The 55,068-nt window shown below is 70.2% G+C and carries 56 protein-coding genes and 5 pseudogenes; 29 read left to right on the forward strand and 32 right to left on the reverse strand.

From position 1 onward, the window contains the following. Positions 1-90 precede the first annotated feature (90 nt). The 3 genes from ACIBJG_RS35680 to ACIBJG_RS35690 form a co-directional block, all read right to left on the reverse strand. The gene (locus ACIBJG_RS35680) at positions 91-327 is read right to left on the reverse strand and encodes a hypothetical protein (protein ID WP_399314072.1); all 237 of its coding nucleotides are present in this window, start codon (positions 325-327) and stop codon (positions 91-93) included. A gap of 44 nt (positions 328-371) precedes the next feature. Further along, positions 372-1,118 (reverse strand): SDR family NAD(P)-dependent oxidoreductase, encoded by a 747-nt coding sequence (locus tag ACIBJG_RS35685; RefSeq protein ID WP_399314074.1) that lies wholly within the window; start codon positions 1,116-1,118, stop codon positions 372-374. 119 nt (positions 1,119-1,237) lie between these two features. Continuing rightward, on the reverse strand, positions 1,238-1,855 hold the full coding sequence (locus tag ACIBJG_RS35690) for a TIGR03086 family metal-binding protein (RefSeq protein WP_399314076.1): 618 nt from the start codon (positions 1,853-1,855) through the stop codon (positions 1,238-1,240). A gap of 243 nt (positions 1,856-2,098) precedes the next feature. Between ACIBJG_RS35690 and ACIBJG_RS35695 the strand changes: the two genes are divergently transcribed. Continuing rightward, positions 2,099-3,022 carry a DMT family transporter gene (locus tag ACIBJG_RS35695; protein WP_399314184.1) on the forward strand — a complete coding sequence of 308 codons (924 nt, stop codon included), beginning with the start codon at positions 2,099-2,101 and terminating at the stop codon, positions 3,020-3,022. Between the two features lie 52 nt (positions 3,023-3,074). Here ACIBJG_RS35695 and ACIBJG_RS35700 read toward each other — a convergent pair whose 3' ends face one another. After that, a complete protein-coding gene (locus ACIBJG_RS35700) occupies positions 3,075-3,278 on the reverse strand; it encodes a hypothetical protein (RefSeq protein WP_399314078.1) in 204 nt (67 codons plus the stop codon). A 146-nt stretch (positions 3,279-3,424) separates the two neighbouring features. On the opposite strand from ACIBJG_RS35700, the gene ACIBJG_RS35705 reads away from it, so the two are divergent. The 5 genes from ACIBJG_RS35705 (at position 3,425) to ACIBJG_RS35725 (ending at position 8,252) form a co-directional block, all read left to right on the forward strand. Beyond that, entirely contained in the window at positions 3,425-4,642 is a 1,218-nt protein-coding gene (locus ACIBJG_RS35705) for a sensor histidine kinase (protein ID WP_399314080.1), read from the forward strand. Next, the gene (locus tag ACIBJG_RS35710; RefSeq protein WP_399314082.1) at positions 4,639-5,361 is read left to right on the forward strand and encodes a response regulator; all 723 of its coding nucleotides are present in this window, start codon (positions 4,639-4,641) and stop codon (positions 5,359-5,361) included. The genes ACIBJG_RS35705 and ACIBJG_RS35710 overlap by 4 nt, the downstream gene beginning before the upstream one ends. Before the next feature lie 67 nt (positions 5,362-5,428). Next, complete coding sequence (locus ACIBJG_RS35715) at positions 5,429-6,607, forward strand: cytochrome P450 (RefSeq protein WP_399314084.1); 1,179 nt, start codon at positions 5,429-5,431, stop codon at positions 6,605-6,607. A 17-nt stretch (positions 6,608-6,624) separates the two neighbouring features. Beyond that, positions 6,625-7,044, forward strand: coding sequence for a PaaI family thioesterase (locus ACIBJG_RS35720; RefSeq protein WP_399314085.1), 420 nt, complete (start codon positions 6,625-6,627; stop codon positions 7,042-7,044). A gap of 11 nt (positions 7,045-7,055) precedes the next feature. Continuing rightward, positions 7,056-8,252 (forward strand): cytochrome P450, encoded by a 1,197-nt coding sequence (locus ACIBJG_RS35725; protein ID WP_399314087.1) that lies wholly within the window; start codon positions 7,056-7,058, stop codon positions 8,250-8,252. Between the two features lie 21 nt (positions 8,253-8,273). On the opposite strand, the gene ACIBJG_RS35730 is transcribed toward ACIBJG_RS35725, so the two are convergent. Then, a complete protein-coding gene (locus ACIBJG_RS35730) occupies positions 8,274-9,278 on the reverse strand; it encodes a Gfo/Idh/MocA family oxidoreductase (protein WP_399314088.1) in 1,005 nt (334 codons plus the stop codon). Positions 9,279-9,450: 172 nt separating this feature from the next. Between ACIBJG_RS35730 and ACIBJG_RS35735 the strand changes: the two genes are divergently transcribed. The 6 genes from ACIBJG_RS35735 (at position 9,451) to ACIBJG_RS35760 (ending at position 15,306) form a co-directional block, all read left to right on the forward strand. Further along, the gene (locus ACIBJG_RS35735; protein WP_399314091.1) at positions 9,451-10,209 is read left to right on the forward strand and encodes a GntR family transcriptional regulator; all 759 of its coding nucleotides are present in this window, start codon (positions 9,451-9,453) and stop codon (positions 10,207-10,209) included. Between the two features lie 260 nt (positions 10,210-10,469). Next, positions 10,470-11,453, forward strand: coding sequence for a substrate-binding domain-containing protein (locus tag ACIBJG_RS35740; protein WP_399314092.1), 984 nt, complete (start codon positions 10,470-10,472; stop codon positions 11,451-11,453). Then, on the forward strand, positions 11,450-12,499 hold the full coding sequence (locus tag ACIBJG_RS35745; protein ID WP_399314094.1) for an ABC transporter permease: 1,050 nt from the start codon (positions 11,450-11,452) through the stop codon (positions 12,497-12,499). Before ACIBJG_RS35740 ends, ACIBJG_RS35745 begins: the two co-directional genes overlap by 4 nt. Then, positions 12,496-13,362 (forward strand): ATP-binding cassette domain-containing protein, encoded by an 867-nt coding sequence (locus ACIBJG_RS35750; RefSeq protein ID WP_399314095.1) that lies wholly within the window; start codon positions 12,496-12,498, stop codon positions 13,360-13,362. The genes ACIBJG_RS35745 and ACIBJG_RS35750 overlap by 4 nt, the downstream gene beginning before the upstream one ends. A gap of 175 nt (positions 13,363-13,537) precedes the next feature. After that, positions 13,538-14,701 carry an ROK family glucokinase gene (locus ACIBJG_RS35755; RefSeq protein WP_399314097.1) on the forward strand — a complete coding sequence of 388 codons (1,164 nt, stop codon included), beginning with the start codon at positions 13,538-13,540 and terminating at the stop codon, positions 14,699-14,701. A 14-nt stretch (positions 14,702-14,715) separates the two neighbouring features. After that, positions 14,716-15,306 (forward strand): hypothetical protein, encoded by a 591-nt coding sequence (locus ACIBJG_RS35760; protein WP_399314099.1) that lies wholly within the window; start codon positions 14,716-14,718, stop codon positions 15,304-15,306. 19 nt (positions 15,307-15,325) lie between these two features. Here ACIBJG_RS35760 and ACIBJG_RS35765 read toward each other — a convergent pair whose 3' ends face one another. The 4 genes from ACIBJG_RS35765 to ACIBJG_RS35780 all read right to left on the reverse strand — a co-directional run bounded on the left by ACIBJG_RS35765 (position 15,326) and on the right by ACIBJG_RS35780 (position 18,247). Then, the gene (locus ACIBJG_RS35765) at positions 15,326-16,201 is read right to left on the reverse strand and encodes a GNAT family N-acetyltransferase (protein ID WP_399314100.1); all 876 of its coding nucleotides are present in this window, start codon (positions 16,199-16,201) and stop codon (positions 15,326-15,328) included. Between the two features lie 85 nt (positions 16,202-16,286). Next, positions 16,287-17,177 (reverse strand): helix-turn-helix transcriptional regulator, encoded by an 891-nt coding sequence (locus ACIBJG_RS35770; protein WP_399314102.1) that lies wholly within the window; start codon positions 17,175-17,177, stop codon positions 16,287-16,289. Between the two features lie 165 nt (positions 17,178-17,342). Further along, the gene (locus tag ACIBJG_RS35775) at positions 17,343-17,891 is read right to left on the reverse strand and encodes an NIPSNAP family protein (RefSeq protein ID WP_399314103.1); all 549 of its coding nucleotides are present in this window, start codon (positions 17,889-17,891) and stop codon (positions 17,343-17,345) included. Next, positions 17,888-18,247, reverse strand: coding sequence for a hypothetical protein (locus ACIBJG_RS35780; protein ID WP_399314105.1), 360 nt, complete (start codon positions 18,245-18,247; stop codon positions 17,888-17,890). Before ACIBJG_RS35780 ends, ACIBJG_RS35775 begins: the two co-directional genes overlap by 4 nt. 162 nt (positions 18,248-18,409) lie before the next feature. On the opposite strand from ACIBJG_RS35780, the pseudogene ACIBJG_RS35785 reads away from it, so the two are divergent. The 3 genes and pseudogenes from ACIBJG_RS35785 (at position 18,410) to ACIBJG_RS35795 (ending at position 20,520) form a co-directional block, all read left to right on the forward strand. Next, positions 18,410-19,338 (forward strand): annotated as a pseudogene (locus ACIBJG_RS35785) (helix-turn-helix transcriptional regulator). A 93-nt stretch (positions 19,339-19,431) separates the two neighbouring features. Continuing rightward, positions 19,432-19,683, forward strand: coding sequence for a hypothetical protein (locus ACIBJG_RS35790; protein ID WP_399314107.1), 252 nt, complete (start codon positions 19,432-19,434; stop codon positions 19,681-19,683). Between the two features lie 3 nt (positions 19,684-19,686). Further along, on the forward strand, positions 19,687-20,520 hold the full coding sequence (locus ACIBJG_RS35795) for a PIG-L family deacetylase (protein ID WP_399314109.1): 834 nt from the start codon (positions 19,687-19,689) through the stop codon (positions 20,518-20,520). Between the two features lie 97 nt (positions 20,521-20,617). Here the strand turns inward: ACIBJG_RS35795 and ACIBJG_RS35800 are convergent, their stop codons facing one another. Both ACIBJG_RS35800 and ACIBJG_RS35805 read right to left on the reverse strand, forming a co-directional pair. Beyond that, the gene (locus tag ACIBJG_RS35800) at positions 20,618-21,844 is read right to left on the reverse strand and encodes a metallophosphoesterase (protein WP_399314110.1); all 1,227 of its coding nucleotides are present in this window, start codon (positions 21,842-21,844) and stop codon (positions 20,618-20,620) included. 219 nt (positions 21,845-22,063) lie between these two features. Further along, a complete protein-coding gene (locus tag ACIBJG_RS35805; protein WP_399314112.1) occupies positions 22,064-23,113 on the reverse strand; it encodes a zinc-binding dehydrogenase in 1,050 nt (349 codons plus the stop codon). 74 nt (positions 23,114-23,187) lie between these two features. Here ACIBJG_RS35805 and ACIBJG_RS35810 point away from each other — a divergent pair, with 74 nt between their 5' ends. Next, positions 23,188-23,763: a TetR/AcrR family transcriptional regulator gene (locus tag ACIBJG_RS35810; RefSeq protein ID WP_399314113.1), complete on the forward strand. Its 576-nt coding sequence runs from the start codon at positions 23,188-23,190 to the stop codon at positions 23,761-23,763. A gap of 113 nt (positions 23,764-23,876) precedes the next feature. Here the strand turns inward: ACIBJG_RS35810 and ACIBJG_RS35815 are convergent, their stop codons facing one another. Together ACIBJG_RS35815 and ACIBJG_RS35820 are read right to left on the reverse strand one after the other, a co-directional pair. Further along, on the reverse strand, positions 23,877-25,247 hold the full coding sequence (locus tag ACIBJG_RS35815; protein ID WP_399314115.1) for a DEAD/DEAH box helicase: 1,371 nt from the start codon (positions 25,245-25,247) through the stop codon (positions 23,877-23,879). A 165-nt stretch (positions 25,248-25,412) separates the two neighbouring features. Next, positions 25,413-26,264: a phytanoyl-CoA dioxygenase family protein gene (locus tag ACIBJG_RS35820; RefSeq protein ID WP_399314116.1), complete on the reverse strand. Its 852-nt coding sequence runs from the start codon at positions 26,262-26,264 to the stop codon at positions 25,413-25,415. Between the two features lie 109 nt (positions 26,265-26,373). Here ACIBJG_RS35820 and ACIBJG_RS35825 point away from each other — a divergent pair, with 109 nt between their 5' ends. Both ACIBJG_RS35825 and ACIBJG_RS35830 read left to right on the forward strand, forming a co-directional pair. Then, on the forward strand, positions 26,374-27,402 hold the full coding sequence (locus ACIBJG_RS35825; RefSeq protein ID WP_399314118.1) for a LacI family DNA-binding transcriptional regulator: 1,029 nt from the start codon (positions 26,374-26,376) through the stop codon (positions 27,400-27,402). Positions 27,403-27,541: 139 nt separating this feature from the next. Next, positions 27,542-28,186: a LysE family translocator gene (locus ACIBJG_RS35830; protein WP_399314120.1), complete on the forward strand. Its 645-nt coding sequence runs from the start codon at positions 27,542-27,544 to the stop codon at positions 28,184-28,186. Between the two features lie 186 nt (positions 28,187-28,372). On the opposite strand, the gene ACIBJG_RS35835 is transcribed toward ACIBJG_RS35830, so the two are convergent. The 3 genes and pseudogenes from ACIBJG_RS35835 to ACIBJG_RS35845 form a co-directional block, all read right to left on the reverse strand. Beyond that, entirely contained in the window at positions 28,373-28,588 is a 216-nt protein-coding gene (locus ACIBJG_RS35835) for a DUF6243 family protein (protein WP_399314122.1), read from the reverse strand. Positions 28,589-28,875: 287 nt separating this feature from the next. Then, positions 28,876-29,078: pseudogene (locus tag ACIBJG_RS35840) on the reverse strand (MarR family transcriptional regulator); the annotation flags it as partial. 135 nt (positions 29,079-29,213) lie between these two features. Beyond that, positions 29,214-30,146: an alpha/beta fold hydrolase gene (locus tag ACIBJG_RS35845; protein WP_399314123.1), complete on the reverse strand. Its 933-nt coding sequence runs from the start codon at positions 30,144-30,146 to the stop codon at positions 29,214-29,216. Between the two features lie 201 nt (positions 30,147-30,347). On the opposite strand from ACIBJG_RS35845, the gene ACIBJG_RS35850 reads away from it, so the two are divergent. Continuing rightward, the gene (locus ACIBJG_RS35850) at positions 30,348-30,938 is read left to right on the forward strand and encodes a TetR/AcrR family transcriptional regulator (RefSeq protein ID WP_399314125.1); all 591 of its coding nucleotides are present in this window, start codon (positions 30,348-30,350) and stop codon (positions 30,936-30,938) included. Between the two features lie 213 nt (positions 30,939-31,151). Here the strand turns inward: ACIBJG_RS35850 and ACIBJG_RS35855 are convergent, their stop codons facing one another. Continuing rightward, on the reverse strand, positions 31,152-31,712 hold the full coding sequence (locus ACIBJG_RS35855) for a TetR/AcrR family transcriptional regulator (RefSeq protein WP_399314127.1): 561 nt from the start codon (positions 31,710-31,712) through the stop codon (positions 31,152-31,154). Between the two features lie 116 nt (positions 31,713-31,828). Here ACIBJG_RS35855 and ACIBJG_RS35860 point away from each other — a divergent pair, with 116 nt between their 5' ends. The 9 genes and pseudogenes from ACIBJG_RS35860 to ACIBJG_RS35900 all read left to right on the forward strand — a co-directional run. Beyond that, positions 31,829-32,521, forward strand: a complete 693-nt coding sequence (locus ACIBJG_RS35860; protein WP_399314128.1) for an SDR family oxidoreductase — start codon at positions 31,829-31,831, stop codon at positions 32,519-32,521. A 57-nt stretch (positions 32,522-32,578) separates the two neighbouring features. Next, positions 32,579-33,634: an aldo/keto reductase gene (locus ACIBJG_RS35865; RefSeq protein ID WP_399314130.1), complete on the forward strand. Its 1,056-nt coding sequence runs from the start codon at positions 32,579-32,581 to the stop codon at positions 33,632-33,634. 135 nt (positions 33,635-33,769) lie between these two features. Continuing rightward, entirely contained in the window at positions 33,770-34,774 is a 1,005-nt protein-coding gene (locus ACIBJG_RS35870) for an NADP-dependent oxidoreductase (protein WP_399314132.1), read from the forward strand. A 188-nt stretch (positions 34,775-34,962) separates the two neighbouring features. Next, positions 34,963-35,517 (forward strand): hypothetical protein, encoded by a 555-nt coding sequence (locus ACIBJG_RS35875; RefSeq protein WP_399314134.1) that lies wholly within the window; start codon positions 34,963-34,965, stop codon positions 35,515-35,517. Between the two features lie 741 nt (positions 35,518-36,258). Further along, on the forward strand, positions 36,259-36,507 hold the full coding sequence (locus ACIBJG_RS35880; RefSeq protein WP_399314188.1) for a hypothetical protein: 249 nt from the start codon (positions 36,259-36,261) through the stop codon (positions 36,505-36,507). 533 nt (positions 36,508-37,040) lie between these two features. Further along, positions 37,041-37,268: pseudogene (locus ACIBJG_RS35885) on the forward strand (GNAT family N-acetyltransferase); the annotation flags it as partial. Between the two features lie 46 nt (positions 37,269-37,314). Next, a pseudogene (locus ACIBJG_RS35890) lies at positions 37,315-37,500 on the forward strand (IS256 family transposase); the annotation flags it as partial. 51 nt (positions 37,501-37,551) lie between these two features. Then, positions 37,552-38,178, forward strand: a complete 627-nt coding sequence (locus ACIBJG_RS35895) for a GyrI-like domain-containing protein (protein ID WP_399314136.1) — start codon at positions 37,552-37,554, stop codon at positions 38,176-38,178. 333 nt (positions 38,179-38,511) lie between these two features. After that, a pseudogene (locus tag ACIBJG_RS35900) lies at positions 38,512-38,690 on the forward strand (GNAT family N-acetyltransferase); the annotation flags it as partial. Positions 38,691-38,838: 148 nt separating this feature from the next. Here ACIBJG_RS35900 and ACIBJG_RS35905 read toward each other — a convergent pair. The 15 genes from ACIBJG_RS35905 to ACIBJG_RS35975 form a co-directional block, all read right to left on the reverse strand. Beyond that, complete coding sequence (locus ACIBJG_RS35905) at positions 38,839-40,137, reverse strand: MFS transporter (RefSeq protein ID WP_399314138.1); 1,299 nt, start codon at positions 40,135-40,137, stop codon at positions 38,839-38,841. A 248-nt stretch (positions 40,138-40,385) separates the two neighbouring features. Next, the gene (locus ACIBJG_RS35910; protein WP_399314140.1) at positions 40,386-41,201 is read right to left on the reverse strand and encodes an IclR family transcriptional regulator; all 816 of its coding nucleotides are present in this window, start codon (positions 41,199-41,201) and stop codon (positions 40,386-40,388) included. Between the two features lie 114 nt (positions 41,202-41,315). Further along, complete coding sequence (locus ACIBJG_RS35915; RefSeq protein WP_399314143.1) at positions 41,316-41,765, reverse strand: MarR family winged helix-turn-helix transcriptional regulator; 450 nt, start codon at positions 41,763-41,765, stop codon at positions 41,316-41,318. A gap of 98 nt (positions 41,766-41,863) precedes the next feature. Then, positions 41,864-42,730: a fumarylacetoacetate hydrolase family protein gene (locus tag ACIBJG_RS35920; protein ID WP_399314146.1), complete on the reverse strand. Its 867-nt coding sequence runs from the start codon at positions 42,728-42,730 to the stop codon at positions 41,864-41,866. A 35-nt stretch (positions 42,731-42,765) separates the two neighbouring features. Next, positions 42,766-43,806 carry a cupin domain-containing protein gene (locus tag ACIBJG_RS35925; protein WP_399314148.1) on the reverse strand — a complete coding sequence of 347 codons (1,041 nt, stop codon included), beginning with the start codon at positions 43,804-43,806 and terminating at the stop codon, positions 42,766-42,768. Positions 43,807-43,829: 23 nt separating this feature from the next. Further along, a complete protein-coding gene (locus ACIBJG_RS35930; RefSeq protein WP_399314150.1) occupies positions 43,830-45,038 on the reverse strand; it encodes an FAD-dependent monooxygenase in 1,209 nt (402 codons plus the stop codon). A gap of 175 nt (positions 45,039-45,213) precedes the next feature. Beyond that, entirely contained in the window at positions 45,214-45,864 is a 651-nt protein-coding gene (locus ACIBJG_RS35935; RefSeq protein ID WP_399314151.1) for a CoA transferase subunit B, read from the reverse strand. Further along, positions 45,864-46,619: a CoA transferase subunit A gene (locus tag ACIBJG_RS35940; protein WP_399314153.1), complete on the reverse strand. Its 756-nt coding sequence runs from the start codon at positions 46,617-46,619 to the stop codon at positions 45,864-45,866. Before ACIBJG_RS35940 ends, ACIBJG_RS35935 begins: the two co-directional genes overlap by 1 nt. Positions 46,620-46,839: 220 nt before the next feature. Then, positions 46,840-47,577 (reverse strand): SDR family NAD(P)-dependent oxidoreductase, encoded by a 738-nt coding sequence (locus tag ACIBJG_RS35945; RefSeq protein ID WP_399314186.1) that lies wholly within the window; start codon positions 47,575-47,577, stop codon positions 46,840-46,842. A gap of 14 nt (positions 47,578-47,591) precedes the next feature. Further along, positions 47,592-48,563 (reverse strand): fumarylacetoacetate hydrolase family protein, encoded by a 972-nt coding sequence (locus ACIBJG_RS35950; RefSeq protein WP_399314155.1) that lies wholly within the window; start codon positions 48,561-48,563, stop codon positions 47,592-47,594. 235 nt (positions 48,564-48,798) lie between these two features. Next, a complete protein-coding gene (locus ACIBJG_RS35955; RefSeq protein ID WP_399314157.1) occupies positions 48,799-49,737 on the reverse strand; it encodes a VOC family protein in 939 nt (312 codons plus the stop codon). 19 nt (positions 49,738-49,756) lie between these two features. Continuing rightward, on the reverse strand, positions 49,757-50,755 hold the full coding sequence (locus ACIBJG_RS35960; RefSeq protein ID WP_399314159.1) for an amidohydrolase family protein: 999 nt from the start codon (positions 50,753-50,755) through the stop codon (positions 49,757-49,759). After that, positions 50,752-51,882 (reverse strand): FAD-dependent oxidoreductase, encoded by a 1,131-nt coding sequence (locus tag ACIBJG_RS35965; protein ID WP_399314161.1) that lies wholly within the window; start codon positions 51,880-51,882, stop codon positions 50,752-50,754. The genes ACIBJG_RS35960 and ACIBJG_RS35965 overlap by 4 nt, the downstream gene beginning before the upstream one ends. A 23-nt stretch (positions 51,883-51,905) precedes the next feature. Then, positions 51,906-52,868, reverse strand: coding sequence for a cyclase family protein (locus ACIBJG_RS35970; protein WP_399314163.1), 963 nt, complete (start codon positions 52,866-52,868; stop codon positions 51,906-51,908). Beyond that, positions 52,865-53,860: a fumarylacetoacetate hydrolase family protein gene (locus ACIBJG_RS35975; protein ID WP_399314165.1), complete on the reverse strand. Its 996-nt coding sequence runs from the start codon at positions 53,858-53,860 to the stop codon at positions 52,865-52,867. Before ACIBJG_RS35975 ends, ACIBJG_RS35970 begins: the two co-directional genes overlap by 4 nt. Positions 53,861-53,993: 133 nt before the next feature. On the opposite strand from ACIBJG_RS35975, the gene ACIBJG_RS35980 reads away from it, so the two are divergent. Beyond that, positions 53,994-54,923: a LysR family transcriptional regulator gene (locus tag ACIBJG_RS35980; protein WP_399314167.1), complete on the forward strand. Its 930-nt coding sequence runs from the start codon at positions 53,994-53,996 to the stop codon at positions 54,921-54,923. Positions 54,924-55,068 lie beyond the last annotated feature (145 nt).

The following is a 55,068-nucleotide window of genomic DNA, read 5'->3' on the forward strand; positions in this document are numbered from 1 at the left end:
TACGAGGACTTCCCGGCGCCTTGCGATCGCACGCACCAGACGCCGCCCGGCCCGCCCTCCGGGCGGACGGCGCTACTTTCGAAACACGCCCTAGGGCTGTCGGCGCGGGCCCGCCTCGCGATGCAGCTGGGTGATCACCTCGTCGACCCGGCCCCGCTCGTAGCCGCGTCGCACCAGTTCGAACGCCGCGGGCCCGGCCGGCGGGGCACCATCGCGGAGCCGGGTGATGTAGGCCTCGACCTGATCACGGTCGTATCCGCGTCGGGCGATACGGAATCCGAACTGCTCGTGGAACGGACGGTCGTCCTTTTCGCCCGACACGGACATGAGGGCCTCCTCGGAGCAGGATCATTGCCCTCACCCTGCCACGCTCAGGCCGCGTGGCCACCGTCCACGACCATTTCCGCACCGGTGATGTACGCCGCCTCGTCACTCGCCAAGTAGGCGATCAGGGCGGCGACTTCACTCGTCGTCCCGAACCGGTCCAGTGCGTTGGCGGCACGCTGTCCGGCGGCGAACGGCCCGTCGGCGGGGTTCATGTCGGTGTCGACCGCACCGGCCTGGACCAGGTTGACCGTGATGCCACGCGGGCCGAGCTCGCGGGCGAGCGGCTTGGTCAGTCCGGACAGGGCCGACTTGCTCATCGCGTAGAGCGTGGAGCCGGGACCGCCCGCGTACCGGCTCAGGGCCGTACCGACGGAGATGATGCGGCCCCCGTGCTCCAGCACGCCGGCTGCCGCCCGGCAGGCCAGGAAGACCGCCCGTACGTTGACGGCGAGGACCCGGTCGACATCGGCGTCGGTGAGACCGCCGATCGGGCCGAGGACGCCGATGCCCGCGTTGTTGACCAGGATGTCGAGCCGGCCGAAGGTCTCCGCGGCCCGGTGCACCGCGGCCGGGACGGCCTCCGGGGCGGCCGAGTCCGCGCGCAGGGCGATCGCGCGGCGGCCGCCCGCCTCGATCTTCCGTACGATCTCCTGGGCGGCCTCCTCGTCCCGTACGTAGGTCAGCGCCACATCGGCGCCGTCCCGGGCGAGCCGCAGTGCGGTCGCGGCACCGATGCCCCGGCTGCCGCCGGTGACGAGCGCGGTGCGGTTCGTGCTGATGCTGCTGTTCATGAGGGGTTCCTGTTCCTTGCCGGTCGTGCTGACAGGAACAAGCAAAGCCTTTCGGCGCATCGGGCACCGGCGGGAAACGGACGCCCACTCCGGTAGGGGCTACCCCGCGGATGCGCCGGTCAACTGCCTTGCGGAGGGCTCCACTTCGGCGAGCGGCCGAGCGCCGACAGGATGAGTTCCCAGGTGTCGGCCCCGTCGGCTCCCACGCCTTCGCCGGGATCCAGGGCCGGACGGAAGGCCGCTCCCGGTTGTTCGCGCCGCGCCCCGCCAGGGACGCGCAGGGCGATGGGCAGGGCGGCTTCGACGACGGCCGGCGGGAGGGCGGCGCGTACGCCCAGGGCTGCCGCCACGTCCCAGGAGTGCACGACGTAGTCGATGAAGTGGAGCCCGATCGCGGTGGCCGCGGGGAACGTCCCCTCCGCGTCGATCTCCGGGAGTGCGAACCGCCGCTCCAGGACGCCTGGTTGGGCGAAGCTGTCCAGGAGGGTGTGGGCCGCCCCGCGGTACCACGCGACCGGATCGTCCCCGGCCCGCCGTGGCTCCCAGACGGCCGGACCGGAGCCTTCGCCCCGTGCCGCGGCGGCGAAGCCGATGTGCTGGGTGCCCATGTGCTCCACCAGGAGCCGCAGGGTCCAGTGGTCGCAGGGGGTGGGGCGGTCCCAGTCGCCCGGGCCCGCTCGTTCCACGACCCGGACGGACTCCAGCACCGCGGCCCGGTCGAATTGCACGATGTCCATGGTCGGATTCCCCTCGCCCGGTCTCGGCTGACCTGGTCGACCATACAAGTAGACGAACGATCGTGCCGAGAGTCCCGGAAAGGTCGTGCAAGGGCGCGAGGGCCTGCCCGGGGTGCGCGGGCGGTTCGCCGCCGGATCGGTCCCGGGGCTCGCCATCGCGGGAGAGTGCCCGGTAGCGTGATCGTTCCGCGTGCGAGCCAGTGAGGTCTCCACACCATCCCTGTGGAGAACCAGGAGATCCGGGTGTCCTCCGTCGCCGTGCCCGTCCTCGCCCCGCCGCGCCGCGTGTGGCTCACCGATCTGCCCGTCCTGCTCGTCGCGGTCGTGTGGGGCTCCAGCTATCTGGCCGCCAAGGGCATCACCACGACGCAGACCGTCATCGCCGTCCTCGTGCTGCGGTTCGCCGTCGTGCTGCCCGTCCTGGTGATCGCCGGCTGGTCCCGGCTGCGTGCGCTGACCGGGGCACAGTGGCGGGGCGCGGGACTGCTGGGCCTCGTACTCAGCGGGATCTTCCTGGTGGAGACGTACGGCATCGTGCACACCTCCGCCACCAACGCCGGGCTCATCATCAGCCTCACCATGATCTTCACCCCGCTCGCCGAAGCCGCCGTGACGCGGACCCGGCCGACCGGGGCCTTCCTCTCGGCGGCCGGGCTCTCCGTCGCCGGCGTGGTGCTCCTGACCCAGGGCGGCGGATTCACCAGCCCCTCGGCGGGCGATCTGCTGATGCTGGCCGCCGCGCTCGCCCGCACCCTGCACGTACTGCTCATGGCGCGCATCAAGGCCGTTCAGTCGGCGGATTCGTTGTCGCTCACGACGGTCCAGCTCGGCAGCGCGGTCGCCGTCTTCGCCCTGCTGGCAGCCGCCCCCGGCACCGGGGCGTCACCGTGGGCGGTCGCCGCCGGGTTCGGCGTGCGGGAATGGGGCGGGCTGCTGTTCCTGTCGGTCTTCTGCACGCTCTTCGCGTTCTTCGTGCAGATGTGGTCCGTACGCCGCACCTCGCCGTCCCGGGTCAGCCTGCTGCTCGGTACGGAACCGCTCTGGGCCGCCGCCGTCGGCATCGCGATCGGGGGCGAGCGGCTGGGCGTCCTCGGGGTGGCGGGCGCCGTGCTGGTGCTGGCCGGAACGGCGTGGGGGCGCCGCAGTGCGGACCCCGTCACTCCGTGAGGCGCCGCTCCCTTCCCCCCGTTACTCCGTGAGACGCCGCTCCCTTCCCCCGTCACTCCTTGATCGAGTCCGACGCGATCATGACGGCGGCCCCCGTCACGACCAGCACGATGCTGACGAACAACGCGTACTCACCGATGAACGGCAACCGGCGCACCAGGCCGAGGAACTTGAACCAGTCGAGCCATTCGTTGAGCAGCCCGGCGACACCCTGGACGAAGACCAGGAAGCCGACCGTCTCGCAGAGCTTCTTCATGGGATCGAGCCTGGCGGGCCGCGCACGTGGCTCGCGTCGGCCGGTGGTCTGCGGGCCCCGTCCGAAAGTCTCCGGTTCCGCGACTTTGGTCGCTCCGCGCCCCGGATCGCCCCGGAGTCCTCTCCCGGCTGCGTAGCTTTGTCGATATGACGCGCACCGAATACCCCTGGCTGCTGCCCTCGGCGATGGCCGACCCCGAGCTGCCCGGGGACCGGGGCGGCCGGGTGCGCCGCACCGTGCGGGACTGGGTCGTCGACATCACGGCGTTCCTCTGCGCGGCGGGCTTCGGGCTGGCGGTCGTCGCCGCGATCGACGCCGACCGGACCACCCCCGACGCCTTCGTCTTCATCGACTCGCTCGTCGGAGGCGCGGCCTGCTGTGCGCTGTGGGTGAGGCGGCGGTGGCCGATCGGCCTCGCCGTGGTCCTCACGCTCCTGTCCACCGTGGAGCCGGTCGCTGCCGGAGCCCTGATGGTGGCGCTGTTCAGCGTGGCGGTCCACCGGCCGTTCCGTCCCGTGGCCCTCGTCGGCGCGGGAGCCCTGATCGTCGCCCCCGTACAGCCGTATCTGCGCCCGGACCCGTCCACCTCGTTCATCGCGTCCACTGTCATCGGGGTGCTGCTCGTCCTGCTCGTGCTCAGCTGGGGCATGGTCGTACGGTCCCGGCGCCAGCTCGTCGTCACGCTGCGCGAGCGCGCCCGGCGGGCCGAGACCGAGGCGGAACTCCGGGCCGAGCAGGCACAGCGGCTGGCCCGCGAGGACATCGCCCGCGAGATGCACGACGTCCTCGCCCACCGGCTGACCCTGCTCAGCGTCCACGCCGGCGCCCTCGAGTTCCGCCCCGACGCGCCCCCGGCCGAAGTCGCCCGCGCCGCCGGGGTCATCCGGGACAGTGCGCACGAGGCGCTCCAGGACCTCCGCGAGATCATCGGCGTCCTGCGCAGCCCCCGCGACGGCGACGGCGACCGGCCGCAGCCCACCCTCGCCACGCTCGACGCCCTCGTCGCCGAATCCCGGCCGGCCGGCATGAAGGTCACCCTCGACAACCGCATCGCCGACCCGGCAGCCGCCCCCGCCGCCACCGGCCGCACCGTCTACCGCATCGCCCAGGAGGGCCTGACCAACGCCCGTAAGCACGCGCCCGGCACCGAGGTCACCGTCACGGTCACCGGCGGGCCCGGCCGGGGGATCACCGTCGAGGTGCGGAACCCGGCCCCCACCGAACCCTTCGAGCACGTACCGGGATCCGGCCAGGGCCTCATCGGCCTGACCGAGCGGGCCACCCTCGCCGGGGGCCGTCTCGACCACGGACCGGAACCGGACGGCGGCTTCGGGGTCAGGGCCTGGCTACCGTGGTCCTCATGACCGACCCGACTCCCGTGCCCCACACCTCCCGGCCCGTCCGGCTGATCGTCGTCGACGACGACCCGCTCGTACGGGCAGGACTCACCCTCATGCTCGGCGGCGCAGCCGACATCGACATCGTGGGGGAGGGGGCCGACGGCAGCGAGGCGGCCGAACTCGTCGACCGGCTCCGCCCGGACGTGGTCCTGATGGACATCCGGATGCCGGTCATGGACGGGCTGACCGCGACCGAGGCGCTGCGCAGCCGCCCGGACGCACCCGAGATCATCGTCCTGACGACGTTCCACGCCGACGAGCAGGTGCTGCGCGCCATTCGTGCCGGAGCGGCCGGATTCGTCCTCAAGGACACCCCGCCCGCGCAGATCGTCGACTCCGTGCGGCGTGTGGCGGCGGGTGACCCCGTCCTGTCGCCCGCGGTCACCCGGCAGTTGATGGCCCGCGCCGCGGGCTCCGGCCATGACGGGCGGGCCGGCCGCGGCGAACGGGCGCGGCAGCGCATGGCCTTGCTGGCCGACCGGGAGCGGGAGGTGGCGGTCGCCGTCGGACAGGGCCGCTCCAACGCGGAGATCGCGGCCACCCTCTACTTGAGCGTGGCCACGGTGAAGACCCAGGTGTCACGCATTCTCGCCAAGTTCGACTTCAACAACCGTGTCCAGATCGCGCTGCTGGTCCACGACGCGGGTCTCCTCGCCGACGAGGGCGACACGGGCCTGTCCTGAACCCGTCGCCCCTGCCGGACCGGTCGGCTTAGGCTGACCGGACCGATCTGACCGGGAGGGTGGGCCCATGTCCGATGTCGACGCAGATCTGCGCGGAGTAGCCGAATTCACCGCGAATCCGTACCCGTACTACGCCGAGCTGCGCGCCGAAGGCCCGGTGCACAGCGTCCGTACCGACGAGTTCGACCGGGTCTGGCTCGTCGTCGGGTACGACGAGGGACGTGCCGTCCTCGCCGACCAGAGATTCGGCAAGGACTGGCGGACGCTTCCCGGCCAGTCGGGCGTGGGCGACCCGATCAACGCCAACATGCTGGAGATGGACGCGCCGGACCACACCCGCCTGCGCAAGCTCGTCGCCCGGGAGTTCACCCCGCGCCGGATCGAGGCGCTGCGCCCCCGTGTGCAGCAGATCACCGACGGACTGCTCGACACGATGCTGCCCGCCGGGCAGGCGGATCTCGTCGACGCGCTCGCGTTCCCGCTGCCGATGACCGTCATCTGCGAGCTCATCGGTGTACCCGACCTGGACCGGGCCGCCTTCCGCGCGATGTCCAACGCCGTGGTCTCCCCGGCCGGTGCGCAGGAGGAGGGCGACGCCGTCCGCGCGATGGGTGCCTACCTCGCCGAACTCATCGAGGACAGACGCTGTTCGCCCGGTGACGACCTGCTGAGCGCGCTGATCGCCGCCCGCTACGACGACGAGGACATGCTGTCCCCCGACGAACTGGTCGGCATGGCCTTCCTGCTGTTGGTCGCCGGCCACGAGACAACGGTCAACCTGATCTCCAACGGCGTACGGGCGCTGCTCGCCCACCCCGATCAGCTGGCGGCCCTGCGCGCCGACTTCGGGCTTCTCGACGGGGCGGTGGAGGAAATGCTCCGCTACGAAGGGCCGGTGGAGAACGCCACTTTCCGGTTCGCCCGGGAGAGCGTCAGGATCGGCTCGCGGACCATCCCGGCCGGTGACCCGGTCCTGGTCTCCCTGGCCGGCGCCGACCGCGACCCCGACCGCTACGCCGGCCCCGACCGCTTCGACATCCGCCGCGAGGCGCAGGGACACCTGGCCTTCGGTCACGGGATCCACTTCTGTCTGGGCGCACCGCTGGCCCGGATGGAGGGCCGCATCGCGATCCGTGCGCTGCTGGAACGCTGCCCCGGGCTCGTGTCCGACCCGGAGGCAACGGAGCCGGACTGGTTGCCTGGCATGCTGATCCGCGGGGTGCGCAGGCTCCCTGTACGTTGGTGACACCGAAGGGACCCGCCATGCCCGGACTCGACCTGCAGCTGGCACAGAAGGTGCTCGACAGCCAGCCGTTCAGCGCCCTCGTCGGTGCGCGGATCACCGCGTTCGGCGACGGGGCGGCCACGCTGGAGATCGACAGCCGTGAGGAACTGCGGCAGCAGAACGGGTTCCTGCACGGCGGCGTGCTCGCCTACGCCGCCGACAACGCCCTCACCTTCGCCGCCGGAACGACGCTCGGCCCGGCCGTGCTGACCGGCGGCTTCTCCATCCAGTACCTCCGCCCCGCCACCGGCACCGCGCTCGTCGCGCGCGCGGAGGTCGTCCACACCGGCCGCCGGCAGGCGGTGGCGCGCTGCGATCTTTCCGTCGTGGGGGAGGACGGTGCCGAAACGCTCTGCGCCGTCGCCCAGGGCACCGTGCTGAGCGCCACCTCGTCCTGAAGGAGCCCCACGTGACCACCGAAGCCATACTGGACCTCGGGGCGCTCGGTGAGCGGTTCACCCGCGATCCGTTCCCCGTGTACGCGGACTTACGATCCCGTGGCCCCGTGCACCGGGTCCGCATCCCTGAGGGAACCGTCGCCTGGCTCGTCGTCGGGTACGAGGCGGGCAGGGCCGCGCTCGCGGACCAGCGGTTCTCCAAGCAGTGGCACAACGCCTCGCCCGCACTCGGCGTCAACAAGGTCTCCGCCGGGACCTCCATGCTCAGCTCCGACGCACCGGCGCACACCCGGCTGCGCAAACTCGTGACCCGGGAGTTCACCGCCCGCCGGATGCAGCAACTCGTGCCGCGCGTCCAGCAGATGACGGACGAACTGCTCGACACGATGCTGGCGCGTCCGGAGCGCGGGACCGACCTGGTCGAGTCCCTCTCCTTCCCGCTGCCCATGTCCGTCATCTGCGAACTGCTCGGCGTGCCGTTCCTGGACCGCCGGGCCTTTCGCGACTGGTCCAACACCGTGGTGTCCTCCATCGACGGTGAGGCACGACGCGCCGCGACCGCCGAGATGTCCGGCTACCTCGCCGGACTGCTCGACGACAAGCGCAAGCAGCCCGGCGACGACCTGATGAGCGCGCTCATCCACACCGCCGACGAGGAGGGCGACCGGCTCTCCGCGGGTGAACTGATGGGCATGGCCTGGCTGCTGCTCGTCGCCGGCCACGAGACCACGGTCAACCTGATCTCCGGCGGGGTCCTGGCCCTGCTCACGCACCCGGAGCAACTGGCGGCTCTGCGCGCGGACTTCGGTCTCATCGACAACGCGGTGGAGGAGATGCTCCGCTACACGGGTCCGGTCGAGACGCCCACGTACCGCTTCACCACCGAAGCGGTCGACATCGGCGGCACGGTGATTCCGGGCGGCGGCGAGCTCGTGCTGGTCGCGATGTCCGACGCCAACCGCGACCCGGACCGCTATCCGGACGCGGACCGCTTCGACATCACCAGGGACGCCCGCGGGCACCTGGCCTTCGGCCACGGCATCCACTACTGCCTGGGCGCGCCGCTGGCCCGCATCGAGGCGGCGGTGGCCGTGCGGTCGTTGCTGGAGCGCTGCCCGGAGCTGGCGCTGGACGGGGACCCGGCGGAACTGACCTGGCGTACGGGGATGCTCATCCGGGGTCCGGAGGCGCTGCCGGTCAGGTGGTGACCCGCGGACGGCATACCCGGGTCAGGCGGACGGGATCTCCGTGAGCTCCACCGGGCGCCGCTCCCGCCGCGAGACCTCGCACGCCTCCGCGATCCGCAGGGCGCTCAGCGCCTCCCGGCCGTCGCACGGATTGGCCGCCTCGCCGCGCACCAGCCGTACGAAGGCGTCCAGTTCGGCCTCGTACGCGGGAGCGAAGCGCTCCAGGAACCCGGGCCAGGGTGCGACCGGGGCGCCGGGGCCGTCCGGCTCGGCGGAGGTGAGCGGGGTGCGGTCGTCGAGGCCCACCGCGATCTGGCCGAGCTCGCCCGCGAGCTCCATCCGTACGTCGTACCCCGCGCCGTTGCAGCGGGTCGACGTCGCGGTGACCAGGGTGCCGTCGTCGAGCGTCAGCAGGGCCGCCGCCGTGTCCACGTCCCCGGCCGCGCGGAACATCGCGGGCCCGGCGTCCGACCCGGTGGCGTAGACCCGCACCACCTCGCGGCCCGTCACCCAGCGCACCATGTCGAAGTCATGGATCAGGCAGTCCCGGAACAGTCCGCCGGAGAGCGGCAGATACGCGGCCGGCGGCGGCGTGGGATCGGAGGTCACCGTGCGTACGGTGTGCAGCCGCCCGAGCACCCCTTCGCGCACCGCGGCCCGTGCCGCCGCGTACCCGGCGTCGAACCTGCGCATGAAGCCGAGCTGGAGGATGCTGTGCGCACGCTCCGCCTCGCGCAGCGCCCTGAGGGTGCCCGCCAGGTCCAGGGCGACGGGCTTCTCGCAGAAGCCGGGCAGGCCGGCGCGGGCGGCCCGGCCGATCAGCTCGGCGTGGGCGGAGGTGGCGGAGGCGATCACCACGGCGTCCACACCGGCGTCGAACACCTCCGTCGCCGTGGCCACGGCGCGCGCCCCGGTCCGGCCGGCGACGGCGACCGCGCGGGCCGGGTCGATGTCCGCCACCACCAGCGCATCCACCGCGGGATGGCGGGCGAGGACGCCCGCGTGGAAGGAGCCGATCCGGCCGGTGCCGAGGAGTCCGATGCGCATGGTTCCAACGTGCCGTCCACCCGTGACGATGTCAACCGAATGTCCTGACAAAGCGCGGTTCATTTCGGCAAGTTGGCCGTAGGGCGGCGCTCTCCGGTCTCGGGATCCCGCTGTCCGGACAACAGGACGACCGGACTACCGGAGATGCAGACCTGCGGGTTACGCTCCCGATGTGCCGAAATCCACTGCCGACGCCTCCGCCCTCGACCTGAGCGTGGACCGCTCCAGCCCCGTCCCGCTCTACTACCAGCTCGCGCAGCAGCTGGAGGCGGCGATCGCGGACGGCCGGCTCGCCGCCGGCGGACTCCTCGGCAACGAGATCGAGCTCGCCGCCCGGCTCGGCCTGTCCCGCCCCACCGTCCGCCAGGCCATCCAGTCCCTCGTCGACAAGGGCCTGCTGGTCCGCCGTCGCGGCGTCGGCACCCAGGTGCTGCACAGCAAGGTCCGACGCCCGCTCGAACTCAGCAGTCTGTACGACGACCTGGAGACCGCGGGCCGGCACCCCTCGACCACCGTCCTGACCAACGTCCTGAGGCCCGCCACGGCAGCCGTCGCAACGGCGCTGGGCCTCCCGGAGGGCGCCGAGGTGCAGTACGTCGAGCGGCTGCGCGCGGCGGACGGCGAGCCCCTCGCCCTCCTGCGCAACCACCTGCCCGCCGGACTCCTCGACCTCTCCGGCGAACGGCCCGCCGCCACCGGCCTCTACCGGATGATGCGCGGCGCGGGCATCACCCTGCACAGCGCCCGCCAGACCGTGGGCGCCCGCCTCGCCACCGCCGAGGAGGCCGGCGACCTCGGCGAGAGCGAGGGCGCCGCCCTGCTCACGATGGAGCGCACCACCTTCGACGACACCGGCCGCGCGGTCGAATTCGGCTCCCACCTCTACCGCGCCTCGCGCTACGCCTTCGATTTCCAGCTCCTCGTACGGTGACACGGGGCCCCCGCTCTCGTACGGTGTCACAGGCTTCTCGGCTACTCGTACGGTGACGACGGCCGCACCCGGCCGCCTCGGCGCCGTACACGTCCCTGCCCGACACACGCGCCGTGCCCCTGCCGGGCGGGCGCGAGGCGGGCTCGGGGATACTTGCCCAGCCGGGCCGGGACCGCATGGCCCCGGCTCCACCAGCAGCACAGCGAGCAGCACAAGAAGGGCACGGCGTCGTGGCAAGGGTTCGGACAGGGGTACGTGCGATGGGCGCCGTGCTTGCGGCGGTGCTCGGGGCCTCCCTCATGGGATGCAGCAGCACCGGCGGCAAGCGGGCGGAGGAGCGTGCGGCCGAGGCCGCGGCCGAGGGCCGGTCCGCGGTGAACACGCCCCGCTGGACCTTCGCCATGGTCACCCACTCGGGCGACGGCGACACCTTCTGGGACATCGTCCAGAAGGGCGCCAAGATGGCGGCCGACAAGGACAACATCAACTTCCTGTACTCGCACAACGACGAGGGGCAGCAGCAGGCCCAGCTCGTCCAGGCCGCGATCGACAAGAAGGTCGACGGGCTGATCGTCACGCTCGCCAAGCCCGACGCCATGAAGGCCGTCGTCGCCAAGGCCGTCAAGGCCGGCATCCCGGTGATCACGGTGAACTCGGGCTCCGCCGAGTCCAAGAGCTACGGCGCGCTCACGCACATCGGCCAGGACGAGTCGATCGCGGGCGAGGCCGTCGGCGACGAGCTCAACGCGCGCGGCCGCAAGAAGGCCCTGTGCATCCTGCACGAGCAGGGCAACGTCGGCCATGAGCAGCGCTGCGCCGGGGCGAAGAAGACCTTCGACGGCCAGATGCAGAACCTGTACGTCGAGGGCACCAACATGCCCGACGTCCAGGCCTCCATCGAGGCGAAGCTCCAGGCCGACAAGGACATCGACGCGGTCGTCACCCTCGGTGCACCGTTCGCGGACGCCGCCGTCAAGGCGAAGAAGACCGCCGGCAGCAAGGCCGAGATCGACACCTTCGACCTGAACGCCAAGGTCGCGGCCGACCTCCAGGCCAAGACCCTCGGCTTCGCCGTCGACCAGCAGCCCTACCTCCAGGGGTACGAGGCCATCGACCTGCTCTGGCTCTACCGCTACAACCGCAACGTGCTCGGCGGCGGGAAGCCGGTCCTGACCGGCCCGCAGGTCATCACCTCCGACGACGCCGCACAGCTCGCCGAGTACGCCGACCGGGGAACCCGATGACCGCGGGGCCCGGTACGTCCTCCGTCGTGGCGGACGAGCGACTGCTGCGCACCTCACCGCTGCGCAAACTGCTCGGCCGCCCGGAACTCGGCTCGGTCGTCGGCGCGCTGGCCGTCTTCCTCTTCTTCGCGATCGTCGCCGACAGCTTCCTGCGCGCCACCAGCTTCGGCACGGTGCTGTACGCGGCCTCCACCATCGGCATCATGGCGGCGCCGGTGGCGCTGCTGATGATCGGCGGCGAGTTCGACCTCTCCGCCGGTGTGATGGTCACCAGTTCCGCGCTGATCTCGGCGATGTTCAGTTACCAGATGACGGCCAACGTCTGGGTCGGCGTCTTCGTGTCCCTGCTGGTCACCCTCGCCATCGGCGCGTTCAACGGCTTCATGCTGACGCGTACGAAACTTCCGAGCTTCATCATCACGCTCGGTACGTTCCTGATGCTGACCGGTCTCAACCTGGGATTCACCAAGCTGATCAGCGGGACCGTCTCGACGAAGACCATCGGCAACATGGAGGGCTTCGACTCCGCCCGCAAGGTCTTCGCCTCGCACTGGACGGTCGGCGGCGTCGAGCTGAAGGTGACCATCCTGTGGTGGGCGGTCCTCGTCGCCATCGCCACCTGGATCCTGATCCGCACCCGCTTCGGCAACTGGATCTTCGCCGTCGGCGGCGAGGCCGACGCGGCCCGCGCGGTCGGTGTCCCGGTGATCCGCACCAAGATCGGGCTCTACCTCGGGGTGGCCTTCGCCGCCTGGGTCTCCGGACAGCACCTGCTGTTCAGCTACGACGTGGTGCAGTCAGGCGAGGGCGTCGGCAACGAACTGATCTACATCATCGCCGCCGTCATCGGCGGCTGTCTGATCACCGGCGGCTACGGCTCCGCGATCGGCTCGGCGGTCGGTGCCGTCATCTTCGGCATGACCAGCAAGGGCATCGTGTACGCGGAGTGGAACCCGGACTGGTTCAAGTTCTTCCTCGGAGCCATGCTGCTCCTGGCCACCCTGCTCAACGCATGGGTACGCAAGCGCGCGGAGGCGACGAAATGACGGCCCCCAAGGAATCGAGCGGGCCGGCGGACACCGACCGGCGGGCGCTGGTCGAGCTGGACCACGTCAGCAAGTACTACGGCAACATCAAGGCGCTCCAGGACGTCTCGCTGGAGGTCCACGCGGGGGAGATCTCCTGTGTCCTCGGTGACAACGGCGCCGGCAAGTCCACCCTGATCAAGATCATCGCGGGTCTGCACCGGCACGACGCCGGGAGCTTCCTGATCGACGGCGAGGAGACCACGCTCGCCAATCCGCGCGACGCCCTGGACCGGGGCATCGCCACGGTCTACCAGGACCTCGCCGTCGTCCCCCTGATGCCGGTCTGGCGCAACTTCTTCCTCGGCTCCGAACCAACGACCGGGTCCGGGCCCTTCAAACGCCTCGACGTCCGGCTGATGCGGGAGACGACCCGCTCCGCGCTGCTGCGGATGGGCATCGACCTGCGCGACGTCGACCAGCCGATCGGCACCCTGTCCGGCGGTGAGCGCCAGTGCGTCGCCATCGCGCGGGCCGTCCACTTCGGTGCCAAGGTCCTCGTCCTGGACGAGCCGACCGCGGCGCTCGGCGTCAAGCAGTCCGGGGTGGTGCTCAAGTACGTCGCCGCCGCCCGGGACGCGGGACTCGGCGTGGTCCTCATCACGCACAACCCGCACCACGCGTACCTCGTCGGTGACCGGTTCGTGCTGCTCAAGCGGGGCACGATGGCGGGCAGCCACACGAAGGACAGCGTCACGCTGGACGAGCTGACCCGCCAGATGGCGGGCGGCAGCGAGCTGGAGGAGCTCAGCCACGAGCTGGAGCGGACCCCCGGCCCCGGCCCGCTGGACAGCCGCCCGGACGAGGACGACACCTCCGCGTGACCGCCGCCACCGCTGCTCCCGAGCGCCCGACGGGCCCGGCCCCCGGGCCCGCCGGGCGCCCGGCGGCAGGCCGGTCGCCGTACGGACCCGGGCCGGCAATGGCAGAATCGACTCCGGCGGGCACCGTCCGCCGCCGGAAGCACTACCCGCCGGCCCCCCAGACCCCGCAGGGACGATGAGCACGTACCGCGACTTCACGCACCGCGGCTCCGCCCGCGCCACCGTCCTGCGGACCGTCGGCACCAGGGAGCGGCGCTCGCACCTCACCGCGCCCAGGGTGCCCACGGTCGGCATCGACATCGGGGGGACGAAGGTGATGGCCGGCGTCGTCGACGCCGACGGCAACATCCTGGAGACCCTGCGGACCGAGACGCCCGACAAGTCCAAGAGCCCCAGAGTCGTCGAGGACACCATCGTCGAGCTGGTGCTGGACCTCTCGGACCGCCACGACGTGCACGCGGTGGGCATCGGGGCGGCCGGCTGGGTCGACGCCGACCGCTCCAAGGTGCTGTTCGCCCCGCACCTGGCCTGGCGCGACGAGCCCCTGCGCGACGCCATCGCCTCCCGGCTCGTCGTCCCGGTCATGGTGGACAACGACGCCAACACCGCCGCCTGGGCCGAATGGCGCTTCGGCGCCGGCCGCGGCGAGGACCACCTCGTCATGATCACGCTCGGCACCGGCATCGGCGGCGCGATCCTGGAGGACGGTCAGGTCAAGCGCGGCAAGTACGGCGTCGCCGGTGAGTTCGGCCACATGCAGGTCGTACCCGGAGGCCACCGCTGCCCCTGCGGCAACCGCGGCTGCTGGGAGCAGTACAGCTCCGGGAACGCCCTCGTCCGGGAGGCCAGGGAACTGGCCGCGGCGGACTCCCCGGTCGCCCATGGACTCATCGAGCGGGTCAAGGGCAACATCCCCGACATCACCGGACCGCTCATCACCGAACTGGCCCGCGAGGGCGATGCGATGTGCATCGAGCTCCTCCAGGACATCGGCCAGTGGCTCGGCGTCGGCATCGCCAATCTGGCCGCCGCGCTGGATCCCTCCTGCTTCGTCATCGGAGGCGGTGTCAGCGCCGCCGACGACCTGCTGATCGGACCGGCCAGGGACGCCTTCAAACGGCACCTCACCGGCCGTGGCTACCGCCCCGAGGCCCGGATCGCGAAGGCGCAGCTCGGCCCCGAGGCAGGTATGGTCGGCGCGGCCGACCTCGCCAGGCTGGTGGCTCGCCGCTTCCGTCGCACCAACCGCCGACGCGTCGAGCGGTACGAGCGGTACGCCCAGATCTACGACCAGGCCGCCAGCACCATCCGTAACACGCGCAACACCCGCACTCCCTAGGGATCCCCACACCCATGACCGCAGCCGAGCACCCCGTCGTGCCGCGTCAGTCCCCGCCGCCCGGCGAGGGGCCGACGCCCGAGGAGCGGCGCCGGACGAACCGACGGCGCCTGATCACTGCGACCATCATCGTGCTGCTCATCGGCGTCCCGGCCGGCTATCTGCTGATCTCCGCAGGCCAGAGCCGGCGCTCCGGGCAGGACAAGGCGGCCGAGGCGGCGGCGCAGGGACTCCGCGAGGGCTGGCCGTCGCGGATGCTCCGCCGGATCTTCGAGGTGCCACTCCCCGGGGACGCCAAGGAAGTCCAGTACTACGAGACCAACAACTGGAAGGCCAGCCGGATGTACGTGCAGTTCCGCACGACGTCCAATGGTCTCGACCGCTTCCTCACCCAGGTGGGCACGGGCCGCGCCGCCCTGCAGACCGGCAAGGTCACCGTCGGCGAGCGCGACACGAAGATCGCGGGCTGGTACTTCGGCGACGGCGTCTCGTGGGCGGGCACCACGCACACCAACGAGGACCCGCGCCCCACGCAGGACATCACCGTCGACATGACCGACCCGATGGCACCGGTCGTCTACGTCGTCTCCGCCGCGACCCCCTGACCGGGAGCCGGCGGACGGTTCAGGACAGGTCCGACGCGTGCGGGAAGTCGTACACCGCGAAGTCCGTCACCGGGCGGTACCCGATCCGCTGGTACAGGCCGTTGCTCGTGGGGTTGGCCAGGTCCGTGAACAGCAGCACCTCCGCCGCACCCGCCGCCAGCGCGGCCCGGCCGGCCTCGGTCGTCGCCGCGCCCGCGTAGCCGTGGCCGCGCAGGTGCGCGGGGGTGTAGACGGGCGCCACCCTGATCTGACCGGCGACCATCGGGGTCACGCCGGCCATGGAGACGGGGGCGCCGTCCGGGGTCTCCCAGAGTGTGACGCGCCCGCCGGCGATGCGTGTGTCGGCCCAGGAGGCGGCGCCGGTGGAGTGGGCGGCACCGGTGGCGGCGGCGAACTCGTCGTGCCAGCGGATGAGTTGCTCGCGGTCCCGTTCGTCCGCGATCCGGCTGCGGCCTTCCGGGCGCGGCTCCGGCGCGAGGGGCGTGCCGAGCCGGTACAGCCGTTGGCGCTGGTGCAGGGCCGGGGTCGCGCCGGTGTGCCGTTGCCAGGCCCCGGCGAAGGAGGCGGCGGTGTCGCGGTCCGCGCCGACGCCGGGGAGGGGGTGGCCGAGGGCGGCCAGATGGGCGGCGAGCGTGTCGGATTCGTCCGGCGTGAGAGGGGTGACGTTCAGGTGGCGCGGCGGGGTGCGGAAGTAGGTGGCGCGGACCTCGCCCGCTCTCTCGAGTATGCCGAAGGCGGGGGCCTCGTCGCCGTATGCGTGGGGTCCGTGCGTACGCAGGGTCTCGGTCACCGTCAGGGGGAGGGTGTGCAGGGCAGGGCGTGAGCGCAGGAAGTCGCCCGCACGCGACAGGAAGCTCTCGACCTCGTCGGTGACGTGCCAGTGATCTGGATGCATGCCCCATGGTCCCGTTCGCTCGCGGGCGGCGCCCCCGAATTTCCACGCGCTCGCTGCCCCGCCGTAGGGCCCCGGCCGGTGAAGGTCAGCCGGAGGTCCGCCCGGTGGGGACGTCGGCTTCCCGAGTGGCGGCCCAGATGGCGAGGAGACGCAGACCCTCCTCGGAGGATGAGCCCGGTTCGGCGGTGTAGACGGTCAGGGTCAGGCCGGGCTCGGCGGCCATCTCCAGACCCTCGAAGGCGAGGCTGAGATCGCCGACGGCGGTGTGGTGGAAGTTCTTGGTTCCCGTGCCGTGGACGCGCACGTTGTGGGCGCCCCACCGGGTACGGAACTCGTCGCAGCGGGTGGACAGTTCGCCGACGAGGTCGTGCAGATCCTTGTCGTGCGGATTGCGGCCGGCCTCGGTGCGCAGGATGGCGACGGTGATGCCGGCGGCGGATTCCCAGTCGGGGTAGAAGCGGCGGGCGGCGGGGTCGAGGAACGTGAAGCGGGCCAGGTTCTCCTGGTTGTGGGGTGCGGCGTGGACGTCGTTGTAGAAGGCACGGGCGAGCCGGTTGCCGGCAACGATGTCCATGCGGCCGTTACGGACGAACGCGGGCCCGGCGGTGATCGCGTCCAGCGTCCACTGGAGGCTCCGGTGCGGGGTCCACCGGCCTTTGGCGCGGCGGCGCCGGGGGCGGGTGAGGGAGTCGGAGCCGTCGGCGGCCTGGGCCAGGTGGAGCAGGTGCGTGCGCTCGGCGTCGTCGAGCCGAAGGGCACGGGCGACGGATTCGAGGACGGCGGGGGAGACGCCTGCGAGGCTGCCGCGTTCGAGCTTGGCGTAGTACTCGACGCTCATGTCGGCGAGCGCGGCGACTTCGCTGCGGCGCAGGCCGGGGACGCGGCGTCTGCTGCCGGAGGCCAGTCCCGCCTGCTCGGGGGTGATCTTGGCTCGTCGCGAGGTCAGGAACTCGCGGACCTCTTGCTGGTTGTCCACCCCTCGACCGTACGTCGTGCGGGCCGCGGAAGGGATGTACTGCCGGTACACCCCTCGACGGTGACCGGCTGCCCGCGGTGAGGGGCGGTCACCTGGATGACGTCTCCGCCCGCGGTCGGCCTGCGCGACGCCCCCCGCCCCGCCCCCGTACGCCGGCGCGAGCGGTCAGGCTGCCACCGGTTCGAGCCGCAGCCGCCGGGCCGGCCAGGGCGGCCGCTCCGGCGGGCCGAACCAGACCCGGACATCCTCCCCGGTACGGACGGGGAGGAGGGGGTAGTCGTTCTCGGCGTGCTCGGTGCGGTGCAGGGCATGGCCCGGGCCCAGGTGGCGGGAGGCGTACGCGTCGAAGGAGGCCGCGTCGGGCGGATGGCAGACGGTCGCGACCACCTCACGGGCGCCGGGCTCCGCAGGGAAGCCCGGGCCGCGCAGCAGCAGGACGTCATCGCTGTCGAGCATGGTGGCGTTGGCCGCCTCGCGGTGCTCCCGCCAGACCGGGCCCGTGTAGAAGGCCTCCAACGAGCGCCGGCGCCGCGTCATGTCGGGGAACGCGCGCAGCCAGACGAATCGGTCCGGGTCGTCCAGGTCGCGGAACCGGCCGCCGACGGTGATGCCGACCGCCTGCTGGCCGGTCACGAACTCGCGCTCGAACAGCTCGATCAGCGTCTCCCGGGCCCCGGGGCGCAGCGTGTACTGCCGGAGTTCGACGATGCTCATGCGCCGGCACGCCCGGTGCGGGTGAGGTCCATGGTCCAGTTGAGCTCCCAGGTGCGGCCGTCGTCGGCGGAGAACTCCTGCTCCCAACGGGCGGTGTCCGGGCCGAGCCGGTACCAGGTGAAGTGCACCCGGACCGGGCGTCCGTCGTAGGTGTCCTCGCCGTGGAAGTCACCGCGGTCGTCGGCGAAGGCGCCGGTCACCGGCGGATCCAGCCGGCCCGACCGGCTGTCGGACCAGTGGATCGACCAGCTTCCCGTACCGCGGTCGAACAGCCGCAGGGTCACCCCCTGGCGGCCGAGCGTGGGGAACGTGATCTCGTCGATGTTGCCGGCCCCCTCGAACAGCGGCCGGACCACGCGTGACCGGGGACCTCCGCCCAGACGTGGGGGCCCGGTCCGAGCGGTGCGGTGAGACGGCGGTCGGCCACGTCCCAGGTGCCGTGCAGAAGTCGGAGTCGTCCATGCGCCCCAAGCCAGGGGCACTCCACTGACACCTTTTGTCAGTGGATACTGGGCGTCATGCGCGCGAGCCGACTGGTCACCCTGCTTCTGCTGCTCCAGAACCGCGGCCGGATGACGGCCCAGCAACTGGCCGAGGAACTGGAAGTCTCCGTCCGTACGGTCTACCGGGACGTCGAGGCGCTCGCCGCGGCCGGTATCCCGCTGTACGGCGCCGCCGGCCACGCGGGCGGCTACCGGCTGGTCGACGGCTACCGGACCCGGCTCACCGGACTGACCACGGACGAGGCGCAGGCCGCTTTCCTCGCCGCGCTCCCCGGCGCCGCCGCCGAGCTCGGCCTCGGCGAGGCGCTCGCCACCGCCCAGCTCAAGCTGCGGGCCGCCCTTCCGGCAGAGCTGCGCGAGCACGCCCGGCGCATTCAGGAACGCTTCCTGCTCGACGCCCCCGGCTGGTACGGCGACGCCGACCGCACGCCACACCTGGCCCCGGTCGCCGCCGCGGTGTGGGCACGGCGGGCGGCGCTCCTGAGGTACCGGCGCTGGCGGGCGCCGGAGCAGATCGAGCGGCGCGGGTGGAGCCGTACGGGCTCGTCCTCAAGGCCGGCCGCTGGTACCTGGTCGCGGGCGGGCCGTCCGGGATCCGCACCTACCGGGTCGACCAGATCCTCGCCTTCCGGCCGCTGGAGGAGTTCGTCATGCGCGAAGGCTTCGACCTGGCCGGGTACTGGGCCGGCTGTCTGGCCGGCTTCCGGACGCGACTGCACACCGGTCACGCCCTGGTACGGCTCACCCCGGAGGGCGCCCGCCGTCTCGGCGTGACGCCCACGAGCGACGGATGGACGGACGCCCGGGTGCCCATCGAGTCGATCGACCACGCCCACGGAGAGTTCCTGCGGCTGGGTACCGACATCGAGGTCCTGGCCCCGGGCGAACTCCGCGACCGCATCGCCGTGACTGTACGCACCCTGGTGAAGAGCTACGGGAGTTGACCGCCCCGGCGTACGGCAGTTGTCGACCGGACGGGCGCCCGCCGGCCCGCATCGGCTGCGAACGTTCTGCCGCCAGAACCGGCAGGGGATCCCGTGGGGGCAGAGCGGCCGGAGGAAGCCGGCCGCGCCCGCATCTCGTTCGCGTCGAACACCGACGTCCGGAAGATCAAGGGGCCGCGCCGGGAACAGGCGGTCCTGCCCGCACGGTTGCATCGACGGGGGACCGGCGCCGCGGGCAGGGACCACGGAGACCGCGAGGTCGCCCGCTCCGCCGGGATCCGGCCCCAGGGCCGCGGTACGCCTGCCGCCGGCCCGGACCACGACGTATTTCTGCAGGAGGACTGATTCATGACTGACCGGCCGCTGACGCTCATGGCAGTGCACGCCCACCCCGACGACGAGGCCACCGGAACCGGAGGGGTCCTCGCGCAGTACGCGGCGGAAGGCATCCGCACCGTTCTTGTGACGTGTACCGACGGCGGTTGCGGTGACGGACCGGGGGGTGCCAAGCCGGGCGGCCCCGGGCACGATCCGGAGGCCGTCGCGTTGATGCGTCGGCAGGAACTGGAGGCGAGCTGTGAGGTCCTGAAGGTCAGCGATCTGGAGATGCTGGACTATGCCGACTCCGGAATGATGGGCTGGCCCAGCAACGACGCCCCCGGATCCTTCTGGCGGACCCCCGTGGAGGAAGGCGCTGCCCGGCTCGCGGAACTCATGCGCCACTACCGGCCCGATGTGGTCGTCACGTACGACGAGAACGGCTTCTACGGTCACCCCGACCACATCCAGGCCAACCGCATCACGATGGCGGCGCTGGAGATGACGGGGCTGACACCGAAGGTGTACTGGACGACGATGCCCCGTTCGATGATGCAGCGGTTCGGGGAGACCATGCGCGAGTTCCATGAGGACATGCCGGAGCCGGACCCTGCCGAGGCCGCCGCGATGGCCGAGATCGGCCTCCCCGACGACGAGATCACCACGTGGGTGGACACCACCGCGTTCAGCGGTCAGAAGTTCGACGCGCTGGCCGCGCACGCCAGTCAGGGCGAGAACATCTTCTTCCTCAAGATGGGCAAGGAGAGGTTCGGCGAGTTCATGGGCCTGGAGACCTTCGTACGGGTCAAGGACGCCACCGGCGCGGCCGTCCCCGAGAACGATCTCTTCGCCGGACTGCGCTGACCGCCCGAGGTTCGGGCGCGCGGCCCCGGCCGAACCGGCGCGCGGTGTGGGGGCCGCCGCCCACGCGCTGCCGGGCGCTGAGCTCCGGGGCCCCCGCTCAGAGCGGCTGTGCTGAAGGCGGCTGCGGGGAGCGGAGTACGAGCAGGGTGATCTCGCTGGGGGCGAAGACGCGGAACGGCGGGCCCCAGAAACCGGTGCCGCGGCTGGTGTAGAGGAGGGTCCGGGCGCCGTGGCGGCTGAGGCCGGCGAGGGCGGGCTGGTCGATGCGGACGAGGTGGTGGAAGGGCCAGATCTGGCCGCCGTGGGTGTGGCCCGAGAGCTGGAGGTCGATGCCCTCTGCTGCGGCCCGGTCGACGAACTTGGGCTGGTGGGCCAGGAGGAGGACGGGCAGGTCGGGGTCGGCGCCGTTCAGGGCTCCGGCGAGGTGGGCCCGGTGGCCGGCAAGGCCGGAGGACTCGGCGGTGACATCATCCACTCCGGCGACCACAAGGGTGTCGCCGCCGCGTTCGAGCAGCAGATGACGGTTGCGCAGCGGCTCCCAGCCCAGTTCGTCCATCAGGTCGACCCAGCCCTGGGCCTCGCTGTAGTACTCGTGGTTTCCGGTGACGTAGACCCGGGCCCGGGTGGCTCGCACGGTGCCGAGCGGAGCGGCCTGGGCGCGGCGGCGGTCGGCCGTGCCGTCCGCGATGTCGCCGGTGTGGCAGACCAGGTCCGCCTCCAGGGTGTTGACCTTGGCGCACACCCGCTCCGACCAGCGGGCGCGGTCGAGCGGGCCGTAGTGGGTGTCGGTGATGAGGGCGACCCGGGTGCCGTCCAGTCCGGCTCCCAGTCGCGGGAGTCGGACGTCGACCTGGCGCACCCGTGGCACCCGGCGGGCCTCGGCGTACCCCCAGGCGAGCAGCGCGGCGGATACGCCGAGGACCACCCAGCCGACGAGCCGGGCCCGGCTCTGTCCGTCGCCCACGCTCGCCACGGTCAGGGCGAGGCGCAGCAGGGCGCCGAGCAGGACGGACCAGGTGAACAGGACCCAGGCGGCCCCGAGGAGGGTGTCTCCGACGATCGCGGCCCAGTCCTGCTGGCGCCGGCCGTGGCCGCGCATCATCGCGAGCGGCATGGCGACCAAGCCGATGAGGAACACGGCGGTGCCGCCCAGCGCCACGGGGAGCGGCCAGTGCTGGCCGGCGTGCAGCAGGACCCAGCAAGGCACGGCCCACAGCAGGACGGGCGCGATCAGAGGGATGTAGCGCATCAGGCGGCGCAGTCGACTCTGCTCGGTCGCATGAGCCGCACCGTCCGCGGATCGGGCTTCGTCGGTGTCGGTCACGCTTCCGCTCCTCGAGTAATCAGACTGCCGGCGGGCACTGTACCCGGTCCCCCTGATGACCTGAGCCGGAGATGGGTGGGCAGGAGGCCGCACAGGCGTCGCCTCGCGCCGAAACGCCTCCCCGAGAGCGCCGCCGGCATGGGTGTCGGTGACGGTGAAGACCCGCTCCGCCGGTGATCCCGCGGAGGGAACTCAGGGGTTCATGACGTCGGAGGGAACTCAGGGGTGCATGACGATCTTGCCCACGTGGCCCCTGCGGGAGAGTTCCTCCTGCGCCTGAGCGGCCCGGTCCAGCGGGAAGGCCGCGGCGATGACGGGCTGGACCTCTGCCCGACGGGCGAGGTCCATGAGGAGGCCGAAGTGCGTGGGCGTGTGCATCGAGGACCCGATGACCTGGGCGTTGTGCAGGTAGAGACGACGCACATCGAAGGTCACGTCGTATCCACCGAGCGCGCCGGCGACGACCCACCGGCCCCCTTCGCGCAACAGCGGCAGCCCCTCACTCACCAGCTCTCCGGCCACGACGTCGAGTGCGACGTCGATGCCACCCGGGGCGGCGGCACGGATCTGCTCGGCGACGTCTCCTGCGCGGTCGATGACCTCATGGGCGCCTGCTGCGCGCACCGCATCGATCTTGGACCCGCTGCTGATGGCGAGCACCCTCGCGCCGCGCGCACGGGCGATCTGCACGAGCGCGAGGCCGACGCCGCCGGAGGCTCCCGAGACCAGGGCGGTTTCTCCCGTCTGCAGCCGGCCGCGCTCGATCATGCCCAGCGCCGTGCCGTAGGCGGTCGGCAACGTCGCGAGCTGGTCGTCCGTGAGCGGGGATCCCGTCACGTCGTGCACACGTTCCGCCTGCGCTGTCACGTACTCGGCGTATCCGCCGTCGCGTTCGCTCCCCATCAGACCCACCGGGTTGGCGTCCGGCCCTTCGGTGTCGTAGATCGCGGGATCGACGACCACACGGCGTCCTACGAGGCTCCCCGTCACGCCGGTTCCGACGGCCACGACCCGGCCGGCCACGTCGGCGCCCTGGATGCGCGGGAAGTCGATCGGGCCGCGCCAGCCCGACAGCGCCTTCGGGTCGTCCGGGCGGCCGTAGGCCCCCTCCCGGGTCCACAGGTCGGTGTTGTTCAGCGCCACCGCGCTGACCTGGACCAGCACCTCCCCTGCCAGAGGGACGGGGACGGCGACCTCCGTCGGTTCAAGGACCTCCGGCCCTCCGTGCCCCGTGATGCGCACCGCTCGCATGAACTGGGACTCACTCATCGCATGGACCTCCTCGCGGGTATACTGATCTGTGAACATCTCCTACCGTACACCGATCTGTGAAGGGACCTGTCATGCAGGAAGCGCGCCCTCTGACGCCGGCGGGTCGCCGCATCGTGGCGGCTGCCGAGGAGTTGTTCTACCACCGCGGCATCACGGCGGTCGGCGTGGACCTGATCGCCGAGCACTCAGGCGTGACCAAGCGGACCCTGTACAACCAGTTCGGTTCGAAGGACCATCTCGTGGCGGTCTACCTCACGAAGCGCGACCAGCGCTGGCGGTCGCTCGTCCGTGTCGCCGTCGACGGCGCCGGCACTCCCGCCGAGGCCGTCACCGCCCCCTTCGAGGCACTGCGGACCTGGAGCGGGACCAACACCCGGGGATGCGCCTTCATCAACGCACTCGCCGAACTCCCGGATCCCTCGCACCCCGCGTACCGCATAGCCGCGAACCAGAAGCTCTGGCTGCTGGACCTGTTCAAGGAACTCGCCGCCACAGCGGGGTGTTCGCGCCCGGCCACCCTCGCCACCCAGCTCCTCGTCCTGCATGAGGGTGCTGTCGCCACGCAGCCCCTCTCCCTGGACACCCTCTCGGAGAGTACCGACCTGGCGCGGGTCCTGGTTCGAGCCGGCACACCGCCCGGTCGCTAGAGCGTTTTCGGCAGCCTGACCACCCCTGACCGACGCTCGGGCGGGCAGCGGACAGGACGCAGCGGGCAGCGGCCTCGGAGTCGCTCGGCGCGCTTGCGGCAAGTCAGTCCGGGTCAGCGGCCCTTGCGTACCCGGGCCGCCGCGCGTGCTTCCGCCGCCTTGCGGGCGTCGGCCGTCCTGCGGGACTCCTTGGGGCGGCCCGGACGCGCGCCCATGCCGCGGAAGGGGGCGTTGCCGCTGCCCTTCCCCTCGATCGGAGGGCGCCTCGCCCCGGTGATGGCGGTCAGCTTCTCCTCGCCGGAGCGCACCTGGGTGACAGTCGGCCGGATACGGGCCTCGGTCATGATCCGGTTGACGTCCCGCCGCTGGTTCGGCATGACCAGCGTGACCACGCTCCCGGACTCCCCGGCGCGAGCCGTACGCCCACCGCGGTGCAGGTAGTCCTTCGCGTCGGCCGGCGGGTCGACGTTGACGACGAGGTCGAGCGCCTCGATGTGAATGCCTCGCGCCGCGACATCGGTGGCCACCAGCACGGTGATCTCGCCGCTCTTGAACTGTGCGAGCGTGTGCGTGCGTTGGGGCTGCGACTTGCCGCTGTGCAGGGCGCCGGCCCGGATGCCGCCGGCCCGCAGGTGCCGGGTGAACTGGTCCACACCGGCCTTGGTGTCCAGGAACATCAGCACCCGGCCGTCCCGCGCGGCGATTTCGGTCGCGGTCGCGTACTTGTCGGCGGGGTGGATGTTCAGCACATGGTGTTCCATCGTGCTGACCGAACCCGCCACACGGTCGAGCGAGGTCACTACCGGCTCATGCAGATAGTTCCGCACCAACTGGTCGACGTTGCGGTCGAGCGTGGCCGAGAAGAGCAGCCGCTGTCCGTCGGAGCGGACCTGGTCCAGGATTTCCGAGACCTGCGGCAGGAACCCCAGGTCGCACATCTGGTCCGCCTCGTCCAGCACCGTGATCCGCACCTGCTGCAGATCACAGGAACGACGCGATACGAGGTCGGCGAGCCGCCCCGGCGTCGCCACGACCACTTCGGCGCCGGTCCGCAGCAGCGCCGCCTGCCGGTTGATCGCCAGCCCGCCGACCACCGTCGCCAGCCGCACGTTCAGTGCCTGTGCGTACGGTGCCAGCGCGTCGCTCACCTGCTGCGCGAGCTCCCGGGTCGGCACCAGGACCAGCGCGAGCGGCCGCTTCGACTCCGCTCGCATGCCTGCCGTCCGCGCCAGCAGCGCGAGCCCGAAGGCAAGCGTCTTGCCGGATCCTGTCCGTGCGCGGCCGAGGACGTCACGGCCGGCCAGCGCGTTGGGCAGGGTCGCCGCCTGGATCGGGAAGGGCTCCGTCACGCCGAGGCCGGTCAACGTCGCCGTGAGTTCCGGCGGAAGCCCGAGGGCGGCGAAGGAGTCGACCGGCGGCAGGCCGCGGTCAGCCGTCTGCGGCGTGGTGAGTTCGCCCTTCGGGGCCGGCGGCTTCGCGTTCATGGGGGAACCTTCCTCGGTCTGGCGCCGGAACGCGCCGGGGCCCGTACCCCTCGGTACGGGCCCCAACGATTTCGAAGCGTGCCCCCAGTTTACCAGCGGGGGCCCCGGCGCATTCCGGTCCGGCCGCTCTCCGGCCGATCCGCCTGCCGCGCCCGGGCGGGCGGATCAGGCCTCGCCCATGACCAGGCCCTCGATGGTGTGCTTCTGCGTAACCGGCTCCAACACGTCGACGACCGCACAGTCCAGGTGACGCCGGACGCGCTCCGGAAGCGCTTCCCAGTAGGCCCGGGTCGCGGCAGTGTCGTGCCGGTCACCGTTGGCGGCTTCGGGGCCGTCCACTCCCAGGACGAGCACAGGGCGGGACTTCGCGGAGTCGTTCCTGGTACCGCGGTGGATGGTGAGGGCGGTACGGGCTGAAATGTCCCCGCGCCGGGGAAACTTGCGCACGGCCCGCTCTTCGTAGCGGGAGTAGTGCGAGCGGGGCGGGAACATGCCGTGCCCGAACTCCGGGCTGTCGTCCCACTGGGTGCCTGGCGCGATCTCGAAGGGGCCCATGTCCTCCTCCGTGTCCACAGCGGTCACGTTGAACGCCAGGGACGTCAGCCGCCGCTCGGCGCGCGTCTCCTCGGGCATGGGGAAGTCCCGGTGCCAGGGCTGGTTGACGGCGCCTTCGAGCGGTACGTCGAAGCCCAGCTCGACGATGCGGTAGTCGGGACCGAGCGCGGCGGTGCACACCGACCGCACCCAGGGGTGGTCGACGAGGTCCACGAAGCCGCGGAGCTGCTCGGGGTGCATTTCCACGTAGTAGCGGTGCGGGCCGCGTCCGACCGCACCCCCGGGGCGCGCGAGAGCCTCCCGGAAGGCCGCCTCGATGTCCTCGCGGAGCCGGTCGGCCCACTCGGGGGAGAAGGCGCCCTTTCGGGCGGTGATGCCGTCCGAGTACAGAGCCGCGACGTCGGACGACACATCGACGTCGAGGTCGGTCGGCGTGACTCCGGGGTACGGGTGCGGGCTCATGCGTCCTCCTTGCAATGGGGTCGGCCCCATATTGCATCGTTGATTTCAACGTGGCAATACCTCGCGGTGAGATGCATCCGCAGCCGGCACGGCATGCCACGATGGGCGGATGAGCAGCAGCCTGAAGGACGTAGCGGCCCGTGCCGGCGTTTCGGCGCGCACCGTGTCGAACGTGGTGAACGGATCCGCCCGGGTCGCGGCGCAGACGCGTCAGCGGGTGCAGGAGGCGATCGACGAGCTGGGGTACCGCCCCAACCTCGCGGCTCGCAGCCTGCGGGCCGGCCGCACCGGAATCATCGGGCTGGCCATCCCGGAGCTCCACTCGCCCTACTTCGGAGAGCTCGCTGGGCTCCTGGTCGAGGAGGCGCGTCGCCGCTCATGGACCGTGATCATCGAGCAGACGCGGGGAAACGCCGAGTTCGAACGACGGCTGCTGACCGGTGACAGCGGCCGGGTGATGGACGGGCTGATCATCAGCCCCTGGGCACTGACGGCGGATGAGCTGACCTCCACCGCGCACACCCTGCCCATCGTGCTGCTCGGCGAACGCAGCTCCCAGGGCAAGGCGGACCATGTGGCGGTGGACAGCGTGGCCGCGGCGGACGAGGCGACCACTCATCTGCTGGGGCTGGGGCGTCGCCGCGTCGCCGCGATCGGGCTCCAGCCGCATCTGCGGAACGGCACCGCACAACAGCGCACCGAGGGCTACCGCAGGGCGCTGCAGCGGGCCGGCATCCCGACCAGGCCGGAATGGGAGCGGGCCGTGACCTCACTGCACCGGGCGGACGGCGCCCGGGCCATGGCCGAACTCCTCGACGGCGAAACCGTCCCCGACGCCGTGTTCGCGTTCAGCGACGAACTGGCGCTGGGCGCCATGCACATGGCGCGCCTGAGAGGCATCCGCATGCCGGAGCAACTGGCCGTCGTCGGATTCGACGACGTCGAGGACGGCCGGTTCAGCCACCCGCCCCTGACCACCGTCTCGCCCGACAAGCGGCAGATCGCCCAGCGTGCCCTGCAGTGCCTGGCAGACCGCGTCTACAGCCCGCTCAACGAGGTGCCCGCCGCCAGTCTGACGATTCCGCACCGGCTGCTCGTACGCGGAAGCACTGTGGCGGAGGCGGAGGCATCCGAGTAGTTCGCCGGCCGCGACGGACGGTTATGGTTCCGTCGCCCCTGTCGGAAGCGCGCAGCGTGCTGGGTGGAGCGGCCACGGGGGACGCGGCGGGGTGACCATTCCGTATCGAATACTCGACGAACGACCTGGGGGTTGACCGGTGATCACTATGACCGCCGTCGGAGGCGTGGCACTCGTGGAACTGGGCATGGCGCTCACTCCGGGACCGAACATGATCCACCTCGCCTCCCGCGCGATCACGCAGGGCCGCCGGGCGGGCCTGGTCAGCCTCAGCGGGACCGCCGTGGCATTCGTGTGCTACCTGCTGGCCGCTGCTGCCGGCCTGTCCGCGTTGTTCGCCGCCGTGCCGGTGGCCTTCACGGTGGTCAAGCTTGCCGGGGCCGCCTATCTGGCGTACCTCGCCTGGAGCATGCTCAAGCCCGGCGGCCGCTCGCCCTTCGCGCCGGCCCAGGACCTGCCTCCGGTCTCCGACGCCCGCCTGTTCTCGATGGGGCTGCTGACCAACCTGCTCAACCCCAAGATCGCTCTCATGTATGCCGCGCTGCTCCCCCAGTTCCTGGACCCGCAGGCAGGCCCGGCCTGGGGGCAACTGCTCCAGCTCGGTGGTGTGCAGATCGTCGTCGGGATCTCCGTGAACGCTCTGATCATGCTGGGCGCAGCGCGGGTGTCGGGGTTCCTGGCCGCCCGCCCCCGCGCCATGACCGCCCAGCGGTTCGCGGCGGGCGGCCTGCTCGGCGCCTTCGCGCTGCGCACCGCGCTGTCCCGCACTGCTGCCTCCGCCTGAGCCGGGCCCGCGCGGTCGGGAGGGCCGCGCCGGCAGCGCGAGACGTCTCCATGGCCGGCCGGTCAGCCGATGGGGGCCGGCCGAGCCCGGTGGGGCAGTGGAGCCCCGGTACGACAGCAGGGCCCGGACCGCGATACGCGGTCCAGGCCCTGCTGTCGTGCGGTGCCGTCCTGCGGCGGCGGTGCGTCAGCTCTGTGCGGCGTCGTCGCCCGCCTGCCCGGCGGCCTTGGCCGCCTCTGCCTTTTCGCGCATCTTGCGCACCAGCTCCGCCTTCTGGTCGGCCGCGCCCTGGCGGTCGAGGTTGCGGTGCGGGCCGTTGTTCTGCCGTTCGGCGCGGGACAGCCTCTTGCGCTGGCCGCCGCCCATGCCCACGGGGTTGTTGATGTTCTTGCTTACGGTCACGGGTTCTCCCGGTAATGATGTGAAGTGATCTACGGATTCATCGGTGGAGGACGGGCGGCGACGTCGAAGGACGTCAGCGGGGGCCCATCACGCTCTCACTCGTAAATCGGTGTCTGGAAGAACATGACAAAGACGTTACCCGGTTCCGTCGGCCCCGCGCACCAACCTTCTCGGGCTCCTCGCGGAAGAGGGCGCAGTCGGGGCTGTCGGGTTTCGGAGTCGCCTGAACGGCATTCCACGCTCGGCAGTCGTGTCCGGGCGCGGGGATACGTGCGCCGAGGCACGAGCTATGCACCGTCGTTGCCGTCGCGCAGGGAGTGGATCATGCTCCGCAGGATCCGGAACGCGCCCGACTGCTCGGTCTCGGTCATGCCGCCCAGCATTCTGACCTCGACGGACCGGACCGCTACGGTCGCCTTCTCCAGGCTCTGTCGGCCGCGGGGCGTGAGCCGTGCGGGAAGAACCTTCCCGACGGCGCCTCCGCCGGCCTGGCGCCACCGGACGATCACCGCTCCCCGAAGGCCGCGATGGCGCCCGAAGCGCGAGAACCGACCGCTCCGGCGCCGGGAGCGGCGGTCGAGGTCTTCCGAGGGGGAAAGTGTCGACGTAAGCGGTGGTGCGGGCGTCAGTCGCGTTCAGCGATGAACCTGGCCAGAGCGGCAGCGACGGCGTCAGGCTGCTCGTCCGGGATGAAGTGTCCCGCGTCCGGCACGACGACGCCGGTGGCGTTGTCGGCCCACGGCCTGATGGAAGCTGCCATGTCAGGAATGGAGCCGTGGCTGCTGGAAATCCCGAGAACCGGCAGCGTCAGGTGCTGTCGTTCAAGGATCTCGTGGTTCTTCCGCGCCGATTCGGCGGCGTCCCGGTAGTAGGCCAGGGAGGCGCGAAGTCCGCCGTCAGCGGCGAGGGCCTTGGCGTACTGCTCGATCTCGGCCTCGTCGAAGGTGTCGGGGGAGAGGGCCTTGGCCTTCAGGAACCAGCCGACGTACTCGCGTTCGCGGCCTGCGAGCAGTGTCTCGGGCAGGTGGGGCACGAGGTGGAATGCGAAGTGCCAGGTCTTCCACGCCCTTTCGGGGTCGGTCGGGATGGTGTCGGGGAGCGTGATGCCCGGTATCCCCGCGTCGAGCAGCGCGACGCCACGCAGCCGGCTCTCGTACTTCAGCGCAAGGGAGAAGGCGACCCACGCCCCGATGTCGTGGGCGGCCAACCAGTACGTCGACACTCCGAGTGCTGTCACCGCGGTGTGGACGTACGCGGCGACCGTGTGCGTGTCGTAGCTGCCTTCCGGCCGTTCGGAGTGGCCCTGGCCCGGCAGGTCGATCGCGATGACGTGGTGGCGGTCGGTCAGGGAGGCCATGACCTTTCGCCATGCCCAGCAGGTCTGCGGGAATCCCGCGAGGAGCACGACGGTCGAGCAGTCCGGCCGGCCGCCCTCCACCACATGAAGTCGGACACCGTCCGCCTCGACCCACTGGTGAGTGAACCCGGCCAGGCCGAGCAGTGGCAGGTCGGGGACCGGGTTGCCGGAGACGCGGGCGGTGGCCGCAGGGGCAGTCATGGTCTTCCTCCATGGGTGTGGGGTGCGCGGCGAAGGCGGTGCCGACGGTGAACTACGGCGCGGAACGGGTCCGCGGCGCGGCCTTGATGACGGTCGTTCGGCGCCGGAGCGCGATCATGTGATCAGCCTAGCCATCTTGAACCATTTAGTTCAAGATGGCATGATCGGCAACAGAAGAGCTGGGCAGCAAGGAGATGCGGCATGGCAGGCAAGAAGCAGTTCGACACCGACGCAGTGCTCGATGCCGCGATGATCCAGTTCTGGCAGGCCGGCTACGGCGACACGTCGATGGACGACCTGTCCCGGGCAACCGGGCTCAACCGAAGCTCCATCTACTCCTCCCTCGGAGACAAGGACGCGCTGTTCCTGCGCTGCCTGGAGCGCTATGCCACGCGCTACGGAGGGAAGTACGACGCCGCGCTGTCCTGCGCCGGCGATCGTCCACTCGCAGCCGTGCGAGCGTTCTTCGAGGTCACTCTGGAACGCATCGCGAACCCCGATCTGCCCGACGGGTGCCTGGTGGCTCAATCCGCCATGGCGATACCGGTACTGAGCTCGAGCGTCGCTGCGCACACAAAGGAAGCGGTCGGCTTCCAGCGCACCCGACTGCGCGCCGCTTTGAAGGCCGGCGGACTGCATGACGAGAGGGCCGAGGCTTTCGCCCTCCACGTCGCGGCGGTGAATCAGTCCCTTGCCGTCATGAGCAGAACCGGGGCGAGCGCGGAGCAGTTGCGCGCCATCGTCGACGTGACCCTCGACGCGCTTGCGCAGGCTATCGGCGCGAGCGGCTGACGAGCTCGTTCCGACCGGTCCCTCACCGGCTGCCGTGCGTGAACTGCCTCACCTGCGGGTGGCGGCCGTCCGGATGGCCGAGCGGGGCGGGCCCCGCGGAGTTCGCGGCCGGCTTGGAGGCCCTGCTGCGGCCTTCACCCACCGCCTCCGCCCGGCCGCGGACGCCTCGTCGCCCACGAGTGTGGTCGACGTGCATCCGCACCGCGCCCTTGATCAGCCGGCTTCCGTCAAGGCTGCGTGCGCGGCGGCGAGGATCTCCCCGGAGAGCGGGGAGTCCTTGGTGGCCCGGGACAGGACCAGTGCGCCGAACAGGGTGCAGAGGCGGACGATGCCGTCCTGGTCGTCGGTGGTGAGGAAATCGGCGAAGTCGGCCACCCCCTCGGCGTAGACGCGACGGGCCTCCCGTCCCCCGCCCTCGCGTGCGATGTCGGTGGCGAGCGCGGCGACCGGGCAGCCGTCCGCCGGGCCGTCGCGGTGCTCGACGGAGAGGTAGGTGTCGATCAGCGCCTGCTGGGCGGCCTCGCGCTGCCCGTCGTACCGCTCAAGTCCCGCGGCGTAGCGCTGGCTGAGCTCGGCGAAGGCGTGGGCGGTGGCCTCGTCGACGAGCGCCTCCTTGGAGTCGAACTGCTTGTAGAAGGCGCCGTGGGTGAGGCCGGCCGCCTTCATCAGGTCGGCGACGCTGACCTGCGTGCCCTGCTCCCGGAACAGCCGGGATGCGGTGTCCACCACCCGCCGGCGATTTTCCTCCGCCTGTGCCTGCGATACGCGGCCCATGACAACCTCCCGTTTGGATGTCGACTGGCATCTATCATAGACCCGTGTTTAGATTGGATGCATAATCTAATTTGTTGCGGGTGTCCGACGGGCGCCCGCCAGGACCAGGAGCAGTCATGGAATTGAAGAACGCGGTCGTGGTCGTCACCGGCGCCAACCGGGGCTTGGGGCGGCACCTGGCTACCCAGCTCGTCGAGCGTGGCGCGAAGGTCTACGGCGCGGCCCGACGCCCCGAGACCGTGGACGTGCCGGGCGTCATCCCGCTGCGGCTGGACGTCACGGACGAGGCGTCGATACGAGAGGCCGCCCGCGTGGCGTCCGATACGACATTGCTGATCAACAACGCGGGCGTCTCCACCGGTGCGACGCTGATCGGAGGCGACGTGGCTGAGGTGCGGCGGGAGATGGAGACCAACTTCTTCGGCCCGCTCGCCGCGACCCGAGTCTTCGCCCCCGTCATCGAGGGCAACGGCGGCGGCGCCGTACTCAACGTCCTGTCCGCCCTGTCCTGGTTCCACCCGGCCGGCCTCGGCTCCTACGCCGCCTCCAAGGCCGCCGCCTGGGCGCTGAGCGACGCGACCCGTGAGGAGCTGGCACCGCGCGGGATCACCGTCTCGGCGCTGCACGTCGGCTACATGGACACCGACATGGCCGCCGACGTGCCCACCGATCAGAAGGTCGACGCCGCCGACGTCGCGGCCCAGGCCCTGCGCGGCATCGAGACCGGCCTGCCCGAGATCCTCGCCGACGAGACCAGCCGGTACGTCAAGCAGAGCCTGTCCGGGGCACCCCAGCCGAACGCGGGTTGACGCTCACCCCCTCACCCCGGCTCGACCGCCTTCCCACCCCTCATGCAAGGACATCTCATGCGGTACACGACCTTCGGTCACCGGACCGGACTTCGCGTGTCCGAGTACGCGCTCGGCACCGCGAACTTCGGCACCGGCTGGGGCGCGGGCGCCGAGCCGGCCGAGGCACGCCGGATCTTCGACCGGTTCGCCGAGGCCGGCGGCACCTTCCTCGACAGCGCGGACGGCTACCAGTTCGGCGAGTCGGAGGACCTGACCGGAAAGCTGATCTCCGCCGACCGCGACCACTTCGTCGTGGCCGCGAAGTTCGCCCTCGGCGCCGCCCCGCAGCCGGACATCTCCAAGACCGGCAACAGCCGCAAGAACATGGTCGCCTCGGTGGAGGCCAGCCTGAAGCGCCTGGGCACCGACTGCATCGACCTGCTGTGGGTGCACTTCCCCGACGAGCTCACTCCGATGGAGGAACTCCTGCGCGGACTCGACGACCTGGTGAGCGCCGGCAAGATCCACCATGCCGCGCTGTCCAACTTCCCCGCCTGGCGCGTCTCGCGCGCGGTAACCCTCGCGGACCTGAAGAACTGGGCCCCGATCGTGGGCATCCAGCACGAGTACAGCCTCGTCGAACGCACCGCCGACCGCGAACTCCTGCCCATGGCCGAGAGCCTCGGCCTGGGCGCCGCCCTGTGGTCCCCACTCGGCGGCGGACTGCTCACCGGCAAGTACCGCAGCTCCGCCGAGGGGCGCCTGAGTGACCTGGGCAGGGTCATCCAAACCGAGAGCACCGGCCAGAAGACCGCCGTCGTCGACACCGTCCTGGCCATCGCCGAGGAGACCGGCGTGACGCCCGCCCAGGTGGCGGTGGCCTGGGTGCGTGAGCGCGCCGCACGTTCCGTGGCCACGCTCGTCCCGATCATCGGCCCGCGCAACCTCTCCCAGCTCGACAGCTACCTCGGGGCCCTCGACGTCCAGCTGACCGACGCGCAGTACACCCGCCTGGCCGAGGTCAGCGCGGTGCCGCTCGGCGCACCCCACGAGGAGATCGCATCCTCCTTGGACCGCCTCCAGGGAGGCGCCGCCGACCGCGTCGTCGCCCCGGTCGTGCCGGTGGCCTGATGGGTGAACGCGGCTGACGACGCGTGAGCCCGCGCCGCGGTGAGAAGAACCGAACAAACTATCTCGTACTGGGAAAAGCCCGGAGCGAGCGGAGACCCCGCCCTTTCACGGACGGGAATCGGAACGGAGACGACGTTGAGGGCTTTCATGGTCGAGAAGTACGGCGACCGAGCAGGGATGCGCGCCGCCGAGCTACCCGACCCCCAGGTGGGTGCCGACGACGTCCTGGTCAAGATCCACGCGGCGGGCGTCAACCCGCTGGACCTCAGGATCCGCAACGGCGACTTCAAGGCGTTCCTGCCCTACCGTCTCCCGCTCGTTCTGGGCAACGACCTCGCCGGGACGGTCGTCCGGGTCGGCCCGTCCGTCACCCACTTCGCGGTGGGCGACGAGGTCTACGCCCGGCCCGACAAGGACCGCATCGGCACCTTCGCCGAACTCATCGCTGTCCATCAGGACGACCTGGCACCCAAACCGGCCACCCTCACCATGGCCGAGGCGGCCTCCCTCCCTCTGGTCGCCCTGACCGCATGGCAGGCACTGGTCGAGCGGGCACATGTGCAACCGGGCCAGAAGGTCCTCGTCCACGCGGGCGCCGGCGGCCTCGGCTCCATCGCCGTCCAACTGGCCAAGGCGCTGGGCGCGCACGTGGCCACCACCGTGAGCACCGCCAAGGCCGGCCTGGCCAAGGACCTGGGCGCGGACGTCGTCATCGACTACCGCACCCAGGACTTCGAAGAAGTCCTCGACGACTACGACGTCGTTCTCGACAGCCTCGGCGGCGACAACCTCGCCAAGTCCCTGCGTGTACTGAAGCCCGGCGGGATGGCCATCAGCGTCGCGGGCCCGCCCGACCCGGCCTTCGCCCGCGAACTCGGAGCGAACCCGATCCTCCGCCTGGCCATGACCGCGCTCAGCTTCAAAACCCGGCGCAACGCCAAGCGCCACGGCGTGACGTACTCATTTCTCTTCATGAAGGCGAGCGGCGACCAGCTGCGCGAACTCACCCCCCTCATCGACGCCGGGAAGATCCGTCCCGTCGTCGACCGCGTCTTCCCGTTCGACGAAACCCTCCAGGCCATGGAATACGTGGAGAAGGGACGGGCAAAGGCCGGCAAAATCGTCGTCACGATGACGTGAGGGCGGGAACGAGCCCAGGGCGCCAGTCACCTCGGACCACGAGAAGACCCCGCACACCCCACTCTCCCCAGGACACAGCCATGAGCGCACCGTCCAGTCCCCGGCGGACGGTGCGTCCTGACCCATTTGTCCGGCCCTTTTCCGGTGGGGATTCGGGCCGGACGGTAAGGGAACGTATCGGGTCAGTCGTGGACGTTGATCCGGTCGATGGTGCAGAAGGCACTGTTCGTACCGCCGCGCGAGCCGGGGCCGAGATCCCCGCGGACGTCTTCCCGGGCACCGGCCTGACCCCGGCCACCGGCTGGAACGCGGGCTCCGCCGGCGCCCCGTTCAGCCGTTACACCTACCGGCTGGGCGCGGCCCCGGCCGCCCCGCAGATCGCCCCGGCGGGGACCGGCCAGTGGCGGATCACCAGCGACTGCGCCGCCTTCGCCGACCTGGCCGACGCCCAACTCGTACTCGACTACCGGGGCGGCGTCGCCAACCTCGTCGGCGCCGGGGCGACGCTCACGAACGACCTGTACCACGGTGAGCCGTGGACCGTGGACCTGAAGAACCTGGACGACGCGGCCCGTGCCGACCTCCTCCTTCAGGTGCGGCGTGGGACCCCGCGATCCACGGCACCCCTCAGCCGTCCGGCACCACGCCGGCCCTGCCGTCATGGACCTGGAACCCGCGCCGCGAGGTCTCCTGGGCCTGACCGGTCCGGCTTCCCCCGGCCCCGGCGTGCGAGCTGCTCGTAGGTGTCGCCCTTCCGCAGGTGGGCCAGGACCAGCAGGGCCCGGCGGCAGCCGCTGCCACCGCGGGCCCCGCCGCCGGCGGTGGGTGTGCAGCCGGTTGGCCAGGAACCGCAAGGTGGAGCTGGGGCGATGCCGGATCGGTGGACAAGCCCGTGAAGCCTCTGGTGGGTCAGGTTCGGTCGAAAACCCGTCTACCAAGGGCTTCTTCGTGCTGTCAGCTCAACAGACAGGATCGTCCGCCAGGTTGGGACAGGGTCACTGCAGCCAGGTGTACGTGTTCCCGCCGTTGCCGATCTTCGCCGCCGCCTTGAAGGTGGCCCCCGCGCACCCGATCATCTGAAAACGCCTGTTCGGTCCGGAGCCACGAGGCCGCGGACCGAACAGGTTGTGGACACGGGAAACCGGTAGCTGCCCTGCTACCTGTCCGTGTGGTCAGGTCGGTCGGTCATGTTGCCCATCTTCCAGACGGTCATGGACTTGATGACGCTGCGGTCGCCGAACAGGCGCAGGCCCAGGGAGTCCTGTCGGAAGGGGCAGGCGCGGGTGTGATGGACCTGTGCGGCGACCGCACGGCGGCGTTCACGGCCTACGAGAACACGATGCGGCCCTTCGTCACTGAGCACCAGGCTCTGGGACGCGAGGGTGCGGAGCGGTTCTTCATGCCCGCCCCCATGCAGGAGGTGCTAGACATGCTCGCGGCCAACGCCCCGGAGAACACCCGCACGGAAGCGGTCTGCCTTCCCGGTGCGGTTCCGTCGCCAGAGCGCAAGACTCCATGCGAACCGGCCACGCGAACACGCGGATCTGCAGACCTGGGTCGCCTGCCACGACGCCGACCGTCTCAACACCGAGCTCGCGGGCCGGGCGGCCACCGTCATTCCCGGGTTCACGGTCACCGCGAAGGACGCGCTGTTCGGCGTCAGTTACACCGACCCGTACGTCACCGACGTCACCGCGCTCCTGGCCGCAGTCGTCGAAGGGGTGACCGCATGACCACGACCCTGTATGAGATCGAGACCAGCGAGAGCGCGACGGCAGCACCCACCCCGTCGAATGCATCTGGACCCCCGGCGAGGATGCGATGGAGAACGGCATCGTCATTCACCGCGGCCTATACGTACGCCCTAAGGGCTTGCAGAAGAATAAGTTGCGTGTTGCCAGTCTTGACACCACAGCTCAGGCCGGGTGTTCGACAGCAGGTTAATTCCCTGCAAGCCCTAAGGGCTGTCCCGCAATTCCTGGTGGATCAGCGCGCGGCGTCAGATGCGGTGCATCGCAAGGCGGAGAGGCGCCCGCATACTGGATGTATTCGGGCGTTTCGACAACGCGGCGAGGTGCCGTAGCTGTCGTCGTGCGCCCGCCAGGAATTGCGGGGCAGCCCTTAGGCGCGTGGGTCAGTAGACAACTCCCGCCTCGTGGTGAAGTGCGGCTGCCGACCGCTGCTCTTGAAAAGGCGTGGCTGTGGGGCAGTCGTAATGCGACAATCCGCCCGCAACTTGACCCACATCCGCGTCCCGGAGGTCCGTATGGACATTGCCTCGCTTCTGCCGTTGGCCACGTCCCGGTTGTCGCTGCGTCTGTTCGCTCCCGGCGACGCCGACGACCTGTACGCCTACCAGAGCCTGCCGAGCGTGGCACGCTACTTGTACCGGCCGGCGCACACGCGTGAGCGCAGCGAGCAGGTTGCCGCCGAGCGTGCGGCGCAGACGGCCTGGCGCGCCGACGGGGACAAGGTGGCGCTCGCTGTCTGCGGACGCGATGAGCCCGGCGTCCTTGGAGAGGTGAGCCTCACCCTGGCCGAGGACGAAGGTCACCCGCGGGGCCGGCAGCGCGGCTGCGGCTCTGGCCATGGTGTTCAAGCTGGCCGAGTCCGCCCAAGCCCGCTGGCGCGCGATCACCGCACCTCACCTCGTCGCCCTCGTCCACAACGGTGCCCGCTTCAAGAACGGTCACCTCGTCGAACGTCCCAAGGTCACCGCAGCGTGAACAACCCGGCTGCCCCGTCGTGACAATCACTCACCAGGAAGGCACCTCGGCATGACCGCCAAGTACGACGTCAAGCGCGAGCTCAAGAAGTGCTACTCGCCCAAGAACACTGACTGGGAACTCGTCGACATCCCCGAGCTCCATTTCCTTGCGATCGACGGGCACGGCGACCCGAACACCAGCGCCGCTTACCGCTGCGCGGTCGAGGCGCTCTACGCGGTCGCCTACACCGTCAAGTTCGCAACCAAAGGTGACCTCGGCAAGGACTTCGTCGTGGGCCCGCTTGAGGGACTGTGGTGGGCGGACGACCTGGACGACTTCCTGGCCAGGCTTAAGGACAACTGGCGATGGAGACTGCTCATCAACGTCCCCGATTGGATCACCAGTGACATGATCGAAGACGCCAAGCACACCGCCCTCACCAAGAAGAACTTTCCGGCTATTCGGGATGTTCGGTCACAGACGCTGCACGAGGGCAACAGCGCCCAGGTCCTCCACACCGGCCCTTACGACGACGAGACACCGATACTGACCAGGCTGCACCACGAGTACCTCCCCGCCAACAACCTGCGGGAGGCGGGGCTGCACCATGAGATCTACCTCAGCGACCCACGCAGGACTGACCCCGCCAAACTCAGGACGATTCTGCGGCAACCCGTAGAAGCGCAGTCCGGTTGAGCGACCTCGGCGTGTCAGTGAAGGGCCAATGCCCGCGAGGCAAGTGGGAGAGCAGTGCTCGTCGAGCGACCAGAAGAAGTCAGAAGGTGATCAGCAAGCGCAATGGGACGCTGATCCACAGGTCTTGACTGTTCCTCGGAGAGAGCACGTGCGCGCGACGATGCCGGGGAAAGCGGTGGTCGGCTCACCTTCGCTCGCACGGAGAGCACGGCGCTGCCTTGCGTGCCACAGCGCCGGGCGGTGTCAGCGTTCGCTCATGGACCGAGCACACCACCGCCTGGAGGGCTACAGCGTGACCCACCACCCGTCACCGAAACCCGATCGTTCACGGAGCTGGACTCCGTGCGCGGAGACTTGCTCGACGTCTACGCCGAAGTGCGCGCCCCACTGTTGCGCCTCGCGAACTACGCGATCTCCTCGTTCGGCGAGCGACTGGACCGGCACGGCTCTGAAGCCGGCTTTCGGCCGTACTCGCCTACGGAGGCGAGCACCCTGTGGGCTATGCCTACGGTGAGGTTTGCCCGCGTTTGCGGACATCTCTTAAGGGTCAGATCTTGGGATCTGGCCGAGGTGCCGTGGTGGGTACAGCCCGGTATTCGGAAGAGTTCGAGCAGGACGTGGAGATCGGCATCGAGGGGCATCTCGACGACGGAGGGTGACTTACGATGCCTGCTCCGCCAGTTGGGAAGCCTTCTTTGGTCGCTGCTCGGTACGCATGGCGAACAGGAGGAGGCCGGCCGCGGCGAAGACTGCGCCCGTAGCCACGTAGAGGGCCAGGGGTGTCCAGTCGGCGTCGAGCAGCCAGCCCGCAGCGGAGGGGGCGATGATGGCGCCCACGCGGCCGACGCTGATCGCTGCTCCCACGCCGGTGGCGCGCAACTGGGCCGGGTAGATGCCTGGTGTGAGTGCGTAGAGGCCGGCGATGCACCCGTTCACGGCGACGCCGATGACCGCGCCGACACAGAAGGCGAGAGTGAGGGCGTCAGTCGAGGTGGCGAATGCTACGACGAGTACAGCGGCCACGAAGAGGTACGTGCGCAGCACACTGATGAGGGCGTAGCGCGCGGCGAGTGCGCCCAGGAGGGCGGTGCCGAAGATGCCGCCCAGGTTGAGCAGGGTGCCGCCGGTGAGGCTCTGTGTCGATGACATGCCGGCTTCAACCAGCAGTGTGGGTGTCCAGCTGGTGACGAAGTAGAACGCGGCCATGACCAGGAAGAAGGCGCCCCAGAGCACCAGGGTGGGGCGACGCAGGTCGTGCGTGAGCAGGCTACGGATTCCACCTGTGGAGGATTCTGTTCCGTCCGTGTCGGGGAGTGAGACAAGTTCGGGCTGTCGCATACGTCGAGCGAGGGTGTTGACCCTGAGCAGGGCGTTGTTGGGCTTTCTGGAGAGAAGGAAGTCGAGTGACTCCGGGAGGAGCCAGAAGGCGAGGGGTATGACGGCCAGCGTGGCCAGTCCGCCGGCCACGAACACCGAGCGCCATCCGTGATGGTCGATGAGTACGACCGACGAGAGACCGCCGACCGTCGCGCCCACGGCGTATCCGGTTGAGTTGAGGCTGACGGCCAGGCCGCGCCAGCGGCGCGAGGCGAACTCGCCGGCGATGACGTTGCTGCAGGCCAGTACCGCGCCGATGCCGATGCCGGTCAGAAGGCGGAGCGCGCCCAGCTGCTGCCAGTTCTGGCTGGTCGATGACAGCATCATGCCGCCTGATGCGATGGCCAGACCTGCAAGGATGACGGGCCGTCTGCCGATCCGGTCCGCCCACGGGGCGACCAGAAGAGCGCCCAGAGCCATGCCGGCCAGGCCGCTGCTGAGCAGAAGGCCAAGTGTGCCGGAGTCCAGATGCCATTCACCGGAGATCGTCTTTCCGGTGAAGGACATGACGAGGACGTCGAATCCGTCGAGGGTGTTCAGGACCACGCATACGGCGATGACGCCCCATTGGAAACGGCTCATAGGTCCGTTGTCCAGGGCATCCCGGAGACGGGCGCTCATCGGGTGGCTCGCTGCGTGGTGGGGCGTTCGGGGTACATGTACATGGCGCACTCCGCTGTCGACTGCGATGGATCCGACTGAGCCCCAGGAGCGTCGCGTGGCGTCCTGGCCGGTTCGGATGTGGGTGCAGTCATGTTGCGAGGGTCGGCGTTCGGCGGCCAGGTGTCTTTCCGGATGGCGGAAAGGCAATTGTTCGGGAGGAGGAAATCTCAGAAGGCTGATGCGTGAATGGCCCGTGAGATGGCCCGGCCGGCGGAGCGGACCAGGTCTGCCAGTGGTCCCACGCGCGCGGTTCCGTGCCGGACGACGACGGAGACAGCTGCCTCCACTTCACCGTCCGTGCCCGTGACGGGTGCGGCGACCGAGAGGGTGTCGGCGGACAGCTGTCGGTCACTCACTGCGTACCCGCAGACCCGAATCTGAGCGAGGACTCTCCTGAGCTGGACATCGTTGGTCAGTGTGAACGGAGTATGCCGACGGATCGGCCGGGCCAGCGCCTCGTCCTGCACCTTTGCCGGTGCGTGGGCGAGGAGCACCAGCCCCGCACCTGTGGCAGTGATGGCCAGTCGTCCACCCACTCGTGTCAGGGTGGGCACGGCGCCGTCGGCGCCGATGCGCTCCACGAAGACGACCTCGGAGTCGTCGCGGACCGCGAGTTGTACGTTCTCGCGGGTGAGGGAGGAGAGGTCGTGCAGGTGAGGCAGTGCGAGTTCGCGGATCCCTTGGCTGCGGGGTGCGAGGGACCCGACTTCCCACAGCCGTAGCCCGACACGGTAGCGTCCCTGGGCATCGCGCTCCAGGGCTCCCCAGGTGAGAAGTTCACCCAGCATGCGGTGAACGGTCGACACGGGCAGACCCGCTCGGCGGGCCAGGTCGCTGAGAGACAGGTGCGCATGATCGGCGGTGAATGCGCCGAGGATTTGCAGGGCGCGGCCGATGACAGGGCCCGTACCTGTGGGTGGCGAGGGCTGCTGCTCGATCCCTCGGCGCGGTGGGGCTGTGATCGTGCGGCGGTCGTGAGCCAAGGCGTGTGACTCCTTCTTCGACCGGGGTGGGCGAGCCCGGCAGCCTCTGTTCCTCAGCGAACGGGAGGCAGAAGTCCGACTACGGGTGGCGTCCGAAGGACGCCTGCCCAGGTCTCATGCTTCGTCGCGGAGCGACTCCCCGTCCAGCGAGGCGAGTCTGCTGAGGATGTCGACCGCCATGGCTCGTTCACCCGCGGGTAGTGATCCGAGGAGTAGTTCGTTGATCCGCTCTGCTGGAACGATCAGGGAGTCGAGCAATTCGGCGCCCTCGTCGGTGAGGCTCAGCAGCGTTCGTCTGAGGTCTTCCTCGTCGCGCACCTGGCTCACGTAGTGCTGGTCGGTCAGGCGGCGGACCATGTGGTTGACGGTGGAACGGTCCAGTGAGGTGAGGTGTGCGAGAGTCCGCTGGTCGATGCCGGGGTCCCGGCTGAGGGCGTTGAGGATGGCGAATTTCTGGGAGGTGATCTCCTTGGAAACGTGCTGGGTCCAGAGGGCTGTGTGCACTTGTTCGGCACGCCGGATCAGATGGCCGATGTAGTTGGGCAGCTCCAGTGCGCGTGCCACGGCGCTCCGTCCGTCGTCGAGGTGGTGCCGGCAGGAGAGGCAGCCGGTCCGATGGAGTCTAGAGAGTGCGCGACACCACCTTGGGTGCGACGTGTCGGTCAGCGGGCCCGACGCCCGGGGCGCTGGTCGTAGGGGGTGGCCCGTGAGCCGTCGACCCCCACTTCCAGACGTCCGACCCGCTCGATCTCGAGGACGACACGGTCCCCGTGGCTGAGCGGTCCCACGCCGGCCGGTGTGCCCGTCGCGATGATGTCGCCCGGGTGGAGCGTCATCACGGACGAGGTGTAGGCGATCAGGTCCGCTACCCCGAAGATCAGGTCGGCTGTGTTGGTGCGCTGCCGGGTGGTGCCGCCGACGTCGCAGCGTAGATCGAGGGAGTCGGGGTCGGGGATTTCGTCGGCGGTGACGATCCAGGGTCCGACCGGTGTGAACGTGTCGAACGACTTGCGTGTGGAGCGGTCTTCGCCGGAGCGGACGGTGATGTCCAGCACGCAGGTGTACCCGAAGACGTAGTCCAGCGCGTCTGTCGCGTCGACGTGAGAGGCGGTGCGCCCGATGACGACACCCAGTTCGCCCTCCTGATCGGTGCGCTTGTCCGTGTAGGGCAGGACGATGTCCTGGCCCGGCCCGATGACCGAGGAGTTGGCTTTCAGGAAGACGCCGAGGTCGGCGACCGATGTGGTGTACTCCATCTCTGCTTTGTGGTCGAGGTAGTTGACCGGGGCGCCGACGACCTTTCCGGGCCGGGGCAGCGGGGATTCCAGGACCGCATCGCTGAGCGGGACGCGTGCGCAGTCGGACACGTCGACATCCACCGCGCCGCCGCGCGCGAGGGTTTCGATGTACTGGTGCAGTGGGCCGACCGCAGTGGGGCGGCTGCCTTGGGCGAGTTGTTCGGTCACGTCGACGAGGTGGTCACCGTCGACGATTCCGAGGCGTCCTTCGTTGAACAGGGCCAGGCGCATCGTGGCCTCCTTGTGAAGTGTCGGGGTGTGGTGGATCAGGCGCCGGGATCGGCGCTTTCGGTGCGGTAGAGGCCGAGGGAGCGCATGACGGGCTCGTCGCTGTACGAGAACAGCACGGCATCGTCCGAGGTGGAGGCGTTCAGATGACGGTAGGAGGCCCAACCGGGAACGGCGAAGGTGTCGTGCTCGGACCAGTCCAGACGCACGCCGTCCACGATCGTGGCGCCCTCGCCGCGTACGACGTTGAAGATGGTGGACGCGGTGTGCCGGCGGCCGGCTCCCCGGAACCCGGGGCGCAGACGCTGGATGCGGCAGCCGATGGTGGGCATGACCGGGCCGCCCGTCCACGGGTTGGTGTACTCCAGGACGATGCCGTCGACGTCGCTTCCTTCGGCGGTGTCGGCGATGCCCTCCAGGGACCGCTGGGTCTCCTGCCAGGTGTAGCGGGTCACGGGGGAGTTGGGCCCGTCCGGGGAGAGCCATACGGGGTTGAGCCGGCCGTGGAGGAACTGCCTGCTGCCGGCGTCATCGGCTCGGGTGACCGGTTGCAGACGCTGGTGGAACTTCTCGTAGAAGCCGGCCTCCAGAGCGTTGACCAGCGGGTAGTCGAGAGCGTCGAGCCAGATCATCGGCACGTCACCCTCGTGGGTGTGATCGTGCCAGTGCCACCCCGGAGTGAGCAGCAGATCACCCGGGGCCATGAAGACACGCTCGCCGTTGACCGTCGTCCACGCGCCACTTCCCTCGAGAACGAAACGGAAGGCGTTGGAGGTGTGCCGGTGGGCCTGCGCGGTCTCGCCCGGCAGAATGATCTGCAGGCCCGCATAGAGCGTGTTGACCGTGGCCGGGGGGTCGGCCAGGCCGGGGTTGACGAGCATGAGGACCCGGCGTTCGGCCTCCTCCAGGGACAGGGTCCTGGAGAAGTGCAGGAGATGAGGCCGCAGCTCCTGCCAGCTCCATCGGTAAGGCACGGCACGGCTCTTGGGCTCGGCGGGGAACAGGTTGCCGTAGAAGCGCCAGAGCGGAGCCGCCCCGAGTCCCTCCAGTGCCTTGTAGGCGAGTTCGTCGGTTGTCATGGTGTCCTCCTGCGAGTGCGGGATCACGGAGTGGGGACGGCGGCCGGGGCAGGTGTCCACACCCAGGAGACGTCGTCGAAGTCCTCGGGGGCACGTGACGCGAAGAGCTGGTTGCGCAGGGTGGCGCCCATGCCTTCCAGGTGGCAGATCTCGCCGAAGCGCCGGGCGTTGGTCTGGATCCGCGCGGCGCGCTCGCGGCGCTGATCGGCGTACGCGGCGAAGGCGTCCGCAGGGTCCGTGAACCGGCCGAAGGACTGCCCGAGCGCGACGGCATCTTCCAATGCCTGGCAGGCTCCCTGGGCCAGGTACTGCAGCATCGGGTGCGCGGCGTCACCGAGCAGGGCGATCCGGCCGTGGACCCAGTTGTCGATGGGCAGGCGGTCGTACAGAGGCCAGCGCCGGTCGCGTGCTATCAGGGGCAGGGCGTCGCGCACGGTCTGGCAAGTTCCCGCGAAGCGTTCTTCGAGCTCGGCCTCAGTGCCCCAGTCGTCCGAGTCCGGTGTGTAGTGGTCGCTCTCGAACACAGCGACCTGGTTGTAGAGCTCGCCGCGCCGTACCGGGTACTGCACCAGGTGCATGCGAGGCCCCGCCCAGACCATGACCGCATCAGAGGCGGCGTGCTGCGACATCCGGCCGGTCATCCTGTCGGCGGGAAGGGCCCCGCGGAACGCTACGTAGCGGGAGCAGACCGGCTCTCCGTCGCCGACCAGGGCCTGACGCAGCCGCGAGTGCAGACCGTCCGCCGCCACGACGGCGTCGGCTGTGAGCCTCGGCGCCGTCCCGGTGAAGTGGAGGTGTACGGCGGATTCATCCTGTTCGGCGTGCGTGACGGTGTGTCCGGTGCGCAGCGTGACGGCGGGGTGCGCCTGGCAGGCGGCAAGGAGGGCCGCGTGCAGGTCCGTGCGGTGGGTGACCAGGTAGGGATGTGTGAAGCGTTCGGTGTAGGCAGCGCTGCGCAGATCGAGAGAGGTGACCTGGTCCCCGCTCAAGGCGTCCATCATCACGAGCCGGGGCGGGGCGACCGCAGTGCGCTGGACTGCATCGAGCACCCCCAGTTCTTCGAGGGCTTGTGAGGCGTTCGGGGCGAGCTGCAGGCCGGCTCCGATCTCCCCGAACTGGGCAGCTTGTTCGAGGAGAGTCACGTGGTGACCGGCGCGGGCGATCGACAGCGCGGCGGCCAGGCCGCCTATGCCACCGCCGACCACGGCGATGCGGAGTGCAGCAGGGGTCACGGACATATGGCCTCCTTGGTCAGGGAAGTGGAGGACACCGAGGGGAAGCGCGAGACGCGCTAAATGATCAGTAGGCCAATCATTGGTGTACGGATCATATTGCGAGGGTGTTACCCCGGTGTCAACGGTTCAGGGGAGAAAGGTCAGCAGGGAACGCGACGTCAGGTCCGTCTGATCAGCATGCGGCCGTATGGCTGTCCGCGTATACGCGAGCTTCGGTGTGCGTGATGATGTCCGCGAACGTTGTGCCCGGGGCTGTTTCGACGAGGGCGAGGCCGCGATCGGTGACGTCCAGGACGCCGAGGTCGGTGATGATGCGGTGCACGCATTGCTGACCGGTGAGGGGCAGAGTGCACTCCTCCACGATTTTGGGGCTGCCGTCTTTGGCGGTGTGCTCCATGAGGACGATGACACGCCGGGCGCCGTGGACGAGGTCCATGGCGCCGCCCATGCCCTTGACCATCTTGCCGGGGATCATCCAGTTGGCGAGGTCGCCTTGAGCCGACACCTGCATAGCGCCGAGAACGGCGGTGTCGATGTGACCCCCGCGGATCATGCCGAAGGAGAGCGAGGAGTCGAAGAAGGAGGCACCGGGCAGGACGGTGACGGTTTCCTTGCCTGCGTTGATGAGGTCCGCGTCCACCTGGTCCTCGGTGGGATAAGGGCCGGTACCGAGGATGCCGTTCTCGGAGTGGAGCACGACGTGGACCCCGGGCGGGAGGTAGCCGGGGATGAGAGTGGGGAGGCCGATACCCAGGTTGACGTAGGAGCCGTCAGCGAGTTCATCGGCTGCGCGGGAGGCCATCTGTTCTCGGGTCCAGGGCATCAGTTGCCCACCCTCCTCTTCTCGATGTGCTTGTCAGCGGCCTGCTCGGGGGTGAGCTCCACAACCCTCTGCACGTAGATGCCGGGCAGGTGGACCTCGTCGGGGGCCAGTTCGCCGGGTTCGACGAGTTCCTCGACTTCGGCAATGGTGACGCGGCCGGCCATGGCCGCGAGGGGGTTGAAGTTCGCCGCAGCCCGGCGGAATACGAGGTTGCCGTGCCGGTCGCCCCGCCATGCCCGGACGAGGGCGAAGTCGGTGGCGATGCCGTGCTCCAGGAGGTACGTGCGCCCGGAGAAGTCCCGGGTCTCCTTGGGTGGCGAGGCGACGGCGACCGTGCCGTCGTGTGCGTAGCGCCAGGGCAGGCCGCCCTCCGCCACCTGGGTGCCGACGCCGGCGGGCGTGTAGAAGGCGGGTATCCCGGCGCCGCCGGCCCGTAGGCGTTCGGCGAGGGTGCCTTGCGGGGTCAGCTCCACCTCCAGTTCTCCGCCGAGGTACTGCCGGGCGAACTCCTTGTTCTCGCCCACGTAGGAGCCGGTGACACGGAAGACGCGTCCTGCGGCGAGCAGGACGCCGAGGCCGCGGCCGTCCACTCCGCAATTGTTGGAAACGACGTGCAGATCGCTTGCCCCTTGTTTGTGCAGGGCGTCGATGAGGACATCGGGAATGCCGGAGAGTCCGAAACCGCCGACGGCCAGTGAGGCACCGGCGGGGATGTCTGTGACCGCCTCGGCGGCGCTGCCACTGACTTTGTCCACGTGTGATTCCTTCTGTGTGATGGCGCCGGGCGGGACGGTGGACCGGCCACGGTCGATGACGGGATCGGCGCGGCGATGAGCCACCGGGTTTCGACGGCCTCCTCGTGGATCAGGTCGCCTTCGACGACCAGCGCTCCTTCGGCGGCGAACCGCAGAACTGCTGCCCAGCCCTGACCTCGCGCGGTGCCGGAAAGCAGAGCCACCTTGCCTCCGAGCGGTTTCACACCGCGGACTCGGGGCGAAGGGCGTCAGACACGGATTTGACGCCGCCGTGCGCGGTGAGGCCGCCGTCGACGGGTATCTCGGCACCGCTGATGAACGATGACTCGTCGGACATCAGGAAGACCACCAGGGGAGCCACCTCGTCGACGCTTCCGGTGCGCCCCAGCGGGGTCTCGCGGATGTTGGTCTCGCGGAAGGCGGGGGCGGCGGAGGCGGTCATCTCGGTCTCGATGTAACCGGGATGGATCGTGTTGACCCGGATACCGCGGGGGCCGAGCTCCAGCGCGGCGGCCTTCGAGAGGCCCCGCAGTGCCCACTTGCTGGTCGTGTAGGCGACCGGGTAGTGGCCGGTGAGGGCTGCTGACGAGCCGACGTTCACGATGGAGGAGCCCCGGGGCATCAGCGGTATGAGGTGCTGGATGCCGAGGAGAGGGCCGGTGACGTTGACCGCGTGGACGCGGGCCATGTCGTCGGGGCGTACGTCGCCGACGCGGGCGCGCCAGGTGATGCCGGCGTTGTTGACCAGGCCGTGCACCTGCCCGTACGTCTCCCGCAGTTCGGCGGCGAGGCCGGCCCAGTCCTTGTCGCTGGTGACGTCGAGACCACGGCACCTGCGCACGGGTTCGATATCCGTCGCGATGACGTGGGCGCCCTCGCGGGCGAGGGCGGCGGCCTCGGCGGCGCCCTGGCCGCGGGCTGCGCCGGTGACGACGATGACCTTGCCGAGCAGTCTCATGGAGGGCTGGTCGGTCACGGCCGCTCCCGGTTGCGGCGACGGCCGGCCGGCAGGGGAAGGGGTTCTGCACCGGGGACCACGGTGTTGGTGAGCGTGCCGATGCCCTCGACGGTCAGGCTGACGGTGTCGCCGGTCTGCAGTGGGGGCGGGGTCTGCTTGCCGTGCAGGCCCCAGAGTTCGGCGAGGCAGCCTCCGTTGCCGCAGGTGCCCGAACCGAGGACGTCGCCCGGGACGACGCGGGTGCCGCGGGAGGCGTAGGCGGTCATCTCCTCGAAGGTCCAGCTCATGTTGGACAGCAGGTCCTCGCCGATGGTCTCCCCGTTGATTGTGGCGGTGAGGGCCAGACGCAGGAAACCTTCGGCGTCGCGGTGGGGCTCCAGCTCGTCGGCGGTCACGAGGTATGGGCCGAGGGTGGTCGCGGTGTCCTTGCCTTTGCAGGGGCCGAGGCCGACCTTCATCTCGGCGGACTGCAGGTCGCGTGCGGACCAGTCGTTGAAGACGGTGTAGCCCACGATGTGGTCGCGGGCTTGTTCCGGGGTGAGGTCGCGGCCCTCGCGGCCGATGACGGCGCCCACCTCGAGTTCGAAGTCGAGCACAGCGGAGCCGGGCGGCACCGGGATCCCGTCCCGGGGTCCGTAGATCGCGTGCGGATTGGTGAAGTAGAACGTCGGCGCCGCATACCACTCGTCGGGCACACCGGCGACGCCGTCGATCGATCGGCGCACGCCTTCGACGTGCTCCTCGAAGGTGACGAAATCGCGTACCGAGGTGGGCTGGAGCGGGGACAGCAGCCGGACCTGGGACACATGGGGCCCGGCCGGCACATCGAGTGCTGCCGAACCTGCGGCGAGCAGTCCGGGCAGCCCGTCGGTCTCCGCGAGCAGCGCGGTCAGAGACGTGACGCCGGGCAGGGGGAAGAGTGTGCCGTCCTCTTCCACGACGGCCACCCGGTGGCGGTGCTGATGTTCGTAAGAGGCGAAACGCATGGTGCGGCTCCGGCGGAGTGAGGTCGGGTCAGGGGAGGGCGCATGAGGCCGTGGACCGTCGTGATGCGGCTTCGGAGGGCGGCTGACCGGGCGGAGCGGCAAGCTGCGGTGGTCCACTGCATGCCGGCGAACCGGGTGGGGCGGGCCGGCGCGCGTGACTGAGTGTGCCCGGCTCCGGGGGCGCGACGGTGGGCCGGGCAGGGACCGTGCCGCCGCGCCCCAGGAGCCGACCCGGTCAGAGGGGCGGGGCGATGAACACGCCGTGGTCGGGGTCGTTGAACGACTCCTTGGCGACGATCTCGTTCATCGCGTTGGCGGTGCCCCACTGGTCGGTGACTTCCGGCTGGGAGAAGTCGTAGACGTGGGGGTGCCAGGTGTCCTCGTCGAGGTTCTCCAGCTCCGTCGTGTACTCGACGGTGTTGCCGTGCGGGTCGAGGAAGTACGTGAAGGTGTTGTCGCCCGCCATGTGGCGGCCGGGGCCCCAGACCTTCTTGAAGCCGGCACGCATGACCCGGCCGGAGCCGCGCATGTACTCGTCGATGCCGCGCATCTCGAAGGAGACGTGGTGCAGGGCGGTGTGGGGGCCCTGGGCGATGGCCATGGAGTGGTGCTGGTTGCTGATCCGCATGAAGTGCATGACCTCGCCCATGTGCGGCGAGGAGAGCGTGTCGGAGAGGGCGAAGCCGAGGTGGCGCTCGTACCACTCCCGAGTGCGGTTCAGGTCGGGGGAGTTGAGGACGACGTGGGACAGCTTGACCGGGATGGCCTCCTTCTCCTCGATCCTGCGGTGCTGCCGCACCTCCACGTTGGCGGACACCTCGATGGTGCGGCCGTCGACGTCGAAGAAGCGGAAGCCGTACCCGCCGCCCGGGGTGTCCACCTTCCCGGGCCGGCTGATCAGCTCGACGCCGCCGGCCAGCAGCCGCTCGGCGAGGGTGTCCACGTCGGCCGGGTTCGCGGCGCCGTACGAGACGAGGTCGAGACGCTTCTCCTCGGCCCTGCGCAGCCGTACGACGTACTGCTCGGGGGAACCCTCGGCGGCGAGGAACGAGATCCCGGAGTCCTCGGCGACCTTGGTCAGGCCCCACACCCCGGCGTAGAAGTCGAGTTGCTTGTCGTAGTCGGGCACCGCGAGGTCGACGTGCCGAAGGTGGGTGAGCAGGCGTGCGTTCATGGTGTTCCTCCTCGTGAGGTCAGGCGAGTCGCAGCAGGGCGGCGGCGTTGCCGCCGCGTACCGCGTCGAACTGGGTCTCGGGCAGTCGTGCGGCGCGCAGCGCGCCGACCGGATCCTCGGATCCCATGTCGAAGGGGAAGTCCGAGCCGAGCAGGACCCGGTCCCCTCCCGCGACCTCGATCAGTGAGCCCAGCACCCGCGGGTCGTGGACGAGGGAGTCGAAGTAGATCCGCCTGAGGTAGCTGCTGGGCAGGTGCGCGCACCCCGCGCCCGCGTCGGAGCGTGCCGACCAGGCGTGGTCGGACCGGCCGATGTGCGTGGGTAGGTAACCGCCGCCGTGGGCGGCGATCAGCTTCAGGCTGGGGTGCCTGTCCAGGACCCCGGAGAAGATCAGGTGGGAGAGGGCCACGGCGTTCTCGGTGGGCTGGCCGACGGTGTTGGACAGATACCACTGGTCCAGACGCTCGTCGAGCGTGCACCCGAAGGGATGCAGGAAGAGAATCGCACCCGTCTTCTGGGCCCGTGACCAGAACGGCTCGTACGCCGGGTCGGACAGCTCGCGCCCCGGTGCGTGGCTGGAGATCTCCACGCCGGCCAGCCCCTGGCCGAGGGCGTGGTCGAGGGCACGCACCATGAGATCAGGGTGCTGGAGAGGTACGAGTCCCAGCCCGCGCAGCCGGTCCGGAGCTTGTGCGCAGTGTGCGGTGGTGGCCTCGTTGGCGAGCCGGTAGACCTTCTCGGCCGTGTCGCGGTCCGCCCAGTAGTGGTAGTGAGAGGGGGAGGGGCTGACCAGTTGGACGTCGACACCCTGGGCGTCCATCGCCGTGAGGCGTGCGGTGACGTCGGTCATCTTCGGGATGCGTGCGCGGACCATGGGGCCGCTGACGGCAAGGGCGGCGTGGCCGTTGCGTCGGGCGTCCAGCTCCCTGGCCTCGGCGTGCGCGGGCATACCGGCGACGAGGGCCTCGATCTCGGGGAGCAGGACGTGTGCGTGGACGTCCACGGTCGGGGATGTCACGGCAACTCCCGGAGGATTGTCATGGTGCGGCCCATCAGGCCGGGTACGTCGGCGTCGCGGACTCCGTCGAGCTGCCACTGTCCGATCTGGACGGATGCCTCCACGACCGGCTGGACGCGGGTGATGCGGCGCTCGTAGTACGCCTGGAGCAGTGCGTCGTCCCAGGTGCCGGCCTCGGTCAGCATCTGGGCGAGGACCCAGGCGTCCTCCAGGGACAGGGCGGCGCCCTGGGCGAGGGTGGGCGGGCAGCAGTGCGCGGCGTCGCCGATGAGCACGATGCGGCCGCGGTGCCAGGAGCCCTCGACGAGCATGCGGTCGAACCAGGTGTAGTTGACCTGCGCGGCGTCGGTGATGTGCTCCGTGATCTCCGGCCAGAATCCGCCGTACGCGGAGGTCAGCCGGCGCATCTCGTCGGCGTAGGTCTCCGGCGGGATGGATGCCCGGTCGCGGTTGGCCTCGACGACGTATGCGTAGAGCGTGGTGTCGCTGGTGGGGCAGTAGCCGGCGATGTAGGCCGGGCCGCCGTAAGCGAGGTCGGTGCGGGTGAGCCCAGCTGGGCGGGGGGCGGCGATGCGCCAGATGGCCATGCCGGTCGGCTCAGGCTTCGCGGTGATACCGATCGCGGCGCGGGTGGCGGAGCCGAGGCCGTCGGCGGCGATCACCAGGCCGTAGCGGCCCTCGGAGCCGTCGCTGAAGCGCACGGTGACGCCGTCGTCGTCCTGGTCGAAGTCAGTGGCCCTGGCGCCCAGGCGCACGTGGGCTCCGCTCGCGCGCACCGCGTCGATGAGGATCTGCTGCAGCTGGGGGCGCTGCATGCCGACGGTGGCCGGCAGGTCGTCGCCTCCGCTGCGGATGTCGTCCTGGGCGTGCAGGACGGTGCCGTCGGGGGCGGTGATGCCCACCGAGCCGAACCCGTAGCCCGATGCCTGCACCTGCTCCCACACGCCCAGTTCACGCAGTACGCGCAGGGCGTTGCCCTGGAGGGTGATGCCGGAACCCGCGGTGGCGTTCCAGTCGTCCTTCGCTTCGATCAGGTCCACGTCGAGGCCGGCGCGGCGCAGCAGGATGGTGATCGCGTTGCCGGCCGCGCCGCCGCCGATCACGAGGACCGTACGGTCGTTTCTCATGGGGAACTCCCTTGTTCCGATGATTACTTGACGGCAATCGGGTTGACCGGGCTGCCGACCGCGCCGGTGATCGGCAAGGGGGCGGCGGTGAGCCAGAAGTCGTACACGCCGTCCGCCGCGCAGTCCTCGGCGAGCGCGTCCGGATCCCACATCTCCCCGATGAGCAGGCCCATGTTGGGGATGGCGACCTGGTGGAGCGGCTGGAAGGCGTGCTCGAACTCGTTGGGCCGGACCTCGAAGCCCCAGGTGTCGGTGGCGATCGCGGCGATCTCCGTGCTGTGCAGCCAGCCTGCCGCGGTGAAGGACAGGCCAGGAGCTGGTCCGCCGGCGTACTCGCCCCAGCCGTCGCGGCGGACCCGGGCGAGCTGTCCGGTGCGCACCAGGACGATGTCGCCGCGGCCCACACTCACGCCCTGGGCGTCTGCCGTGGCCGTCAGGTGCTCCGCGGTGATCGGGAACCCGTCGGGCAGTTCGCCGTTCTCACCGATGACCCGGCCGACGTCGAGGAGCACTCCGCGGCCTGCGACGTGCGGCGCCATGTGCTCGATGCCGGTGACCAGGTCGCCTTCGGAGGTGACGACCTTCTCCGCCGGGCGCCCGTTCCACGCCTTGCCGTGGTCGAAGATGTGACCGAGCCCGTCCCACTGGGTGGAGCACTGCAGCGGCATCGCGATGACGTCGTCGGCGCCGCCGATGCCGTGCGGGAAGCCCTGTCCGGTGAGGACGGCGTCGGTGCCGGTGTCGAGCATCGTGTGCACGGGGTTGGTGCGCCGGCGCCAGCCCTTCTGCGGGCCGTCCATGTCGAAGCGCTGGGAGAGGGAGAAGCTGACACCCCGACGGATCAGGGCGGCCCCCTCGCGGCGCTTGGCCTCGTCGAGGAAGTTCAGGGTGCCGAGCACATCGTCCTCGCCCCAGCGGCCCCAGTTGCTGTACGTCTTGGCGGCCGCAGCGATCGAGCCCTCGGGGTCAGTGCGGTCGAGGCTCACGATGTCTCCTCCGCGACGCAACGGGTGCGCTGGACGCCGAGCCCGGTGACCGTGCCCTCCATGACGTCTCCGTCACGCAACAGTCGGCCCCAGTGCATGCCGTTCCCGGCCGGACTGCCCGTCAGCACCACGTCACCGGGAAGGAGCCGTGCAGTCTGCGAGACGTAGGCCACCACCCGCGCGACGTTGAAGATCATGTCCTTGGTGGACTCGTCCTGCATCGTCTCGCCGTTCAGCTTCAGCGTCACCTGAAGGTCGTCCGGGTCGGCGACCGACGCGGCAGGCACGATCCAGGGGCCGAGCGGGGTGAAACCGGGGGCGTTCTTGCTGCGCAGCCAGTCCGTGCCGATCTGCGGCATGTCCCGGCGGAAGACCGTGGTGCGATCGGTGAGGTCGTTGGCGATCGTGTAGCCGGCGACGTGGTCCAGTGCCTCCTCGGCGGACAGCTGGTAGGCGGGCCGGCCGATGACGGCGGCCAACTCCAGCTCCCAGTCCGGCTTCTCGGCCCACGGGGGGAGCACTACGTCGTCATACGGACCGGTGATCGCGCTCGGCAGCCCGATGAACACATACGGCAGGTCCTCGGCCGCCCGGCGGTCCATGATCTCCGCCGCCTCCGCGCGCCGCTCCTCCTCGGAACGGGTGTCATTCGGGGCGCGGTGCGCGACGTGCAGGTCGATGACGTGCTGCCGGTAGTTCGCACCCGACTGGAAGATCTGGCGGGGCTCGACGGGGGCGTGCACCTGGTAGTCCGCCAGCGGCTTTCGCTGCTGTCCGCCGTCCTCGGCCAGCGCTTCCAGCCGGGGGAGGGCGGCCTCCCAGTTCTCAAGAAGGCTCCGGATGGCCAACCGGTCGTCGTCGAATGCGGCTCGCAGTTCGACCACCTGGGCGTCGGGTGTGACGAGTGCGGGGAACGCGGGTCCGTTCGGGGCGGAGAGCGTGGCGAGGGCGAACGGTCCGGCGAAGAGCGCGGACGAGGGTGCAGGTTTCACAGACGTGTCCTCCTGATTGCGATGTGACTAATCTGAACCTGCCACTGGCAATCATGGAAATCGATTCTGTGGATCACAGTCATCCATTGAGTTTATTCGCGCTGGTCGGCGCCTTATCGGAAAGGGAACGCCCGTGAACCTGTCCCGTCTGGACCTCAACCTCGTCGTCGCGCTGCGTTCTCTGCTGGAGGAGCGCAACGTCACGCGCGCCGGACAGCGCGTCGGGCTCAGTCAACCGGCCATGAGTGCCGCCCTGGCCCGACTGCGCCGCCACTTCGACGACGACTTGCTCGCCCGGGTCGGCGGCCACTACGAACTCACAGCGCTCGGGCAGGTTCTCCTCGACCGCACCGCGACCGCCTATGACGTGCTGGAGCGCCTGTTCGCCAGTCAGGCCGACTTCGACCCGGTGAGTGAGAGCCGCGAGTTCAAGCTGATCGCCTCCGACTACGCCGTCGCCGTGTTCGGTACCGAGCTCGCCCGGGTCGTGCATGAGGAGGCTCCCGGCATCCGTCTGCGCTTCACCCAGCCCCCGACCACCATCGTCGATGACACGGCCACGCTACTGAGTACCACCGACGGCCTGCTCATGCCGCACGGAGTCGTCAGCGACTTCCCCGCCACCGACCTCTACCAGGACAGGTGGGTCTTCCTCGTCGCCAATGATCACCCGAGTGTGGAGGACCGGCTCACCCGCCAGGACCTGGCCCGGCTGCCATGGGTCACTTACCAGCGCACCTACGACGCCCCGGCCGTACGGCAACTCGGCATGCTCGGCGTCGAACCGCGCGTGGAAGTCTCCGTCGACAGCTTCCAACTGCTGCCGCTGCTGGTTGCCGGCACCCGGCGCATCGCCCTGATCCAGGCCCGCCTCGCCCGCCTGATGACGCCCCTCGCTGCCGTGCGGGTACTGGAACCGCCCTACGAAGCGGTGCCGCTGCGAGAGGCAATGTGGTGGCACCCCGTCCACACGCACGACGCCGCACACATCTGGCTACGCGAAACGGCGGCCCGGGTCGGCCGACGCATGGCCGATGAGCACGACACGCCACAGCCGTCCTGACAGGCGGCGGGAGCGGACGACCCGGACCGGCGGTATCCGCCCAGTGGATCCGGGGCATCCGAAAATCGGATCGCGGCAGGGCTGGGCAGGCCACCTGGGGGGCCGCATAGTCGTGGCACATCCCTATGCCGTGCGCCGACGTCTT

The sequence above is a fragment of the Streptomyces sp. NPDC050422 genome (genome assembly GCF_044458665.1).
Classification (GTDB): domain Bacteria; phylum Actinomycetota; class Actinomycetes; order Streptomycetales; family Streptomycetaceae; genus Streptomyces.

Excerpts from the sequence above, each read along its gene's own strand:
- ACIBJG_RS35965 (WP_399314161.1), bottom strand. The coding sequence starts at position 51,882 with ATGAGAAACGACCGTACGGTCCTCGTGATCGGCGGCGGCGCGGCCGGC.
- ACIBJG_RS35895 (WP_399314136.1), top strand. The coding sequence starts at position 37,552 with ATGACCGCCAAGTACGACGTCAAGCGCGAGCTCAAGAAGTGCTACTCG.
- ACIBJG_RS35705 (WP_399314080.1), top strand. The coding sequence starts at position 3,425 with ATGACGCGCACCGAATACCCCTGGCTGCTGCCCTCGGCGATGGCCGAC.
- ACIBJG_RS35710 (WP_399314082.1), top strand. The coding sequence starts at position 4,639 with ATGACCGACCCGACTCCCGTGCCCCACACCTCCCGGCCCGTCCGGCTG.
- ACIBJG_RS35905 (WP_399314138.1), bottom strand. The coding sequence starts at position 40,137 with ATGAGCCGTTTCCAATGGGGCGTCATCGCCGTATGCGTGGTCCTGAAC.
- ACIBJG_RS35810 (WP_399314113.1), top strand. The coding sequence starts at position 23,188 with ATGCAGGAAGCGCGCCCTCTGACGCCGGCGGGTCGCCGCATCGTGGCG.
- ACIBJG_RS35775 (WP_399314103.1), bottom strand. The coding sequence starts at position 17,891 with ATGAGCATCGTCGAACTCCGGCAGTACACGCTGCGCCCCGGGGCCCGG.
- ACIBJG_RS35820 (WP_399314116.1), bottom strand. The coding sequence starts at position 26,264 with ATGAGCCCGCACCCGTACCCCGGAGTCACGCCGACCGACCTCGACGTC.
- ACIBJG_RS35765 (WP_399314100.1), bottom strand. The coding sequence starts at position 16,201 with ATGCATCCAGATCACTGGCACGTCACCGACGAGGTCGAGAGCTTCCTG.
- ACIBJG_RS35750 (WP_399314095.1), top strand. The coding sequence starts at position 12,496 with ATGACGGCCCCCAAGGAATCGAGCGGGCCGGCGGACACCGACCGGCGG.
- ACIBJG_RS35945 (WP_399314186.1), bottom strand. The coding sequence starts at position 47,577 with ATGAGACTGCTCGGCAAGGTCATCGTCGTCACCGGCGCAGCCCGCGGC.
- ACIBJG_RS35795 (WP_399314109.1), top strand. The coding sequence starts at position 19,687 with ATGACTGACCGGCCGCTGACGCTCATGGCAGTGCACGCCCACCCCGAC.
- ACIBJG_RS35955 (WP_399314157.1), bottom strand. The coding sequence starts at position 49,737 with ATGAACGCACGCCTGCTCACCCACCTTCGGCACGTCGACCTCGCGGTG.
- ACIBJG_RS35760 (WP_399314099.1), top strand. The coding sequence starts at position 14,716 with ATGACCGCAGCCGAGCACCCCGTCGTGCCGCGTCAGTCCCCGCCGCCC.
- ACIBJG_RS35825 (WP_399314118.1), top strand. The coding sequence starts at position 26,374 with ATGAGCAGCAGCCTGAAGGACGTAGCGGCCCGTGCCGGCGTTTCGGCG.
- ACIBJG_RS35920 (WP_399314146.1), bottom strand. The coding sequence starts at position 42,730 with ATGCGCCTGGCCCTGTTCAACGAAGGACGCCTCGGAATCGTCGACGGT.
- ACIBJG_RS35715 (WP_399314084.1), top strand. The coding sequence starts at position 5,429 with ATGTCCGATGTCGACGCAGATCTGCGCGGAGTAGCCGAATTCACCGCG.
- ACIBJG_RS35685 (WP_399314074.1), bottom strand. The coding sequence starts at position 1,118 with ATGAACAGCAGCATCAGCACGAACCGCACCGCGCTCGTCACCGGCGGC.
- ACIBJG_RS35850 (WP_399314125.1), top strand. The coding sequence starts at position 30,348 with ATGGCAGGCAAGAAGCAGTTCGACACCGACGCAGTGCTCGATGCCGCG.
- ACIBJG_RS35950 (WP_399314155.1), bottom strand. The coding sequence starts at position 48,563 with ATGCGTTTCGCCTCTTACGAACATCAGCACCGCCACCGGGTGGCCGTC.
- ACIBJG_RS35680 (WP_399314072.1), bottom strand. The coding sequence starts at position 327 with ATGTCCGTGTCGGGCGAAAAGGACGACCGTCCGTTCCACGAGCAGTTC.
- ACIBJG_RS35745 (WP_399314094.1), top strand. The coding sequence starts at position 11,450 with ATGACCGCGGGGCCCGGTACGTCCTCCGTCGTGGCGGACGAGCGACTG.
- ACIBJG_RS35815 (WP_399314115.1), bottom strand. The coding sequence starts at position 25,247 with ATGAACGCGAAGCCGCCGGCCCCGAAGGGCGAACTCACCACGCCGCAG.
- ACIBJG_RS35690 (WP_399314076.1), bottom strand. The coding sequence starts at position 1,855 with ATGGACATCGTGCAATTCGACCGGGCCGCGGTGCTGGAGTCCGTCCGG.
- ACIBJG_RS35730 (WP_399314088.1), bottom strand. The coding sequence starts at position 9,278 with ATGCGCATCGGACTCCTCGGCACCGGCCGGATCGGCTCCTTCCACGCG.
- ACIBJG_RS35720 (WP_399314085.1), top strand. The coding sequence starts at position 6,625 with ATGCCCGGACTCGACCTGCAGCTGGCACAGAAGGTGCTCGACAGCCAG.
- ACIBJG_RS35855 (WP_399314127.1), bottom strand. The coding sequence starts at position 31,712 with ATGGGCCGCGTATCGCAGGCACAGGCGGAGGAAAATCGCCGGCGGGTG.
- ACIBJG_RS35860 (WP_399314128.1), top strand. The coding sequence starts at position 31,829 with ATGGAATTGAAGAACGCGGTCGTGGTCGTCACCGGCGCCAACCGGGGC.
- ACIBJG_RS35755 (WP_399314097.1), top strand. The coding sequence starts at position 13,538 with ATGAGCACGTACCGCGACTTCACGCACCGCGGCTCCGCCCGCGCCACC.
- ACIBJG_RS35925 (WP_399314148.1), bottom strand. The coding sequence starts at position 43,806 with ATGACAACCGACGAACTCGCCTACAAGGCACTGGAGGGACTCGGGGCG.
- ACIBJG_RS35700 (WP_399314078.1), bottom strand. The coding sequence starts at position 3,278 with ATGAAGAAGCTCTGCGAGACGGTCGGCTTCCTGGTCTTCGTCCAGGGT.
- ACIBJG_RS35845 (WP_399314123.1), bottom strand. The coding sequence starts at position 30,146 with ATGACTGCCCCTGCGGCCACCGCCCGCGTCTCCGGCAACCCGGTCCCC.
- ACIBJG_RS35740 (WP_399314092.1), top strand. The coding sequence starts at position 10,470 with ATGGGCGCCGTGCTTGCGGCGGTGCTCGGGGCCTCCCTCATGGGATGC.
- ACIBJG_RS35805 (WP_399314112.1), bottom strand. The coding sequence starts at position 23,113 with ATGAGTGAGTCCCAGTTCATGCGAGCGGTGCGCATCACGGGGCACGGA.
- ACIBJG_RS35935 (WP_399314151.1), bottom strand. The coding sequence starts at position 45,864 with ATGCCCTGGACCCGAGAACAGATGGCCTCCCGCGCAGCCGATGAACTC.
- ACIBJG_RS35865 (WP_399314130.1), top strand. The coding sequence starts at position 32,579 with ATGCGGTACACGACCTTCGGTCACCGGACCGGACTTCGCGTGTCCGAG.